Consider the following 57,671-nt stretch of genomic DNA (forward strand, 5'->3'; position numbering starts at 1 on the left):
GCGTCGCGCGTGCGGCGTTTCACCCGGCGCCGAGCCGGGGCCCACAGGCACGTGGGCCACGAACTGCGCGATGTCCACCACCGCCACGCCGCCGCGGGCCCGCGCGGCGGGGTTGCGCAGCACGAGCTGCGGGCGCCATGCCTCGTGGGCGCCACGCGCATGCTCGGGGTCGTGGCCGGCGAGCGCCGCGATCGCGTCGTCGCGCAGTCCCTCGGCCTGGGCGCCGGCTTCATCCAGGTGGGCATCGAACGCTCGCGCCACGGCGTCGGTGGAGCACCCGCAGAGCGTGTCGTGCGGATGGCCGAGGAGCAGTTCGCGCCACGCCGCGAGGACGAGCGCCCGGCCCGCTCCGCTACGCTGCCGCGCCGCGAGCGCCGTCCACGGCTCCACCTCGCGGACGAGGAGTCGCGCGATCCGCGCCGCGCGCCGCTTCTGGTGCGCCCGCGTGGCCAGGGTGCCCTGCAGCGTCCACGCATATCCGTAGGAATCGCGCAATTCGCCGTGGATCTCGGGCAGGCGCGCCGCGCCCGCGGCGTCGCGGGCCGCGCCGGCGAACGCGCCGAGTGAGCTGGGGCTCACCGTCGTCGGCGCCGCGACCCCGGCGAGCGCCGTGATGGCCGCCGAGAGGTCACGCTGGCGCGCGTGATGGTCGGCGCCGTTGAGGAGCAGTACGACGCCGATCCGCGCACGCGGTTTGAGTTCATCCCGGATATTCCGCCACCGCGTGGCGGCCGCGGCAGCATCCACCGGCAGGTCGGCGCCGAATTCGTACCCGCTGCGCGGCAGATGGTACAGCAGCGCGCGCTCGCCCGAGGGCGCCGCCCACCAGCAGGCGTCGCCGTCCGGCCACCGGCGGCTGCCGAAGCCGCGCCAGACCACGACCATATCGAGCCCGAATCCGCGCGCCAGGCTGGGCAGTGCCGCCGGGTGCCCGAACGAATCCGGGCAGTAGAGCACCGGCGGCGCCTCGGCCCGCAGGGCGCGCAGCGTTCGGCGCCCCTGGAGCAAGTTGCGCACGAGCGTCTCACCGTTCGGGATCAGCTCGTCGGACAGCACGAACCAGGGCCCGGCCTCGAGGGCCCGGCTCCGCAGGAGCGCCGCGAGTTCGGCGGCGCGCTCGGGACGCACGGCCAGGTAGTCGTCCAGCACCACCGTCTGGCCGTCGAGGAGGAAGCTGGCGCCGTCGCGCGGGGGATCGTCGAGCAGCTCGTCCACCAGCGCCACCAGGCGCTGCCGGAACCGCCCCGCAGGGTGGTACCACTCGCGATCCCAGTGGGTGTGCGAGACGAGGTGGACGGTGAGCATGCCAATAGAGACGGTAGGAGGGTAGGACGGTAGGAGGGTAGGACGGTCAAACCAAGTTCACGCCGCGACCGCACGGGAACAAGCGACCCGGGTCTGCCCGTTGACCGCGGCCCGTGGACCCTTGAAGTTGAGAGGTTCGCTGCCCGGTCACTCTCACTCGGACGCTCATGCACGAACTGCTCGATCTGTTCCACCGCATCACCAACGTCCGCGAGCTGATCGCGTGGGGTGGGTACGTGGGGCTGACGACGGTCATCTTCGCGGAAACCGGCCTGCTGGTGGGATTCTTCCTTCCCGGCGATTCGCTGATCGTCACCGCGGGCCTGTTCGCGGCGCTCGGGCAGTTCGACGTCTATCTGATGGGACTCCTCCTGTCGGCGGCGTCGATCATCGGCAACACGGTGGGGTACGGCATCGGGCGCGCCACCGGGCACGCGTTGTACGCGCGTCCCGATTCGCTGCTGTTCAAGCGCAAGCATCTGCTCAGGGCCCACGACTTCTACGAGCGCCACGGCGGCGCCACGGTGCTCATCGCGCGGTTCATGCCCATCGTGCGCACGTTCGTGCCCGTGGTGGCCGGCGTGGCGAACATGAACCTACGCCGCTACACGGTGTTCAACATCATCGGGGGGCTGGCCTGGATCTGGGGCATGCTCTTCATCGGGTATTTCCTGGGGCGCTACATTCCGGGAGTGGATCGCCACATCGACGTGGTGATCTTGATCGTGATCGGATTGTCGCTCACGCCAGGCGCCGTCGCGTGGTTGCGCGCACGCCGCCGGGCCGCCCCAGCGGATATCGCACCGGACGCCTGACGTCCAAGGAGATCGATATGGCCTTCACCCTGCCCGCCCTTCCGTACGCGAACAACGCCCTCGAGCCGCACGTCGACGCGCGAACGATGGAGATCCAGCACGACAAGCACCACGGCGCCTACGTGACCAACCTCAACGCCGCCGTGGACAAGGCGCCCGAGCTGCAGGGCAAGTCGCTCGACGATCTGCTCAAGAATCTGAACGCCGTGCCGGAGGCGGTGCGCACCGCGGTGCGCAACAACGGCGGCGGCCACTGGAACCACGCGATGTTCTGGCAGATCATGAGTCCCAAGGGAGGCGGCGAGCCCACCGGCAAGCTGGCCGACGCGATCAAGGGGTCGTTCGGCGATTTTGCCAAGTTCCAGGAGCAGTTCGCCGCCGCCGCGATGGGGCGGTTCGGTTCGGGCTGGGCCTGGATCGTGAAGGACGGGGCCAAGCTCGCCATCGTGAGCACGCCCAACCAGGACAATCCGCTCATGGACGGCAAGCACGCCGTGATGGGCCTGGATGTCTGGGAGCACGCGTACTACCTGAACTACCAGAATCGGCGCGCCGACTACATCAAGGCGTGGTGGAACGTGGTGGACTGGCAGGCCGTGGCCGACCGCCTGTAGGCCGCCCCACGTCCGCAGCGCGCTGGCGCGGTCTCCGCGTCAGCGCGCTTTCGTATGTCGGGACGTGCCCGCCACGAGATCGTCGAGGCCGCCCTTGGCGGCCAGCCGCCGTTCCCGCGTCGCGGCCCGCCGCCCCAGCGCGGGGGGCGTGATGAACGTCGTCACGAGCACCATGAGCATGATCGCGCCGAACAATCCGGCGTCGATGCCGCCGGTGGCGAGCCCCATCTGCGCGAAGATCAACCCCACTTCGCCGCGCGGCACCATGGCCACGCCCACGAGCAGCTTGTCGCCGCGGAACCACCAGGGCACGTAGCCCGCCAGCACCTTGCCTGCCACGCCGACGGCGATCAGCATGCCGCCCACGAGCAACGCGTCGGCACTCATGAGGGCGCGCAGATTCACGGCCGCCCCCACGCTGGCAAAGAAGATCGGGACGAAGAACTGCCCGATGCGCGTGGTGGACTCCCGCACCTCGCCCGCCTGCGGCAGGTCGTGGAGCACGAGGCCCGCGGCGAACGCGCCGATGATCATCGCCGAGCCCGCGAGGTGGGCGAGCCAGGCAAGAAAAAATGCGAATGCGATCGCCACCAGACCGAGTGCGCCGGAGGCCCGGATCCTCTCGGCCACGCGGAACACGGGCGGCGCCACGCGGCCGCCGACGACCACGGCCAGCACCACGAACGCCCCCGCCACCCCCGCGATGCGGGCGATGCTCGTCACCGATGCGGAGCCCCCCTCGACGATGCCGGCCACCACGGCCAGGATCACGAGCCCGATCACGTCGTCGATCACGGCCGCGCCCAGGACCACCCGTCCCTCGGTGGTCTCGAGCATGTCGAGTTCGGAGAGCACGCGCGCCGAGATGCCCACCGAGGTGGCGCAGAGCGCGGCGCCGCACACCAGCGCCGGCACGTGCCCGAGCCCCAGCCACTCGGCGCCGAGGAACCCCGCGCCGAACGGCATCGCGACGCCGGCGAATGCGACCGTGGTGGCCACGCCGCCGACCTTGACCAGCGACCGCACGTCCGTCTCGAGCCCGATCTCGAACAGCAGCAGGATGACGCCGATCTGCGACATCGCGGCGATGACGGCATCGGAGGCATGGACGATGCCCAGCACCGATCCGCCGAGCAATACACCGGCCACGAGCTCGCCGAGCACGGCCGGCTGTCCGAACCGCTGCGCGATCTCGCCGAGCACCTTGGTGCCCACGATGATCGCCATCAGCGCCGCGAGCAGATGGGCGACCGGGGATTCGGCGGCACCCGCCCCGGCGGCGAGCACCGCGACGGGCAGGATCACTGCGCCGCCTCGCCCTCCAGATACGTGTAGCCCTCGAGACCGGCCACGTAGTCGGCGATGAAGGTGTTGGCCTCCTGCCGCGTGAGGTACTTGGCCGCGGCCACCTTGCGCCGGAACACCTGGAGGAGATCGGAGGCGCGGAACTGCACGTAGTCCAGCACCTCGGTCACCGTATCGCCGTGCACGAGGTCGCTCACCTCGTAGCCGCCGTTGGGGCCCAGACGGACGTGCACGGCGTTGGTGTCGCCGAACAGGTTGTGCAGGTCGCCGAGAATTTCCTGGTACGCGCCGGTGAGGAACACGCCGAGCACATACGGCTCGCCGTCGCGGAACTCGTGGAGCTCCAGACTCGGCGCGCCGGTCTTCTCACCCACGAACCGGTCGATCTTGCCGTCGGAATCGCAGGTCACGTCCTGGATCGTGCCACGCCGGGTGGGCTCCTCGTCCAGCCGGTGGATGGGCATGATCGGGAACAGCTGGTCGATGGCCCAGCTGTCGGGCAGCGACTGGAAGAGCGAGAAGTTGCAGAAGTAGCGGTCGACGAGCGTGGACTCGAGGTCGCCCATGATGTCGTCGTAGGCGTCGCGATTCTGACGGCAGATGCGGGCGATGACGTTGATGGTGGCGAAATACGCCTGCTCGGCCAGGGCCCGCTCGCGCAACGAAAGCACGCCGGAATTGAAGTACTCGTGCGCGCGATCCTTGTCGAAGGTGGCGTCGTGGAACACCTCCTTCACGCGCCGGCGCGACACGTTCTTGCGTGAGACGTCCTTGTGGTCGGCCACCATCTCGTGGAGGAGTTGATGGTCGTCGTCGGTGAGCGGGGGCAGCGGCTGCTCGGCCACCGACTCCACGTCGATCACCTTGAGCAGGAGCAGCGCGTGGTGCGCGGTGAGGGCGCGCCCCGACTCGCTGATCACGTGCGGCATCGGCTGGTCGTGCTCGCGGCACGCTTCGGCCAGCGTGTAGATCACGTCGTTGGCGTACTCCTGGAGCGAGTAGTTCACGCTCGCGTCGGACGTGGAGTTGGTGCCGTCGTAATCCACGCCCAGCCCGCCGCCCACGTCCACGTGCGAGATGTCCACGCCCATCGACCGGAGCTCCACGTAGAAGCGGGCGATCTCCTGCAGCCCCGACTTGATGAATCGGATGTCGGTGATCTGCGAGCCGAGATGGAAGTGGATGAGCCGCAGGATGTCGAGGCGGCCGGCGGCGCGCAGCTTCTCCACGGCCTGCACGAGCTGGGCCGAGTTGAGGCCGAACTTGGACTTCTCGCCGCCGCTCTCCGCCCACCGCCCGAATCCGCGCGACGCCAGCTTGATGCGGACGCCCGCCAGCGGCGTGACCTCCATCTCGTCGGCCACCTGCAGCAGCACGTCGATCTCGCTGGGCTGCTCGATGACGATGAACACCTGGTGGCCAAGCTTCTGGCCCATCAGGGCGAGGCGCATGAACTCCTCGTCCTTGTACCCGTTGCAGACGATCACGTGGTTGGTGTGCTCGGCCAGCCCCAGCACCGCCTGCAGCTCGGGCTTGCTGCCGCACTCGAGGCCCACGCCGTGGGCGGCCCCGAATTGCACGATCTCCTCCACCACGTGGCGCTGCTGGTTCACCTTGATCGGGTACACCGTGGTGTAGCCGCCCTGGTACCCGTACTCGTCGCGCGCCGCCTGGAAATGGCTGCCCAGCGCGTCGATGCGCGAGCGCAGGATGTCGGAGAAGCGCAGCAGCACCGGCAGCGCGATCCCCTGCTCTTCGAGGTCGAGCTCCAACTCGAAGAGATCCACCTCCTGGCCGGGCTGGGTCTTGTCGGGGCGGACCACGACGTGCCCCTTGGCATTGACGTCGAAGAAGCCGGCGCCCCAGCCCTCGATGTTGTAGAGCTGGCGCGCCGCCTCGATGGTCCAGCCGGTGGCAGGCGCGTTGGCGTCCGGAGGCGCCGACACGGGCGCCGAATCCGCGGTGTGAGTCCCCATAGACCGGAATCTTATAATGTCCGGCGGCCGCGTGCTACGGAGATTTTCGGTGGGCTACGGGAACAGCGGGCGCCGGGCCCAGCCGTCGCCCGCCCGGGTGTACACCTCGCGCTCGTGCAGCCGGCTCGGCATGGCGTGCCAGAATTCGATCCGGTCGGGCGCTACGCGGAACCCCGACCAGTACGGCGGGCGCGGAACCGGCCCATCGCCGAACTTCCTGGTGAACTCGGCCACCCGCACCGCGAGCAACCCATCCGTGGCCAGTTCGCGGCTCTGGGTGGACGCCCACGCCCCGATCTGGCTGCCCCGCTCCCGTGAGGCGAAGTACGCGTCGGCCTCGGCGTCGGTCACCGGAGCCGCCAGTCCCTCCACCCGCACCTGGCGCTCCATGGCCTGCCAGTGGAAGCAGAGCGCGGCATGCGGGTTGGCCGCGAGCTCGCGGCCCTTGCGGCTCTCGAAGTTGGTGTAGAACACGAAGCCGCGTTCGTCCACGTCCTTGAGCAGGAGGATGCGCACCGCGGGACGGCCCTGGGCGTCGGCCGTGCCGAGCGCGAACGCCGTGGGTTCGGGGAGCAGGGCGCGATCCAGCGCCTGCGCCTGGTCGAGCAGCGCGCGGAATCGCGTGAACGGTTCGGCAAAGGGAACGGTGATCATCGGCGGGCGCGGAGGCGAGAGGGAACGACACCGAAACGTAAACGGCGCGCGGCCCCGGGACGAGGGACCACGCGCCGCCACGCCAGGCGCCGACTCCGGCTACCGGTGCGCCGGAGCGCCACCCCCGTCACCGCCGCTCGGCGCCGGCGGCACGCCCGCCGGATGGCCGAGCTGATCGCGCCCCTTCTGCAGATACGGGATCCCGTGGATCATCCACCCGGGCTCGGGGAATCCGCGCAGGTGATAATCGAAGAACTCCTGCATGCGCATGGCGATGTCCATCTGGTTGGCGCGCTTGGTGGGATTGTGCTCGTCCCCGTTGTAGTCCACGAGGTACACCTCTTTGCCCAGACGGCGCAGCGCCACGTACATTTCGATTCCCTGATACCAGGGCACCGCGCCGTCGCCGTCATTGTGCATGATCAGGAGCGGCGTCTGGATGCGATCCACCCAGAACAGCGGCGAGTTCTCGAGGTAGCGCAGCGGCTCCTGCCAGATCGATCCTCCGATGCGGCTCTGCGTGTGCTCGTACTGGAACGACCGGTTGAGCCCCGACTGCCAGCGGATGCCGCCGTAGGCGCTGAACATGTCGGCCACCGGCGCGCCGGCCATCGCCGCCTTGAACATGTGCGTCTGGGTGATCAGGTACGCCGTCTGGTACCCACCCCATGAGTGGCCCTGGATGCCGAGGGCGTTCGGATCCACGTAGCCGCGCGCCAGCAGCGCTTCCACGCCCGGCACGATGGCCTTCATCGCGCTCGGCCCGGGATACCCGATCTCGTACGGGATGTCGGGCTCGAAGATCAGGTAGCCGTTGGACACGTAGTGCGTGGGGTTGATGATGTTCCGTCCGCCCGGCGGCACGTAGTGGTAGAGGTTGTCCGACAACCGCTCGTAGTAGTACGTGATCATCGGGTACTTCCGGGACGGATCGAAGTTCTCGGGCTTGTAGAGAATGCCTTCCAACGGAATGCCGTCGGCGCTCGTCCAGTGCACGAGCTCCGCGGTGCCCCAGTTGAACTGCGCCTGCTGCGGGTTGGCGTCGGAGATCCTGGCGATCCGCGCCAGGTCGGTGCCCGTGTAGAGGTCGGGGAACTGCTCGAACGTGCCGCGCGTGACGACGAGTTCCTTGGCGTGCTTGGCCTGGATGGGCGTGCCGTAGTCCGCATCGGCCATCACGATCTTCGCGGGCGTGGCCCGCGCGCCCAGGTGCATCCAATAGAAGCCGGCGGCCTTGGTGTCCTCGTTGAACGCGCTGAGCAGCACCGGCTGGCGCGGATCGAGAAACGGATCGTCGCGGTCGAGATCCACCACCCGCAACCGCAGGTGCTCGCGCCGCCCCAGGGAGTCGGTGGCGACCACCGGAGCGCGCGCCCCCGTGGGGTCCACCTCCCAGACGTCGTAGCGATCGTACAGCAGCACCGTCCGGTCGTCCATGGTCCACCCACCGATGCCATACGCCGGCGCGATGTCGGGATGGTCGTCCATCTCGTCGTCGAACCGGTTGCCGTGCAGCGCGCCGGTGAGATCGGCGGTGCGTCCCGTGCCCAGGTCGTAGGCATACCAGTGGCCACCGTCCATGTACGTGATGAACTTGCCGCCCGCCGAGAGCGCGGCGCGCTCCCCGCGCAGGTCCTTCTTGACCAGCGTGCGCCGCCCCGTGGTGGCGTCCACCGCGTACACGTCGTTGCCGCCGTCGCCCCACATCGACTCGATGGCGTACGGCACGCCGCTCGTCTCCATGGCCACGCGGCCGTCCGGCGAGACCGTGGCGCTGGGCACCGAGTCGTCGGTGAGCTGCACCAGCTTCCTGGCGCCGATGTGATAGAGCACGAGGAACGTCTTGTCACGGTCGCGCGCCGCGTCGGACTTCTGCTGCGGGATCAACTCCGCGTCCTTCCACGTCCAGAGATCGAAGATCGCCTTGTCGTACAGCGAGTCGTGCGGCACGGTGTCCGGGCGGGGCGGCGCGACGCCGAATTCGATGGCGCTGCCGGTGCGCGTGAACGCCACCCGCCCGTAGTCGGCCACCAGCAGGTCGCGTCCGAGCGTGCCCGCCGTGGCCACGGGCACCGGCTTGGCGTCCTTGAGCGGCGTGTAGTACAGCGTGAAGTGCGGATCCCTGGCCGCGTAGTCGTCGCGGTCGGACACGAACGCCACCTGGGCGCCGGCTCGATCGAAGGCCAGATCGCGATAGTCGCCCTTGCCCATCATCAAGGCGGTGGATGCGGCGGCGCCCGGCACGCGCACATACGCGCCGTCACCGGCGCCGTCGCGCGTGGACACGGCGTAGCCGAGCCACTTGGCGCTGTCGTCAAAGGCGTAGCTCGCCACGTGCTCGATCTCCGTCTGGGCACCGGTCACGAGATTGCGCAGCACCAGAGTGGAGCCCGGCGTCTTGCGACGCCCCCCGCTGGAATCCGCGGTCGCCCCACCGCGCCCGCCACGTCCGTTGGCGCCATTGCCGCCTGCGGCGGAATCGGCGTCCAGTTGATAGGCCAGCCAGTCTCCCGACGAGGACGGAAGCTGGAACGACCGGACGTCGGCCACCGTCGTCACGTTGCCGGTGGCGAGATCCACGATCGCGAGCTTGGCCTTGGGTGGCGGCCCGGCGCGTCCTCCGCGCCCGCTGTGGCGCGCCGAGTCGAACGCCGCCATCGGTGCATACGTGAGCGCGACCGCGTACTTCGAGTTGGGCGCGATCTGCCCGCCCGGCACCCCGCCCCGCCCACCGCGCCCGGTGGGCGCCGCGCCCGGCGTCATGACCGGCCGGCCGATGAACCCGCGCGGGAGACGATACTCCGTGGCGCCCGTGGTGGTGCGCAGCACGAGCTCCCCATCGCCCACCTGCGGCGTGAGCGAATACGCCACCCAGTGACCGTCGTTGGAGATCACCGTGCCGGTGATCGACATCCAATGGTCCCAGTCGGTGGGAGTGAGCAGCCGCTTGGGCGCCTGGGCGCCGAGCGCGGCGGCGGACGCGATGACGAGGACGGCGGCGAGGGGGAGGGAGACTCTTCGCATGACTCGGCGATCTCGCTGGTGGCAGGGATGGGGGAACGTGCCAGGACGCTGAGTAACGTCTCTCCGGGTACGCGCACTCGCCAGTGGGCGTTGGCCGGCGCCTCCGGGACGAGCGTAGATTTCGTGCACGCTTCCCTCCACCCACCCCATGATCCTCAGACGCCTGTACGACGACGAGTTGGCGCAGGCCAGCTACCTGCTGGGCTGCGAAGCCACGCACGAGGCCATCGTCGTGGACCCCAACCTGAATCTTCAGATGTACCTCGACGCGGCGGCGAGCGAGGGACTCACGATCACGCACGTGACGGAAACCCACATCCACGCCGACTTCGTCTCGGGCGCGCGGGCGCTGGCCGCCGCCACCGGAGCGACGCTGCTGCTGTCAGGCGCCGGGGGGCCGGATTGGCGGTACGTCGTGGGACCACAGGACGCCATCCTGCTCCACGACGGCGACTCGATCACGATCGGCGGCATCCGCCTCGACGTGCTGCACACTCCCGGACACACGCCGGAGCACCTGTCGTTCCTCGTGACGGACACCGCGGTGTCGGCCCAGCCGGTGGGGCTGCTCAGCGGCGACTTCATCTTCGTGGGCGACGTGGGCCGCCCCGATCTGCTCGAGCGCGCGGTGCACGTGGCCGGCACCATGGAGGCGTCGGCGCACCAGCTGTTCGCGTCGCTACGGCGGGTGAAGCCCCTGCCCGACCATCTGCAGCTCTGGCCCGGACACGGCGCCGGCTCGGCGTGCGGCAAGGCGCTGGGCGCGATGCCGCAATCCACGCTCGGCTACGAGCGGCTCACCAACGCGGCGCTCCGCGAGCCCGACGAAGCGGCGTTCGTGCGCGACATCCTGTCGGCGCAACCCGAGCCGCCGCGCTACTTCGCGCGGATGAAGCGGGTGAATCGTGACGGCATACCCGCGGCCGCGGCCGGCGCCGCGACGCGCCAGCTCACCGCGGGCCAGGTGGACGACGCCATCGCCCACGGCGCCCTGGTGGTGGACACGCGCTCGTCGGCGGCGTTTCTGGCCGGCTTCGTACCCGGCGCGCTGTGCGTGCCAAAGTCCAAGGCGTTCACCAGCTATTTCGGCTCCGTGGCGCCGGAGGAGGCGCCGGTGGTGCTGCTGGTCGCCCATCCGGCCGACCTCGCGCCGCTGGTCCACCGCCTGCACCTCATCGGGTTCGATCGCGTGACCGGGTGGGCGGTGGCCGCGGACGTGCTGGACGCGCGGCGGCACGCCGGCCGCCCGGTGCCGCGGCTGGGCGCGGCCGACCTGCCCGAAGTGCGGCGCCGGCTGGCCACCCACCGGCCACCGCTACTGCTCGACGTGCGCAGCGCCGGCGAGCGAGTGTCGGGCGCCATTCCCGGCGCCGTCGGCGTGGCCCTCGGGGACCTGGCCGCCTGGGCCGACCGGCAACCGCGCGAGGGACCGGTGATCGTGCAGTGCCAGACCGGCACGCGGGCCGTGATTGGCGCGAGCGTGCTCGCGGCGCGAGGTTTTGTGGACATCACTCCGATGACCGGCGGTTACGACGCCTGGACGGCGGCCGGCCTGCCGGTGCTCACCCCCCCATCGCCCTGACCCATGGGTGACATCATGCGTCTCGCTCGCTCCGTGTCCCTGCTGCTCGCCGGCGCCACCACGGTGATGCTTCCCGGCACGACGCTTATCCCGGGCGTGATCGAAGCGCACTCGCACATGTGCTTGCATATGACGGACGGCGTGATCTACAAGCGGCCGTAGGGCGCCGCCGCGCGGCGGGCGAACCAGAACCAGATCGGTCCCACGATCATCGCCACGGCGCTCCCGGCCACGGCCGGCACGCCGTAGGTGCCGTCGCGGAACGACGCGGCAATCACGAAGCCGAGGATCACCACCGGCGCCGACGCCAACGCGATCACGCCGCCGCGCGGCAGGGGGATGCGGAACGCGCCGCGCAGTTCAGGCTCCTTCCTGCGCAGCGCGATGAGGGCGCCGAACTCGAGGAAGAGCGCCAGCGAGTACAGCAGCACGTCGGCCACGACCAGCCGACCGAACGGCATGAGCACGAAGGCGGAGTAGCACACGGCGGCGGCGAGCACGGCGTTGCGGGGCGTGCCCCGCCGGTCCGTGACGGCCAGCGCGCGCGGCAGCAGCCCGTCCTGCGCCATGACGAACGGAATGCGCGAGTACGCCAGCAGCAGCGCGTTGAACAGGGCGAGCGCGCTCACCATCCCCGCCAGCGCCACCCAGTCGGCCAGGAACGGCCCCATCCGCCCTGCGGCGGCGCGCGCGATCTCGGGCCAGCCGCCGTCGCGCCACGTGGTCCAATCGGTGGCGCCGAGGGTGGACAGCAGCGGCGTCAGATAGCCGAGCACGACCAGCGGAAGCGCGATGGCCAGTGCGCGCGGATAGCTGCGCGTGGCGTCGCGCACCTCGCCCTGCACCGTGGAGGCGTTGTCCCACCCGATGTAGTTCCAGAGGGCGATCGAGAGGCCCACGGCCAGGCCCTGGGCGGGGTGCTGGCCCGGCACCGCAAACGGCACCCACGGCGTGTGCACCGCGTGCGGCAGCGCGGCCAGCGTGACGGCGAGGAACCCCGACACGATGAACACGCCGCTCACCACCGACGCCCGCCCCACCCGGCCCGAGCCGAGCAGGTTGATGGCCGTGGCGCCCCAGATCACGGCCAGCGACACGAACCATTGCTGCTCGGGGGTGAGCGAGGGCGCGAAGTACCGGAGGTACTGTATGAACAGCAGCGGGTAGAGCGCCATGTCCACCAGCGAGTACATCCAGGTGAGCCAGCCGTTCTGGAACGCCCAGAAGCGCCCGAAGGCGCGGTCCACCCAACGGTAGTAGCCGCCCTCCTCGGGCAGCATGCTGGCCAGCTCGCCGACGATCAGCGCTTCGGGCAGCGACCAGACGATGGGCACGAGCACGAGCATGAGGAGGGCCAGCCCCGGGCCCACCGAATGCACGAGCGTCTCGGTGGTGAACGGACCGCCCGAGACCGTGAAGTACAGGATGAACACCAGCGGCAGGGTGCCGAGCGATCGGCGAAGCTTGGAGGAATCCGGAGACGGCATGCCTGAAATTGCGCGGGGCGTGGGGTGTGCGGGAGGGGAGAAAACGAAGAGCCCCCCGATTGCTCGGGGGGCTCTCGTCTACACTGCTTCGGTCCGTCCGGTTTACGACCCGGCGCAGGCCGTCGCGTTGACGTACGTGGGAGCCGCGGTCGGCTTCGTATCCCAGTACATGCGGCTTCCGAAGTTATCCGGGCCCTGCCGCGCGATGGCGGCGTTGACGTTGGCCGCGTTGGTCGAGAGCTCCGTGGTGGAGTACTCGAAGCGACGCGGAACGTAGTTGATGATCGCGGCCGGACCAGCCTTCACGGTGCTCGGCACGCACGTCCGGCGCCACTCGGCCCAGGCGTTGGTACCATCGCTGTAGAGCGCCAGCCACTTCTGCGTGGCGATCTGCGTGAGGCCAGCCGCGCCGCCCTGGTAGGCCACGGCGGGCTGCGCCAGGTAGGTCGCGATGGCGACCGGATCAGTGACGCCCCATTGGTTCATCGAGGCCGTGATGCCGGCGTTGTAGAAGCCCGGCGCCTGCGATGCAGTGAGGCCGCCCAATCCACGCTCGGCCGCCTCGGCCTGCGTGAACGCCACCTCAGCGTACGTCATGATGTTGCTGGGGTAGGTCTTGCCGGCGCCGCCGTAGAATCCGTACGCCGTGGCGCCGGGGTAGAAGATCGCCCCAGGCCGCGAGGCGGTGTTGAAGTACGTGCCGGCGGTGGACGCATCGAGCCCGTTGGGCATTCCGGCATACTTGGTCGGATCGGCCACCGTGGGCTGCGCGTAGATCGGAATGCGGGGGTCGTTGAGCCCCAGCATGATGTTCATCAACGTCTGCGACATGCGATGGTCATCGCGAGTCGAGAAGTTGTTGGCCCACGGGTTGTTGAACACGCCGTCGCCGGGCCACGCGAACGTCGCGTTGTCGGCGTTGGACGCGAACACGCCACCCGGGGCGCTGAGGGCCGCCTTGATCTCGGCGCTGGCCGTGGCCGGATCGACGTTCACGATCCGCATGGCGTCACGCAGATGCAGGGAGTTGGCGAACTTCTCCCACGACGAGATGCTGCCACCGTAGATGGGATCGGCGCTGCCGAGCCCAGGATCGGTGGACGGGTCGCTGGCCAGGGCCGACGACACCGCCGACAGGGTCTTGAAGAAGGACGTGTAGATGTCCTTCTGCGCATCGTACGCCGGCGTGAGGCTGCCGCCGACCGAGTCGCCCGTGAGCGCCGCCGTGAAGGGGATGTCGCCCCACACGTCGGTCATGTAGCCGAACGCCCACGTCTGCATCACCGCCGCCGGGCCCCAAACGCCCGGTTGGCCGGCGGACTGGCCCTGCGCCACGACCTTCTTGAGGTTCTCCAACTCGGCCGTGTAGGCCGCGTTGAACGTGCCCGTGGTGGAAGACGCCTGCAACCGCGCATAGCGATCTTCGTCCGGGTACTGCACCTCGGACAGCTGCTGCGAGGTCCACTCGGTGCCGCGCAGATCGAGCACGCCGGTGCCGAGGTAACGGCCCACGGCATTCGCGGCCGCTTGCGTGAACACGGCACCGGCCGGCGCCGAGGTAGGCGCGTTCGGGTTCCGGTTCACGTTGGTGATATTCTCATTGTTGCACGCCGTCGCGCCTACAAGCAGCGCGAACCCGGCGACAACCAATGTCTTTGATGGGTGCTTCATGTGGTTGGCTCTCCGGGAATGGACGGTCACGGAACGATCCGGACGTTGAAGCCCCAGCTCAGCGTGTTGGGCAGGTTGGCGAACTCCATGCCCAGGCCGGCCGTGCTCGACGCGTACGCGAACTCCGGATCGACGTTCGGGATCTTCTTGGACGCAAGCAGATTGCGGCCAACGAACGCGATGTTCACCGACTGCGCCCAGAACCGATGCGCCTGGTTCGGGGTCAGGTCGTATCCAAGGCGCAGTTCGCGGAGCTTGAGATACGTCGCGCTGTAGATGAACGCCTCGTTGATCGCGAACAGCGACTGGTAGTAGTCCTCGGCCGTGCGGTTCACGGTGTTGGGCTGACCAGTGTTGCCGTCGATACCCTGCACCACCACGCCGGGCTTGTTCCAGTCGACTTCGCGGCCCTTGATGGTGCTGGCCAGCACGCCCGTGTACTGCCCGAACATGTTGGTCACGCTGAAGATGCTGCCGCCCACGTGGTAGTCGAGCAGGCCGCTGAGGGTCCAACGCTTGTACTTGAACTCGTTGTTCCAGCTGCCGATCCAGAGCGGATTCACGTTGCCGAGCACCTTACGCGGTCCAATCTGCGGCAGACCGTTGAGGGTGATCAGCTTGTGGGTCGCGCTATCGCGCAGGAAGGTGTAGCCGAACAGCGTGCCGTACGGCTGGCCCACGCGGGCCTCGACGTTCTGGTACCAGCTGCTGTTCAACACGATCGTCGTGAGCCCCGGATAGAGCGAGACGACCTTGTTGGCGTTGGTGGAGTAGTTGAACGTCGCGTTCCACTGGAAATTGTTGGTCTGGATGGGCGTGACGTTGAGCTGGGCCTCGAAGCCGGCGTTGACGATCTTGCCGGCGTTGATGGACTTGTTCGCGAAGCCGGTGGTCGGCGCGAGCGTCAGATTGATGATCTGGTTGCGCGTCGCCTTGCGGTAGTAGCTCATGTCCAGGCTGGCGCGATCGTCGAACAGCCCGAGCTCGACACCGGCCTCACCGGACTGCGTGATTTCGGGCTTGAGCGTGGGGTTGGAGATCGTGCTGGAAATGCTGTACAACGGCAGGCCGGAGAACTTGGCCGACGAGCCGCTGTACGTGGTGGCCAGCTGATACGGCGAGGCATCGGCGCCCACCTGGGCCACCGATCCGCGCAGCTTGAAGTAGCTCAGGAAGCTGGACTTGAGCGACGGGATCATGTTGGTGAGCACCAACGACGTGTTGACCGAGGGATAGAAGTACGAATTGTGTCCCCGGGGCAGCGTGGACGACCAGTCGTTGCGGGCCGTGCCTTCCACCGTCCACCAATCATCCCACGTGAACGAGGCCGAACCGTAGGCGCTGTTCACCTGAAGGTTCTGGATGTTCTGGTTAAGGGTCGGGGTGATGGCGGCGTTGGACACGTTGTAGATCCACGGCACCGAGATGCCGGCCGTGCTCTGCGACGTGTAGTTGTACTGCGAGAACCGGCGGTTGGCGCCGGCGATCACGTTGACCGCGAGGTGCGAATTCATGGTCTTGCGGAGCGTGGCCAGAACTTCGCTGTTGTTCTCGTTCCATCCGGTTTGCTGGAATGCAAACGCACCCGAGTACGCCGGGTCGGCGAAGTTCAGATTGCCGCCCGCCCACTCCTGCGACTGGTTGTAGTTGTAGATGTCCGAACCCGTGCGGGCCGTGACATCGAGCCAGTCGGTGAGCTTGTACGTGGCCGACACGTTGCCGATCATGCGGTTGCGCACGTCGTGCTCGGGATTGTCGTACTGGATCCAGAACGGATTGTTGTGATAGTTGTAGTTCCAGTTGTACAGCGAGCCGTTCGGCTGATAGAACTCGTGCCGGAGGGCGTTCATGTCCACCTGGCGGCCGAACCACACGTAGAGGCCTTCCAGGATGCCGACGTTGTAGCCGGTGCCGGGTCGGTTCAGCGCCTGATTGTTGATGTAGTTCAGGCTGGCGCTGGTGCTCAGGCGGCTGCTCACCTGGAGCTGGCCGGAGAGCGCGGCGCTGAACTTCTGGAACGAGTTATTCGGGATGTAGCCCTTGGAATCGTCGGTGCCGACGGATACGCGCGCGCTGGCGCGATCGGTGCCGCCGCTGAACGACAGGTTGTTGTCGAACGTGCCACCCGTCTGGAAGAAGCTGCTCACGTTGTTCGGATGAGCAACCCACGGACAACCGGTGGGGCACGTGAACTGGTCGATGATCCGGCCATCGAGGCGGGGACCGAAGCTCTGGTCGTTACCGTCCTGGATGCCGCCACCCTGGCCGTCGACGAAGCTGAACTGACCGCCGGCGCCCTGGCCGTACAGGTTCTGGAAGGTGGGCGTGATCGAGGGCGTGTCGAAGGAGTAGCTCGACGTGTACGACGTGTTCACCTTGCCGCCGCTCGCGGAGCCGGTCTTGGTGGTGATGAGGATGACGCCGTTGGCGGCGCGCGATCCGTACAGCGCCGCGGCGTTCGGGCCCTTGAGCACCGTCACCGAGGCGATGTCATCGGGGTTGAGGTCGTTGATGGCCGACCCGAAGTCGTAGGCGCCGTTCACGCTGCCGCCACGATCGGCCGTCGACACCGGAACGCCGTCCACGATGAACAGCGGGGTGTTGTTGCCGCCGATGGAGTTCGAGCCGCGGATGGTGATGTTGGACGACCCGCCTTGGGTACCCGAGCCGGTGATCGTCACGCCCGCCACCTTGCCGGCGAGCTCGTTGACCACGTTGGCGTCGTGCGTACTGTTGAGCACGCCGCTCGACACCTGCTGCTGCGCGGTACCCAGTTGGCTCTTTTCCATCTGGACGCCGAGCGCGGTCACGACCACGCCCGACAGCACGTTGGGCAGCGTCGTGAGCACGAAGTCCTGCTCCACGGAGCCACCAGCCGCCAGCGTGACCTGCACGGTCTTGGGCGAGTAGCCCACGCGCCGCACGGTCACCGCCACCGAGCCGCTGGGCACTCGCGCGCCGGGGACCTGGATGGAGTAGAGGCCGCCGTCATCGGTGTATGCACCGATGCCCAGCGACGGGATGCTCACGCTCGCCAGGGGCAGCGGGGCGCCGTTATCCGACGTCACGCGCCCGGTGATTCTGGCCGCACCCTGAGCGGACGCCGACGCTGCACAGAGCGCGAGACCCGCCGTTGCGGTGAGTAGTGTTCGAAGCAAACTCCTCATGCACCCCTCCGAGTGATGGGGTAGTGATTGAAAAGCGCAAACCACACGGAAGCCGTCGCCGGCCCGTGCGTGCGCTTACCCTTGCCGTTCAAGCGCTCTCGCGCGATCGGCAACCTGCCGGGAACCGCCGCCGTCATCAGCAATGCTGAATTCGGCGAAATTGTCCGATTCTCTGTCCGGCGTCTGAATGGTTTGTCATTCGACCAGTAAACCCCTGTGGTACAGTGCCCCGTCACAAAAAAGTGGGTGCGTCGTGGCACTCTTTACACATTCATCTAGTTGCGCCTTGGGGCACCCACATTTGTCCGGGGCCAGTGGAGCGCCGGTCCAAATTATGTAAGTGCTTTTTCACCATGACGTTGTGGCGCAGAAAGTCGGCGCGAATCGCGATGATTTCGCCCCGCGGCTGGACGGCAGCCGGCAGATCCCGCAGCGGTGGCGAAATCGCAAATTCTGCCCCGAAATCCGGCAGTTGGCCGTTCAATATTCATACGGCCACCGATCTGGACTATATGTCATCGTGACCGATACCGGAGCTATTATGTCGGCTGCTCAGATAAGTGACACCGCAGAACGCGCCGATCGCCGGCCAATCAGGACGCCACGCACCGATCTCAGGCCGCCTGACGGCGCACCAGCGTGAGGATCGTGTACAGCGCCACGGGTTCATCGTGCTGGTTGCGCACGTCCACGTCCCAGGCCACCACGCCCTGCGGGATCCCGCCGGCGGGCGTCTCCTTGGCCGTCTTCTGCTTGCAGGTGAGGCGCACCTGGATGGTGTCGCCGATGTACACCGGCTTCACGAACCGCAGGTTGTCCAGGCCGTAGTTGGCCAGCACGGGCCCGGGCGCCGGATCCACGAACAGGCCCGCCGCCGCCGAGACCACGAAGTAGCCGTGCACCACGCGCTTGTCGAAGATCGAGGCGCGGGCCGCGTCGTCGTCCATGTGCGCGTAGAAGAAATCGCCGCTCAGCTCGGCGAACGCCATCACGTCCGCCTCGGTGATCGTGCGGCTGCCGGTGACGAGCGTCTCGCCGATCTCCAACTGCTCGAAATACTTCCGGAACGGATGCACGCCGCCGCGCCGCTGCTCGGCGCCCGGCATCCACTGGTCCATCACCTGCGTGAGCACGGTGGGCGAGCCCTGCACCGCCGTGCGCTGCATGTAGTGCAGCACGCCGCGCACCCCGCCCATCTCCTCGCCGCCGCCGGCACGCCCGGGGCCGCCGTGCACCAGGTTGGGCAGCGGCGATCCGTGCCCCGTGCTCTCCCTGGCGCTGGTGCGATCGAGCACCATGATCCGGCCGTGATACGGGGCCACGCCCAGCACCACCTGCCGCGCCACGCCGCTGCTGGCGGTGAACAGCGAGCCGCACAGGCTGCCGCGCCCCAGTTTGGCCAGCTCGACGGCCTCCTCGAGGTTGGCGTACGGCATCACCGTATTCACGGGCCCGAACGCCTCGACGTCGTGCGGCTCGTGGTGCGCGAAGGGCGCGTCACAGACCAGCAGGATGGGAGCGAAGAACGCCCCCTGGTCGCGGTCGGCGCCAACCACTTCGAAGTCGGACTCGCCGCCGTATACGAGCTCGCCCGCCTGGCGGAGCTGCGCCGTCTTCTCGCCCACGTCGCGCACCTGCCCGCGGCTGGCCAGCGGGCCCATGCGCACGCCCTCCACGCGCGGATCGCCGATCGTGACTTTTCCGAGCCGGGCACGCAGCGCGTTGACGACATCCTGCTCCATGCCGCGCGGCACGATGGTGCGGCGGATGGCGGTGCACTTCTGCCCCGCCTTCACGGTCATCTCGCGCACCACTTCCTTGATGAAGAGATCGAACTCCTCCGTGCCCGGCGCCGCGTCGGGCCCGAGGATGGAGCAGTTGAGCGAGTCGGCCTCCATGTTGAACCGCACCGCGTGCTCGACGATGGCGGGACTCTCCTTGAGCATGCGCCCGGTGGCGGCCGATCCGGTGAACGCCACCGCGTCCTGGCATTCCAGGTGGGAGAGCAGATCGCCGGCGCTGCCGCAGATGAGCTGCAGCGCGCCGTCGGGGAGGATGCCGGACTCAATCATCGTACGGACCATCGCCTCGGTGAGGAACGAGGTGACCGTGGCCGGCTTGACGATGGCCGGCATGCCGGCCAGAAACGTGGGGGCGAGCTTCTCTAGCATGCCCCAGCACGGGAAATTGAAGGCGTTGATGTGCACGGCCACGCCCTCGAGCGGCACGCACAGGTGGCGGGCCACGAAGGTGCCGTGCTTGGACAGCGGCTCCATGGCGCCGTCCACGTAGAAGGTCTCGTTGGGAAAGTCGCGCCGGCCGCGGCTGCCATAGGCGAAGAAGGTGCCGATGCCGCCCTCGATGTCGATCCAGGAATCCTGCGTGGTAGCGCCGGTGGCGGCCGAGATCTCGTAGAAGCGGTCCTTGCGCTCCATCAGGTACTGCGCCATCGCCTTGAGCATGCGGGCGCGCTCGTGGAAGGTCATGGCGCGGAGCTTGGGGCCGCCCACGCGCCGCGCGTAGGCGGCCATCGCCTCGAAGTCCAGACCGCTGCTCGTGGCCTCGCCGATCTTCTCGCCGGTCACGGCGTGGAAGAGCTCGGTGGGCGTGCCGGTGCCGGTGATCCACTGGCCGAGCGCGTAGTTCTGCAGCTTCATGGGCGGTTCCTCGTCTCGTTCCACGTCCGGTAGTTGCGCTCCTGCTCCTGCCGGTCGGCGGGCACGTCGCGCAGCGGCTCGCAGGGCATCCACCCGGCGCGCATGCGCGCCGGCAGCGCGTGATAGACCCGCGTGCCGTCGGTCTTCCACGCCAGCATCTCGTCGGTCACGTCCTTCACGATGCGGGCCGGGTTGCCCACCACGACCTTGCGCGGCGGGATCTCCATGTTGGCGGGCACGAAGCAGAGCGCTCCCACGATGCAGCCGGCGCCGATCACGGCGTGGTCCATGACCACGGCGTTGATGCCGAGCAGCACGTTCTCCCCCAGGCGGCCGCCGTGCAGCACCGAACCGTGTCCCATGTGCGCGCTGTCGTCGAGCACGGCGGTGGCGCCCGGGAAGGCATGGATGGTGCAGTTCTCCTGAACGTTGCAGCCGTGTCCGATGACGACGCCGCCCCAATCGCCGCGAACGGCGGCGCCCGGTCCCACGTACACGTCGCGTCCGATGATCACGTTGCCGGTGACCGCCGCCTGCGGATGGACGAACGCGGACTCGTGCACGACGGGAACGAACCCTTCGAACGCGTAGATCACGCGCGCTCCAGCACCATCGCCATGCCCTGCCCCACGCCGATGCACATGGTGCAGAGCGCGTAGCGGGTGTTGGTGCGCTCGAGTTCGCGCGTGGCGGTGAGCGCCAATCGGGCGCCCGACATGCCCAGCGGATGGCCGAGGGCGATGGCGCCGCCGTTGGGATTCACGCGCGGGTCGTCGTCGGCCAGGCCGAACTCGCGCAGGCAGGCGAGCGACTGCGCCGCGAAGGCTTCGTTCAGCTCGATGACGTCCATCTGGTCGAGCGTGATACCAGCCAGGGCGAGGGCGCGCCGCGTGGACGGCACCGGCCCCATGCCCATGATGCGCGGCTCGACGCCGGCGGCGGCGGCGGCGACCACGCGGGCGCGGGGCGTGAACTGGAATTCCTTGACGGCGCGCTCCGAGGCGATGAGCAGCGCCGCGGCGCCGTCGTTGAGCCCCGAGGCGTTGCCGGCGGTGACCGTGCCCTTGCCGTCGGTGCGGAAGGCGGGGCGCAGCTTGGCCAGCCCCTCGCGCGTGGTCTCGGGGCGGATGAACTCGTCGTGCTCCACGCGCACCGGCGGGCCCTTGCGCTGCGCGATCTCCACGGGGGCGATCTCCACGGCCAGGCGCCCCGAGGCGCGCGCCGCGGCGGCCTTCTGCTGCGACCGCGCGGCAAACGCATCCTGGTCGTCGCGCGACACGCCGAACTGCTCGGCCACGTTCTCCGCCGTCTGCCCCATGGAATCGGTGCCGTACCTGGCCTGCATGAGGGGATTCACGAACCGCCAGCCCAGGCTCGTGTCGAACAGCTGCATGTCGCGGGCGAAGGGCTTGGCGCCCTTGGAGAGCACGTACGGGGCGCGGGTCATGCTCTCCACGCCGCCGGCCACGTAGAGGTCGCCCTCGCCGAGCTTCACGCCGCGGGCGGCGCTGGCCACGGCGCTGAGGCCGGAGGCGCAGAGGCGGTTGATGGTCTCGCCGGGCACGCTCACCGGCACGCCGGCCAGCAGCAGCGCCATGCGGGCCACATTGCGGTTGTCGTCGCCGGCCTGATTGGCGCACCCCAGGATCACGTCGGCGATGCGCGCCGGATCCACCGACGGATGGCGCGCCAGCAGCGCCGCGATCGCGTGGGCGGCCAGGTCGTCGGCCCGCACGTCGCTCAGCGCGCCGCCCAGCGTGCCGATGGGAGTGCGCAGGCCGTCGACGATGAAAGCGTCGGTCATGGGGTGGCGGGTTGAGGGAGGTGCGATTGCCGGGTGCGGTACACGGTGCCCCGGAAGAGTGCCACGGCGACCCCGGCCTCGTTGCGCACGGTGACCGTGTAGAAGGCCACGCGATTGGCGGCGCTGTCCTCCACCGCGATCGCGGTGAGGATGTTGCCGGGGTGCACCGCCACCGGATAGCCGATGCTGTTCTCGATGCTCACGGTGACGCGCCCGTTGGTGTTGGAGGCGAACGCGAGCGCGCTGTCGGCCAGCGAGTACACGATGCCGCCGTGCGACACGCCGAAGCCGTTCACCATCTCGCCGCGGACCTTCATGCGGAGCGAGCAGCGCCCGGGGGCGAGATCGATCAGCTCCACCCCCAGCCAGCGGCTGAACTCGTCGCGGGCCAGCATCCCGCGCACCACGGTCTCGGCGAGCGCCTGCTCCGCCGACCCGGCCGCGGTCACTGGAGAATTCTCCGCGCTTCCTTGGCGAGGCGCCGCAGGAGCGGGCTCGGCCGGTAGCGATCCTCGCCGTATTCTTCCTGGAGGGCGGTGATGCGCTGGAGGACGGCGCGCACGCCGATCTCGTCGCCCCAGGCGAGCAGGCCCTTGGGGTAGTTCACGCCCGTCGTCATCGCCCGCTCGATGTCGGCGGCCGTGGCCACGCGCAGATGCAGCGCGTCGACGGCCTCATTGACCAGCATGGCGACGACCCGGTCCACGACGCGCTTGGCGAGCGCGGCGTCGCGGGTGGGAGTGGGAGCGGCGGCGCCGTCGCGGTAGTCGTAGTAGCCGCGCCGGGTCTTGCGGCCCAGCCGCCCCGCCTCGACCAGCCGCCGCTGGGTGAGCGCGGGACGATAGCGGGGATCGTAGTACATGGCTTCGAACACCGAGCAGGTGACGGCGTAGTTCACGTCGTTGCCGATGAAGTCCATGAGCTCGAACGGGCCCATTTTGAAACCCGCGGTGTCGCGCAGGGCCCAGTCGATGGTGGCGTAATCGGCGATGCCCTCTTCGGCGATGCGCAGCGCTTCGCCGTAGAACGGGCGCGCGATGCGATTGACGATGAATCCCGGCGTGTCGGCAGCGACGACGGTGGTCTTGCCCCACCCGTCGATGAACCGCCGGGCCTCGGCGGTGACCGCCGGATCGCTGGTGATGGCGCCGACGATCTCGACGAGCGGCATCACCGGAGCCGGATTGAAGAAGTGGATGCCCACGACGCGCCCGGCCTGCGTGCACGCCGAAGAGAGCGCGGCCACCGACAGGGACGATGTGTTGGTGGCCAGCACGGCGTCGGGCGCGACGACGCGTTCGAGGGCCGAGAACACGGCCTTCTTGAGGGTGAGGTCTTCGAGAATCGCCTCGACGACGAGCCCGCAGGGCGCGAACCGCGCCCACTCGGCCTCGCCGATTCCGGCCACCCATGTGACGCGGGCGAGCGCGGCGGCCGCCTGTTCGCGGCTGAGTGTGCCTTTGTCGACCTGGCGGGTGAGGGATGCGTCGAGCGCGGCGCGCGCACGATCGAGCGCGCCCGGAATCGCATCGGAGAGGATGACGGAATGGCCGCGCGTGGCGGCCACCTGCGCGATCCCGGCGCCCATCGCGCCGGCGCCCACCACGCCCACTACCGTGTCGGCCCCGAGCGGCATGGTCATTGCCCCGTGAAGTTTGGTTTGCGCTTTTCGAGAAAGGCGCGCACGCCTTCCTCGTAGTCTCTGGTGCGGCCCGCCTCGCGCTGCAGTTCCTCCTCGAATTCGAGTTGCGAATCGAGGTCGTTTCCCAGCGAGCGGTTGAGCGCGCGCTTGGTGAGACCGAAGCCGCGCGTGGCCTGGGCGGCGAGATTCCGGGCGAGGCCGAGGGCGGTGTCGTGCAGCACGGAGTGCGGCACGACGTCGTGCACCATGCCCAGCTCCTTGGCGCGCGCGGCGGAGACCTTCTCGCCCAGCATCATCATCGCGGTGGCGCGATGGAAGCCGACGAGCCGGGGCAGGAAGAACGTGCCCCCGGTGTCGGGGATGAGGCCGATCTTCGAGAAGCTCTGGATGAACGACGCCTCTTCGGCCGCGATGAGGATATCGCAGGCGAGGGCGAGGTTGGCGCCGGCGCCGGCGGCCACGCCGTTCACGGCGCAGATCACGGGCTTCTCGATGGCGCGGATGAGGCGGACGATCGGGTTGTATCCGTCGTGCACGATGTCGCCGAGGTCGGGGAGCGGACCGGCGGCGGGCACCGCCTCGCCCAGATCCTGGCCGGCGCAGAACGCGCGCCCGTTGCCGGTGAGCAGGATGGCCCGCACCATGGGGTCCTTGGCCAGCGCGCCGAGGGTGAGCTGGAGTTCCAGGGCCATGGCGCGGTTGAAGCTGTTCAGGACATCGGGGCGATCGAGGGTGATCGTCGCCACGCTTTCGCTGAGGGTGCAGGTGATGAACTGGTAGGCCATCCGGGTCCTCGGGACCAAGGGGGTACGCCAGCGGCTAAAGATATCCGATCCGGGACGCGATGCGCACCAGACTCTCGCCTTCCGGGCGCGCTCCGTCCAGATTTGAGAGCGGAATTCTTCGGGAGCGGCCCCAGCCGCGATCCCGAGGGTGTGTCGTCAATCCGTGCGAGGTTCGATGCCCACGAAGTCGCCGTCCAAGTCCGCTGCCGCCGCGCCAGGCGCGGCCGTCAATCCCAACTTCGATTGGCGGAAGATCGCCTACCACACGCTGGTGTCGCGCGCCCTCGACGACGTCGAGGAGACGACGAACAAGAATCGCGCGTCGGTGCCCAAGGATCACCTGGTGCTCTACCAGTTCTCGGCGCGCGGGCACGACATGGCGCAGGCGATTCTGGGTTCGCTGCTCACGGGCACGCACGATGCGGCGGGCGCGTACTACCGGTCGCGGCCGCTGTTGCTCTCGATGGGCCTGGGGATCGAGGACGCGCTGGCCAGTCCGCTGGGCCGCTCGGGCGGGTTCAGCGACGGCCGCGATATCGGGGTGGTGTGCAACATGCCGCGGCGCAGCGGGCCGATGGTGCTGCCGATGTCGGGCGACGTGGGCTCGCAGTACACGCCCGCGGCGGGCTGGGCGCAGGCCATCACCTACCACCGCGACACGCTCAACGACCGATCGTACGCGGGATGTCTTAGCGTGGCCCTCGGGGGCGAAGGCTCGGTGGCGACCAACGGGTTCTGGTCGGCGCTGACGATGGCCACGACGCTCAACCTGCCGATGCTGTTCTACATCGAAGACAACGGGCTGGGCATCTCCGTGAAGGGGCAGATGCAGACGCCGGGCGGCGACATCGCGAAAAACCTGGCCTCGTTCGGCAATCTGTTCGTGCGCGACGGCGACGGCACCGACCCCGCCGAAGCATCACGGCTGCTCGAGACCGTGACGGACCATGTGCGCGCAGGCCGGGGTCCGGCGCTGATCCGGCTCACCGTGCCGCGGCTGTGCAGCCATTCCGGCCCCGACAATCAGAAGGGATATCGCACGGCGGCCGAGATCGCGGCCGACGCGGCGCGCGATCCGCTGCCGCGGCTGCGCGACTATCTCGTGCCGGCGGTGATGTCGGCCGGAGACTGGAGCGCGCTCGAAGCCGACGTCGCGCGCGACGTGGACCGGGCGCTGGCCGGGGCGCGGGCTCGTCCGGCGCCCGCGCCGGAGACGGTGAAGCGGTTCCTGTACGCCGAGGCGCATCGGGACGGCGACCCCGAGACCGTGGGCGGGCTGTCGGACGCCGATCTCGCCGCGCTTGGCGGATCGGACACGCCGTCCGCCGACGGCGACATGGTGCGGTTTGCCGAGGCGGTGCGGCGCACGCTCAAGGCCGAGATGGCGCGCAATCCCAAGGTGCTGGTGTTCGGTGAGGACGTGGGGGTGAAGGGCGGCGTGCACCTGGTGACCGAAGGGCTGCAGAAGGCATTCGGGGCCGATCGGGTGTTCGACACCAGCCTCTCCGAAGAAGGCATCGTGGGGCGGGCCGTGGGCATGGCGATGGCGGGGCTGATGCCGGTGGCGGAAATCCAGTTCCGCAAGTATGCGGATCCGGCCACGGAGCAGCTCAACAACTGCGGCACCATGCGGTGGCGCACGGCCAACCAGTTCGCGGCGCCGATCGTGGTGCGCATGCCGGGCGGATTCGGGAAGGACGTGGGCGACCCGTGGCACAGCCTGAGCGACGAGGTGCGGTTCGCGCACGCCATCGGGTGGCAACTGGCCATGCCGTCCAACGCCGCCGACGCGGTGGGGCTGTTGCGGTCGGCGATGCGCGGCCGGAACCCGACCATCTTCTTCGAGCATCGGTCGCTGCTGATGACGAGCGACGGCAGCGCGCACTATCCGGGCGATGACTACGTGCTCCCGTTCGGCAAGGCGAACCGGCTGCGCGCCGGGGAGCGGATCACGGTGGTGAGTTGGGGCGCGATGGCGCTGCGGTGCGTGGAGGCCGTGGACCGGCTGGGGGCCGGGGCGGGCGTGGACCTGTACGATCTGCGGACGATCGCGCCCTGGGACCGCGATGCCATATTGGAATCCGTAACGCGGACCGGCCGGTGCCTGATCGTGCACGAAGACACGATCACGGCGGGGTTCGGCGCCGAGATCGCGGCGACGGTGGCGCGTGAGGCGTTCTGGCATCTGGATGCGCCGGTGGACCGGCTGGCGGTGGACGACGTGCCGATGCCGTACCACCCGGTGCTGCTGGACGCGGTGCTGCCCAGTGTGGAGGGGATCGCGGCGCGGATCGAGGCATTGCTGGCGACGTAGCGCGGCCGTGGCCGGACAGATCGCACGGCAACGGCAACAGCCTTGGACCACGATGAGGCGGATTGGACGGATTCAACGGATACGGCAACAGCAACAGCCTCAACTGCCAAACCACTGGGGGAACTGCTCCGCCATCCAGATCTCGATGGCGGAGCGGTTCCCCCGATTAGTGCAGTTGCAGTTGCAGTTTGATCCGTGGATTCGCCCAATCCGTCTAGTCGTAGTTCAAGGCAGTTGCCGTTGCCGTTCGCAGAAACTCAGAACGGCTTGAACTCGTCGAACGGCTGGCTGCAGGCGTTGCAGAAGTGGATGGCCTTGCACGCGGTGGACCCGAATTCGCTCCGGCGCTCGGTATTCGCCGATCCGCAGTACGGGCACGCCACGGGCGCCGCGCGCCGAGTGAGGGCGATCAACCCGCCCTGATCGGCGGGGCCCGGCGGAGCGATGCCGAACCGGCGGAGCTTCTCACGAGCCTCGGCGGGAATCCAGTCGCTGGTCCACGCCGGTGCGTACACCGTCTGGAACTCCACCGCGGTGATGCCGTGGCCGGCGAGCGCGCCGCGCATGTCCTCTTCCATGGTGTGCATGGCGGGACAGCCGGAATACGTGGGGGTGATGGTGATCTTCACGCCGGCGTCGCCCACGTCCACATCGCGGATGATGCCGAGTTCGACCACGCTGAGCACCGGCACCTCGGGGTCCATCACCGTGCCGAGGATGCGCAGGACGTCGTCGCGACCCGGACGCGCGGCGTTCACCAGCTGGCGCCGGGGTGCGAGCGGGCGACGATCTGCATTTCGGCCAGCAGGTGGCCGAGGTGCTCGCTGTGCCGGCCGCGGCGGCCGCCCGAGGCCATGGGTACGTTGCCGGGGAGCGTGAGCGTGGCGCGTTTCACCACGTCGGCCACGATGTCGTGCCAGCGCGCGCGGATGGACTCGTGGTCCACGACGATGCCCTGGGCGGCCACGGCGGTGTCAATCGCGTCGGACTCGAACAGCTCGCCCGTGAACCGCCACAGCTCGTCGAGGGCGCGCTGCACGCGGGCGTGACTCTCCGCGGTTCCGTCGCCCAGGCGGAGCATCCACTCGCTGCTGTGCCGCAGGTGGTAGCGATCTTCCTTGAGACTCTTGGCGGCGAGCGCCGCGAGTTGCGGGTGGGCGCACCGCGCCAGGGCGTCGAGGGACAGCACGCTGTGAGCGTCGAACAGGAACTGGCGCACGACCGTGGCGCCGAAGTCGCCGTTGGGCTGCTCCACGAGCAGCGCGTTGCGGAAGTCATGCTCGTCGCGGAAGTACGCCAGCGCGTCCTCGTCGCGCCCCTTCCCTTCCACCTGGCCGGCCAGCGCCAACATCGCGCTGGCCTGGCCGATGAAATCGAGCGCGATGTTGGAGAGCGCGATGTCCTCTTCGAGAATCGGGCCGTGTCCGCACCACTCGGAGAGCCGATGACCGAGCACGAGGCGGTCGTCGGCCATGCGCACGATGTACTCGAACAGCGGATTGGCCACCGCCGTCGTGCGGGGAGCGGCGACGATGGGTTCGCTCACAGCCCGCGCACTCCGCGCGGCACCTTGTAGAACTGCGGATGCCGGTACGCCTTGTCGTTGCCGGGGTCGAAGAACGGGCCGGCGTCGCCCGGCATGGAGGCGACGATGGCGCTCGTGGGCACCACCCAGAGGCTGATCGCCTCGCCGCGGCGCGCATACACGTCACGGGCGTTCTGCAGCGCCTGCTCGGCGTCGGCGGCGTGCACGCTGCCGGCGTGCTCATGGGGCGCGCCCTGCTTGCTCTGGGTGAACACTTCCCAGAGCGGCCACTGGCTGTCGTCGGTCACGTCGGCGTTCGAATCGTTGGCCATGGTCGTGGGGTCAGGCGGCTTCGGTGCCCGTGGCGGCGCGATGCTTGAGGGCATGGGCGGAGGCGGCGTCCCGCACCCAACGGCCGTTCTCGTGCGCGGCGCGCCGCGCCTCGAGGCGCTCGCGATTGCACGGCCCGTTGCCCTTGATCACCTCATAGAACTCGGTCCAGTCGATCTCGCCGAACTCCCAATCCTTGGTCGCTTCGTTGTATGTGAGATCGGGATCGGGCAGCGTGAGGTGGACCGCCTGCGCCTGCGGCACCGTGAGGTTCACGAAGCGCTGGCGGAGTTCGTCGTTGGTCTTGTGCTTGACCTTCCAGCGCAGCAGCTCGGCGGAGTTGGGCGAGTCCTTGTCGCTGGGGCCGAACATCATGAGCGACGGCCACCACCAGCGGTTCACCGACTCCTGCACCATGGCCTTCTGGGCGGGGGTGCCGTTGGCGAGCGTGGCGACGATCTCGTAGCCCTGGCGCTTGTGGAAGTTCTCTTCTTTGCAGATGCGGATCATGGCGCGCGCATAGGGTCCGTACGACGCCTTGGCCAGCACCGTCTGATTGACGATGGCGGCGCCGTCCACCAGCCACCCGATGACGCCCATGTCGGCCCAACTGAGCGTGGGGTAGTTGAAGATGCTGGAGTACTTGGCGCGTCCGTCGAGAAGCTGATCCACGAGTTCGGTGCGATCGACGCCCAGCGTCTCGGTGCCGCAGTAGATGTACAGCCCGTGGCCGGCCTCGTCCTGCACCTTGGCGATGAGCGACATCTTGCGGCGGAGGCTGGGGGCGCGGGTGATCCAGTTGCCTTCGGGGAGCATGCCCACGATTTCGGAGTGGGCGTGCTGCGACATCATGCGCGTGAGCTGCTTGCGGTAGCGCTCCGGCATCCAGTCCTTGGGCTCGATGGACTCGCCGGCGGCGATGCGCGCCTCGAACTCCGAGAGCTTGACGGGATCTTCGGCGGTGGCCTGCGGCTTCTGGTCCATGCGCTACTCCGGTTCGCGGGCGTCGTGTTAAATCTATGGGGCACCTTGACCTTGGACAATCGAAGCGGGAGGGTATGTTCCGTGCCTATGCATGCCAACGACCGCGCCGCCGTGGGCACCGCCGGCGACGTGACACTCGAGATATCCCACGGGATCGCGACCGTCGCGTTCGGCCATCCCAAGGGGAATGCGCTGCCCGGGGCGCTGCTCCGGATGCTCGCGGTGCAGATCGCGGCCGCCGGCGCCGACCCTCGGGCCCAGGTGATCGTGCTGCGGAGCGAGGGCACGGGTCCGTTCTGCGCCGGCGCCTCGTTCGACGAACTGGCGGCCATCCAGGACGCGGAGTCGGGCAAGGAATTCTTCAGCGGGTTCGCGCGCGTGATCCTGGCGATGATCCGGGCGCCCAAGTTCATCGTGACGCGGGTGCACGGGAAGGTGGCCGGCGGCGGCGTGGGGCTGGTGGCCGCTTCGGACTTCAGCGTGGCCGTGCGCGCGGCATCGGCCAGACTCAGCGAACTGGCGGTGGGGATCGGGCCGTTCGTGGTGGGACCGGTGATCGAGCGGAAGATCGGGCTGGCCGCGTTCAGCGCGATGGCCGTGGACGCCGACTGGCGCGACGCGGCGTGGTGCGAGCGGCACGGGCTCTACTCGCGGGTGTATGCGGATGCGGGGGAGATGGACGCGGGGCTCGACGCGCTGGTCGCGACGCTGGCCAAATCGAATCCCGACGCGATGGCACAGCTCAAGCGCGTGTTCTGGACCGGCACCGAGGAGTGGGAACTGCTGCTCACCGAGCGCGCCGAGATGAGCGGGACGTTGGTGCTGTCGGAGTTCACGCGGAGCGCGATCGGGGCGTTCAAGAACCGATAGACGATGGGCGGAAGGCAGCGGGCAGACTACTGCCCACTGCCCGCCGCTTACTGCGGACGCTCCGTCAGTTCGCGTCCCCGTACAACCCGTGCACCGCGTCCTCGAACGACTCCTTGAAGCCGCCGGCCTTCACGCGTGACGTGGCTTCGAACCCCGCGGTGTCCAGCCGCTTGGCCGCCTCGAGCAGCGTGTGCACGTCGAACGGCACGCCCTCGAGGTGCGCCAGATACTCCTCCGCCGCGGTGAGATAGCCCATCATCCCGCCGAGCTCGGTGGGCGCGTACACCTTGCCGGCCGCGCGCAGGCGCTCCGCGTCCTTCGCATCTGGCATCACGAGGTTCTCCGACCCGCACACCACCCGCACGCGCGCGTTGCCGCAGATGGCCGAGACGGCGGCCGACTCGAGCGTGCCGCCGGCGGCGTTCACGACCACGGCGTCCATGGGGACGGCCAGGAGCGCGTGCTCGTCTTCCGGCGCCCAGGTCTTGATGCCCGTGGCCTCCAGTTCCTTGCGACGATCCGCACGCGCCTCGGCCACCAGCATGGTGGTGCCGTGCTCGCGCAGCCGCGCGATCATGTGCATGCCGATGTTCCCCGCCCCGATCAGCCCTACGGTGGCGTTCGCGAGGTCGATGCCGAGGGCGCGGAGCATGCCCTTGAGCAGTTGGTAGTTGCCCTCGCCGGTGGGCCCGGACGTGTCGGCGATGACGCTCCCCTTGTACCGCGCGTTGAGGTAGGAGAGCGACGGCGTCTTGCCGTCGGACATGATGCCGTGGCCCAGGTCCTGGCCCGTGGTGAGGTAGAACCCGCCGCTGGCCTCCACATCCCTGAAGCACGACACGGCCCAATCGAGCAGCGCCTGGTCGCGTGGCTGGCCCACCCGCGCATCGGCCGTGGGTTGCAGCACGCACTTGCCGCCGCAGATGCGGGCGATGCTCTTGAGCGTGAGCGGTCCGCCCACGCGGATCACGCGCGACCAGTGGACCTTCTCCTCCATGCCCATGGCGAGGCCGATGGCCTCGTGGTCGGTGGTGAAGCCCGGTGAACTGACGCGCGAATCGGGCGCGATACGAAAACCGCCGAGCGAGAGCTTTTTCGAGCCCGGCTCGGCGTGGGTGGCGATGCTGAGGGTCCAGTTGTTGGCGGCGTCGTGGTAGCGATAGACCCAGACGTCGGGGTGCCTGGCCTGCGCCAGCTCGGGCACGATGGCCCGGGCTGCCACAGGTTGCAGAATTGTCTTATGCATGTCTCGACCGAGAAGCGGTCAGGAAGTCGGTGGATTGAAGGCCGCGTGCTGGGCGTCGACCCAGCTCCGGAAGTACTCCGGGTCCTCGATGGGGAGCGCGGCTCTGGCAACCGTGAGCGGCCGGAAGCTGTCCATCATCACGGCCAACTCGTCGGTGTATTTGGCGCCGATCGAGGCCTCGGCGCGGCCCGGGTGGGGACCATGCGGGATCCCGTCGGGGTGGTGCGTGATGCTGCCGAACTCGATGCCCTTGCGGCTCATGAACTCGCTGGAGGCGTAGTACAGCACCTCGTCGGAATCCACGTTGCTGTGGTTGTACGGCGCCGGCACCGAGTTGGGATCGAAATCGTACGGGCGCGGGCAGAACGAGCAGATCACGAACCCGTCGCCCTCGAAGGTCTGGTGCACCGGAGGCGGCTGGTGCACGCGTCCCACGATCGGCTCGTAGTCGCGGATGTTGAACGCCCATGGATAGAAGTAGCCGTCCCAGCCCACGACATCGAGCGGATGGTGATCGATGACGTATTCGTTGAGCCCGTTGTACTGCTTGACGAGTAGGCGGAAGTCGCCCTTCTCGTCGTGCGTGCGCAACTCCTCGGGAATGCGGATGTCGCGCTCGGAGTAGGGCGCGCCCTCCTTGAGCTGGCCGAACTCGTTGCGGTAGCGCTGCGGCGTGCGCACGTGGCCGCGGCTCTCGAACACCAGGAGCTTGGCCTGCTCGTCGGTGTTGAGCTGGTAGCGGTGCATGATGCCGCGGTGGATGACGACGTAGTCGCCCTCGCCGAAGGGGAGGTCGCCGAACTGCGTCTCGAGGACGCCGCTCCCCTTGGCGACGTACACCACCTCGTCGCCCTGCGCATTGCGATAGAAGTGCTCGTCGCGCTCGGTGGGCTCCACGTACAGCATCGCGATGTCGCGGTTGAACAGGAGCGGCGTGCGGTCGAGCGTGGGACTGCCGTGCGGCTTGATGCCCGAGGTGCGGAAGTGACGGTGCTTGAGCGTATGGTCGGGATCGGGCTCGTATTTCATCTCGCGCAGCCGTTTGACCGACTTCACGGTGGTGGGCGGATACACGTGATACAGCAGCGCCGAGGTGCCGGTGAAGCCTTCGTGGCCCATCAACTGTTCGGCGTACAATCCGCCGTCCGGCTTGCGGAAGACGGTGTGCCGTTTGCGAGGGATCTGGCCCAGCGTATGGTAGAAGGGCATCAGAGGTTCCCGCGCAGTCCCTGCTCGCGCTCGATGGCTTCGAACAGCGCCTTGAAATTGCCGGCGCCGAAGCTCTTGGCGCCCTTGCGCTGGATGATCTCGAAGAACACCGTGGGGCGGTCTTCCACGGGCTTGCTGAAGATCTGCAGCAGGTACCCCTCGTCGTCGCGGTCCACGAGGATGCCCAGCTCCTTGAGCGGCGCGATGTCCTCGTCGATGTGGCCCACGCGGTCGAGCACGGTGTCGTAATACGTGGACGGCACCGGGAGGAATTCCACGCCGTTCTTCTTGAGCTTGGAGACAGTCTTGACGATATCGCCGGTCTCCATGGCGATGTGCTGCACGCCCGGGCCGCGGTAGAACTCCAGGTACTCGTCGATCTGCGACTTCTTGCGGCCGGCCGCCGGCTCGTTGAGCGGGAACTTGATGCGCCCGTTGCCGTTCGATACGACCTTGGACATCAACGCCGAGTACTCGGTGGTGATGGCCTTGTCGTCGAACGAGATCAGGTTGTAGAAGCCGAGCACGTTCTCGTAGAAGCCCACCCACTGGTTCATGGCGCCGAGTTCGACGTTGCCCACGCAGTGGTCCACGTACTTGAGGCCCACCGACCGACCCTGGTACGCGGGGTCGACGGCCACGAATCCGGGCAGGAACGCGCCCTTGTACTTCTTGCGCTCCACCAGCGAATGGATGGTCTCGCCGTAGGTGCGAATCGCGGCGATCACCACCTCGCCGTGCTCGTCGCGGATGACCTCGGGCTCGCGCACCGACACGGCGCCGCGCTTGATGGCCTTGGCGTACGCGGTCTTGGCGTTGTTGACCCAGAGGGCCAGGTCCTTCACCCCGTCGCCGTGCTCGTGGACGTGACGGGCGACGTCGCCGTCGGGGCGGATGGCCGTGGTGAGCACGAACCGCACCTTGCCCTGCTGGAGCACGTAGCTGGCGCGGTCGCGCGTGCCGGTCTCGGGGCCGCGGTAGGCGACGAGCTTGAACCCGAAGGCGGCGCGGTAGTACAGGCTCGCCTGCTTGGCGTTGCCGACGTAGAACTCGATGTAGTCGGTTCCGTTGATCGGGAACGTATCATGCGCCTGAGCCGGCGCCGGAAGGGTCTGGGTGGCCATACACAGGTCCTCGCAGAAGAATGCCGCCGTGCGACGGTGATATGCGTCCAATCTAACGGACTCGCGCGCCACCGCGAGACAGGGCATGTTACATCCACCATCAACATCGGCCGGCGGCGCCGGTTCCGCCACCCACTCCCCATGCCGTCTTCGCCCCCAGAGTTCGAAGCGTTCGCGCGCCTGCTCGCCGGGCAGTACTCCCTGGAGCGGGAGATCGGGCGCGGGGGGATGGGCATCGTGTACCTGGGCCGCGATCTCCGGCTCGACCGGCCCGTGGCCATCAAGACGCTGCCGCCCCACCTGGCGACCGACGCGAAGATCCGCGACCGATTCCTGCGCGAGGCGCGCACGGCGGCGGCGCTGTCGCACCCGAACATCGTGCCCATCTACCGCGCCGACGAGATCGACGGGCAGGTGTTCTTCGTGATGGGATTCGTGGACGGCGAGTCGGTGGCCGAGCGCGTGCGAGCCCAGGGGCGGCTGGACCCGCGCGACGTGTTGCGCGCGATGCGGGACGTGGCGTCGGCGCTCGGCTACGCCCACGCGCACGGCGTGGTGCACCGGGACGTGAAGGCGGAGAACATTCTTCTCGACGCCGCCACCGGCCAGGCGATGGTGACGGACTTCGGCATCGCGCGGCTGGCCGAAGCCGCGCCGCTCACCGCCACCGGCCAACTGCTGGGCACGGTGTATTACATGAGCCCCGAGCAGGTGAGCGGCGATCCGTTGGATGGGCGGAGCGACTTGTATTCACTGGGCGTGGTGGGGTTCTTCGCGCTCTCCGGGCGGTTTCCCTTCAACGCCGAGTTGGCCTCGGCCGTGCTCGTGGCGCACGTGACCAAGGCGGCGCCCGCCCTGCTGACGGTGGATCCCGGCGCGCCGCGCGCCCTGGCGGAGATCATCGATCGCTGCCTGGCCAAGGATCCCGAAGCGCGGTTCCAGACGGGCGCGGAGCTGGCGGATGCGCTGCGCGCCGCGGAAGGCGAAGTGGCGCGGGACGCAGCGCGTGCGCCGGTGGTTGCGGGCGCCCCGACGGTGGTGTCGGACGAGGAAGCACAGGCCATCTGGGAGCGAGCCGCGGCGCTGCAGGCGATGACGGGCGTGCAGGCGCGACCGGTGGCCATCCCCCGAGCGCGCAACGCGGCGGCCGATGCGAACCGCACGTCGGGCTACCAACTGGCGGCGGTACGCAACGCGGCGGAGGAGGCCGGCATTCCGGCGCAGTACGTGGAGCACGCGATGGCGGAGCATGGGCTGGTGCGCACGCCTGATGGCGCGGCGGCCGTCGCCGTGCGGGTGAATGACGTGAGTCCCAAGCGGTCGCTGTTGGCGGGTTCGCCCACGAGCATCGAGTACGAAGCGGTGGTCGGCGCCGAGATGCCGGAGCGCGACTTCGACCTGTTGGTGGACGTGATCCGGCGGCGGGTGGGTGAAGCGGGCGCCCTGACGTCGGTGGGCCGCTCGCTCACCTGGAACACGATGTCGCGGCAACGCGCAGTGCACGTCTCAGTGCTGTCGCGCGGCGGCAAGACCACGGTGCGCGTGGTGGAGAACCTGCGCCAGTTCGCGGGCGGACTGTTCGGCGGGATCATGGGCGGCGTGGGCGCCGGGTTCTTTGGCGTGGCGATGGGATTCGGCATGGGCAAGATGCACTCGCCGCTGCTGGCGTTCTCCATCGAGGCGGGCGCCGTGGTGCTGACCTACCTGGGAGCGCGCACTGCGTTCGTGCTGGCCAGCGGCAAGCGGCGGCGGACGATGCGCGCGCTGACCGAGGAGTTGGCCGAACAGGCGCGGGAGTCGATCGCGTCGAGCCCCGCACCGCTCGCGACGGTCGGGGCGTCGATGTTGAAACCGGTGCCGGGGCCGGCGCGTAGCTCCTCACAGCCATGACATCCCAGAGTCCGGAGTTCGAGGCCTTCGCGCAGCTGCTGGCGGGGCAGTATGCGCTGGAGCGCGAGGTGGGACGCGGGGGCATGGGCATCGTGTACCTGGGCCGCGACCTCAAGCTCGACCGCCCGGTGGCCATCAAGACGCTGCCGCCGCATCTGGCCACCGACGCGCAGATCCGCGAGCGCTTTCTCCGCGAGGCGCGCACGGCGGCGGCGCTGTCGCACCCCAACATCGTGCCCATCTACCGCGCCGACGAGATCGGCGGGCAGGTGTTCTTCGCCATGGGGTTCGTGGATGGCCCTTCGATGGCCGACCGCGTGCGGGACGCGCGCAGCCTCGACCCACGGGAAGTACTCCGCGAATTGCACGACGCCGCGCTCGCACTGGCGCACGCGCATGCGCACGGCGTGGTGCACCGCGACGTGAAGGCCGAGAACATCCTGATCGACCAGCGTTCGGGACGCGCGATGGTCACCGACTTCGGCATCGCGCGGCTGGTGGAAGCCGTCCCGCTCACCGCCACCGGGCAGCTGCTGGGCACGGTGTACTACATGAGCCCCGAGCAGGTGCTGGGCGGCGCGCTGGACGGCCGGAGCGATCTCTACTCGCTGGGCGTGGTGGGGTTCTTTGCACTCGCCGGACGATTCCCGTTCGACGCCCCGCTGGCCTCCGCGGTGCTGGTGGCGCAGGTGAACACGGCGCCGCCGCCGCTGCTCACCATGGCGCCCGGCGTGCCGCGCGCGCTGGCCGAGATCATCGATCGCTGCCTGGCCAAGGATCCGGAGACGCGGTACCAGACGGGCACCGAGTTGGCGGATGCGCTGCGCGCCGCGGAGGCGGAGGTGGCGCGCGACGCGGCGCGGGCGAGCGCGGCGTCGGCCGCTCCGGCGGTGGTGTCGGACGACGAGGCGCAGGCGATCTGGGCGCGCGCCGCGGCGCTGCAAGCGATGACCGGCGTGCAGCCGCGGCCGTTGCCCGTGCCCAAGCCACGCGATGCGGCGGCCGATGCCAGCCGCACGTCGGGGTTCGCGCTCGGGGCGGTGCGCGAGGCGGCGCTCGAAGCGGGGATCCCGGCGCAATACGTGGAGCATGCGATGGCCGAGCATGGGCTGGTGCGCGCGGCCGCCGCGCCGGCGTCACCGCTGGTGACGGTGACGGACGTGAGCCCGACGCCGTCGAGGCTGCTGGGCGCGCCGATGAACATCGAGTTCGAAGCCGTGGTGGGAGGAGAGACGGCGGAAGCGGACTTCGACCTGCTTGCCGACATCATTCGTCGCCGCATGGAGCAGGCGGGGGCAGTGTCTGCGGTGGGGCGCTCGCTCACCTGGACGTCGCTGGCGCGCAACCGGTCGGTGCACGTGTCCGTGGTGTCGCGCCATGGGAAGACCACGATCCGCGCGGCGGAGAATCTGGGAGCGCTGGCGCGTCAGGCACGGGTGATCGGGCTGGTCGGCGGCGCCTACCTGACGGCCGGCACGATCGGCATCTCGGCGCGCATGTTCGCGCTGGCCGGCAACTTGGGCATCGCGGGCGTGGTCGGATTCGCCGGCCTCACCTTTGGCGCCGTATTCGCGGCCGCGCGGTATTCGTACGGAACCAGCGCGCGCAAGCGCAAGGCCCGGCTGCGAAGGGTGGTCGACGAACTGTCCGAGCAGGTGCGCGAGTCGGCGGAAGCCACTGCCGCCGCGCTCAGCGCGGGCGGGCGGCCCAAGCTGACGCCCTAATCGTTCAGTTCGGGCAGATCGCGGTACAGGTCGAGCGCCTTGGGATTGGCCAGTGCGTCGGTGTTCTTCACCGGGCGGCCGTGCACCACGTTGCGCACGGCCAGTTCGCTGATCTTGCCACTGATCGTGCGCGGGATGTCGGCCACCTGGACGATCTTGCGCGGCACGTGGTGCGGACTGGCATGATCGCGGATGACGCTCCGGATGCGCTCGCGCAGCGCGTCATCGAGTACGAGCCCGTCACGCAGCCGCACGAACAGCACCACGCGCACGTCGGATCCGAACCCGGTGGTCACGTCCTGGCCGATCACGATGCTCTCCACGACTTCGGGGAGCTGTTCCACCTGGCGGTAGATCTCGGCGGTGCCGATGCGCACACCCTGCGGATTGAGCGTGGCGTCGCTGCGGCCGTGGATGACGAGGCCATCGTGCGCGGTGCGTTCGGCCCAGTCGCCATGCCGCCAGACGTTGGCGAAGGCGTCGAAGTAGGCGTCGTGATAGGCACGGCCGTCGGGGTCGTTCCAGAACTTCACGGGCATGCTCGGAAACGGCGCCGTGCACACCAGTTCACCCGCCTGCCCCACGGGAGCCTGGCGTCCGTGTTCGTCGAACACGTCCACCGCCATGCCGAGTCCGCGGCATTGCAGCTCGCCGCGCCACACGGGGAGGATGGGATTGCCGAGCGCGAAGCAGGAGATGATGTCGGTGCCGCCGCTGATGCTGGACAGTTGTACACCGGGCTTCACGTGCTCGTACACGTAATCGTAGCTGTGCGAGGCGAGCGGACTGCCGGTGGACAGGATGCATCGCAGCGCCGAGAGGTCGTGCGTCTCGCGGGGGCGGCGCCCCTCCTTTTCCGTGAGCGCGAGGAACTTGGCGCTCGTGCCGAACACGGTGATGCGCTCCTGCTCCGCCATGTCCCACAGCACGGGACCGCGCTTGAGAATGGCGGCGCCGTCGTACAGCACGACGGTGGCCCCGATGGCGAGCGCGCTCACCAGCCAGTTCCACATCATCCACCCGCAGGTGGTGAAATAGAAGATGGTATCGTCGCGGCCGAGGTCGGTGTGGAGCGCGTGCTCCTTGAGATGCTGCAGCAGCGTTCCGCCGGCGCCGTGCACCATGCACTTGGGCAGCCCCGTGGTGCCCGACGAGTACATGATGTACAGCGGATGGTCGAACGGAAGCCGCGCGAAGGTCAGCGGCGGCGCCGGTTGATCGGCGTGCACGTAGTCGTTCCAGTACGCGCCGCGGGGGAGGTGGCCGAGATCGGGCGCCCCGCCGTCGTAGGGCACGACGACCACGCGTTCCAGGCCGGGCAGCCGGGCCGCGATCTCGCGCACGCGGTCCAGGCACTGGATGCGCTTGCCGGCGTAGCGGTAGGAGCAGGTGGCCACGAGCACCTTGGGTTGGATCTGCCCGAACCGATCGAGCACGCCGTTGACGCCGAAGTCGGGCGAGCAGGACGACCAGAGGGCGCCGATGCTCGCCGCGGCGAGCATCATGATCACCGTCTCGGGGACGTTGGGCATGTAGGCGGCCACGCGGTCGCCCGCCACGACGCCGTCGGCGCGCAGCGCCGCGGCCGCCCGCGCCACCGCCTCGTGCAACTGGGCGTAGGTGAGCGCCGCGCGACGGCCGGTCTCCACCCAGCCGACCAGCGCCGGACGATCGTCGCGGAACCGCAGCAGATTCTCGGCGAAGTTGAGCTGCGCGCCCAGAAACCAGGTGGGGCCGAGCTCGGGCGTGGGCGGCGCCACGCGCTCGCGTCCCACCAGCACCGTATACCAGTGGCCCTGCTCCGGCATGTCGTCGGCGATCACGCCGCAGAAGCGCCAGACGGCGGACCAGAAATCCTCGCGGCGATCCACCGACCAGTCGTACAACGACGGATAGTCGTGCACCGGCGCGCCTTCATCACGGACGAACGCGATGAAGCGGGTGAGGTTGGAGCGCGCGATCGCGGACGGCGTCGGGATCCAGAGTGGGTGCGGCACGGGAGACAATCTACGGATACGACAGTAGGACGGTAGGACGGTAGGACGGTCGTGGGTAACTGCGTTTCGCAGTCATCCGTCCGACCGTCCTACCCCCCTACTGTCCTACAATCGACCAGGCGCGCAGCTCCTGCCCTCGCCTACTTCAGTCGCGGGTTCGTGGATCTCGGCGCCTTCTCACACGACGGCCACGCGGGCGGACCGCCGCGACCGCGACCGAAGCCGCGTCCGAAGCCGCGCCCGCCGCCACGCGCAGCGGCGGTGATGGAGTCCTGGCGAGCCAGCGCCACGAGGTCCACGCGTTGCCGCGTGATCTGCGTGGAATCCTCGGATGCCAAGTACACCAGCATGGCCGTGAGCGTGGCATTGGCGTGCAGATCGGGAAAGACGACCTTGTCATAGGTGTCGCGATCCGTGTGCCAGGTGTAATTGCCGTAGTCCCAGCCCAGCGCGCCCAGGCCGAAGATCGGCGCGCCGGCGCAGCTGAACGAGAAGTCGTCGCTGCCGCCGCCGGCGGGCCGGCCCGGACTGGCGTCGTAGCCGGTCTGCGTCTTGAACTCCACCGGCACGGTGTTCATCCAGCGCGTGAGGTGCTCCGCCGCGTCGGGCAGCCCACCGGCGTTGATGCGCACGATGCGGCCGGTGCCGTTGTCCTGATTGAACAGCGCCTGCAGGCCCTTCATCACCTCGGGGTGATCCTCGGTGAACGCCTTGGAGCCGACTTCCCCCTCTTCCTCGCCGCTCCAATGACCGGCGATGATCGTGCGCTTGGGATGCGGGAGCACCTGGCGCAGGATGCGCATGGCCTCGAGCATGGTCAGCGTGCCGGTGCCGTTGTCGGTGGCGCCCGACGAGCCGTCCCACGAATCGAAGTGCGACGAGAGCACCACGTACTCGTCGGGGTGCTCGCTGCCCTTGACCATGGCGACGACGTTGAACACCGGCTGCTCGCCCAGCAGCTTGCCGTCCAGGTTGAGCCGCAGCTTGGGATGCTGATTGTGCTCGGCGAGCCGGAACACGAGGCCGTAGTCCTCGCAGGAGAGCGAGATGGCCGGCGTTCTGGTGTTGTACGTCTCGAAGATCTCGCGGGTGCCCCATCCATTCTTGGGACGCGAGGTGATGATCCCGCCGGCGCCGCCCTTTTCCAGACGCACGCCGAGCTCACCGCCGCCGAGCGCGAGGCTGTACCCCGTGCCGCGGACGTTGCGGCCGCCCCACTCGCGCGCCAACTCCTGGCGCACGGTGTCCATCTGCGCGGCCACCTCGGGCGCGGCGTTGGCCGCCCAATCGTCGGTGGGGCGGCACGTGGCCGGCGGCGCGTTCACGAGCACGAGCTTGCCCCTGGCGTGGGGCAACCACTTCACGAATTCGGCGCTATCGGCAAAGTGCGGCAGGATGATCGGCTCGTACACGGCGTTCTTGCCGCCGGTCCCGGGGCTGTAGCCCACCATCGTGCCCTCGAGGGTGCGCACGCGCGGCGCGATGAGATCGATGTGCGAGGGGCCGCGGACCCACCCGCGCCAGGTGCCGTAGCGCTCTTCGCGGGCATCGATGCCCCACGACCGGTACGTCTTGACCAGCCAGTCCTGCGCGTGCTTGAGCTCGGGACCGCCCATCAGGCGCGGGCCGAGCGAATCGAACAGCACCTGCCCGAGCTGCTCGGTGTGCGAACTATCCATGCCAAGCGCCCAGATGCGCTTGATGATCGGGTCGTTGGTGGGAAAGGTGGGCGCCGAGGGCGCGAACACCGCCGAATTCTCCGGCGTCGCGCCGCCGCCGCCGAAGCCGCCGCGTTGGGCGGAGGCGAGCGCCGGGAGTATGAGCAGCGCCGCGGCTGCTGTGGACCATCGACGGGACATGCATCCCTCCTGGGGAGGATTGATTCGAACAAAAACGGTCGCGGCGAACATGCCGCGACCGCACGCACCCGGTCAACCCCGATGCCCCGCCCGCCGGCTATGGAATGGCCACCAGGTCCACCGTGAACACGAGCGTGGACTGCCGCGGAATCAGCGGCGGGTTGCCCACGGACCCGTAGCCGAGGGCCGACGGGATGACCAACTGGCGTCGTCCGCCCACCCGCATGCCCAGCAGGCCTTCGCGGAATCCGGGCACGGTGGTGGAGGTGAGAAGGCTCGTGTTCTGACCCGAGTCGAACAGCGTGCCGTCGGTCAGGTACCCGGAGTAGTTGACGTTGACCGTGGTGTCCTTGGCCAGCAGCGTGCCGGTGCCGATGGTGATGTCCCGATAGTACAGCCCGTCGGGGGTCTTGGTCATCGCGGCGAGGTTCACGCCGAGGGAGGCCGCGTAGGTGTCCTTGGCGGGATCGCTCGGCGGTCCGAGTCCGGCAATCTCGCCGGTGCACGACATGAGGGACAGCGCCGCAAACAACAACAGGGAACGTCTCATCGATTGGTCTGGCGGTGTGAGAGGATGAACCTTGCCAACGAAAAATCGCCCAGGAGAGGGCGCGGCGCTACTTGGTTCGCACTAACGTGAGCTGGACGGCGCTGGGGAGGGGCGCGCCGCCGGCTCCGGACACCGAGACCACGCCCTCGCGGCCGTTGGCCACATGGAAGCGGAAGTACGACACCCCCATGGCGCTGACGGTGACCGGCACCGCGACGCCGCTTACGAGCGAATGGTTCAACGGCGCCACATACGACCCGTGGGTGAGGGGGTACACCTCGCGCCAGTTCCAGCTGGGCTGCGTGTACTGCGGCGCGACGCCGTCCACGAAATCGTCGGTGAACACCGCGGTGGCCCAGTCCCGGAAGTAGGGGGTGGGATCGGTGCCCAGCACCTGCTGGAGATTGGCCATGCCCACGGTCTGCGAGTTCACGAGCTGATACCAGAAGTTGCCGTCGGTGGTGCGCGTGCGGTCGGCCAGGTAGCGCAGCAGCGACCAGATGGCGCCGCGGGTGGGCAGGTCATCGTCGCCGAGGAACTCGCCCAGCGGCCCGTGCGATTCGGTGACCGGCAGGAAGGTCTGGTAGCGTCCCTGATTGCCCCACATGAACTGGCCGAACGCGCTCCAGACCCGCGGGTCGGAGAGCGTGACGAGTCCGATGTTCTGGCGCGGCGCCAGTTGCGCCGACCGATAGAAGATCAGTTCCTCGGCGATGTGGCTGAGGCCCTCGTTGAGCCAGGTGTCCTCATCGACGATCGGCGAATGGATGATGTACATGCGGCGCGACGCGTTGATCAGGTGCTGGTACTCGTGGCCCACCGTGCTGACCACGATGTTGGCGACGTTGGCCTTGCTCTTGGAGAACGAGTTGCCGCCGTTGATGGTGCCGCCCGTGTCGGGCACCATCAGATAGAACATCTCGGCCACGTTGCTGCCGGGGCAGGCAACGCCCTGCGGACTAACGAGGGGCAGGAGGTCGCGCGAGTAATAGAAGCCCAGCACGACCCCGTTGGCGGGGTTGGTGGTGAGCTGGTTCACGGCCTTGGTGAAGAAGATGATCGTGCGCCCGTTGTGGTCGATGTCCGACGGCGCGCCGAAGGCGGTGGTGTCCACCGGATTGACGAGCGTGTCCATGGCCACGGCGAACGACATGTACTCCGCGTCGGTGAACCCGCCCGACGGATTGGACGTGTCGGACACGACGATGGCCGAGCTGCTGATGGCGGCGATGCGCCCCGTGGCCATGATGGGATTGGTGCAGTAATCGTTGGAGTTGGTGTTGAGCTGGACCAGGTCGCCCACGTGGGCCGTGGCGGGGATCTGCTGCCGGCTCACGCCGGCGGGCGCCGCCGCGCCCGCGGCGCGCTGCCGCTGCATGTTGGCGTACCAGGCGCGCGCGCCGGCCACGTACTTGGGCATCTCCTCGTGCTCGCGCTGGCGGAGCGCGTATTCGAACTTGACGTCCGGCTGCAGCGGCAGCGTGGGGAGAGCCATCGCCGGCGCGGCCACACGGTTGGCCGCGAGGTTGGTGGTGGCCCCGATGGTGTCGATGCCGGTGGCGAGCACGTTGAGCGACGTGGTATTGCCCTGGGCCGTGCTGTTATAGAAGGCGACGAGCGCGAACTCCGAGCCCGCCTGATTGGACTGCACGCAGAACGAACTGCCCGGCAGACTCTTCACCACGTCGCCGGCCGCCATCGAGAGCGGCAACGCGCCGGAGATGAGCACGCTGTCCGGCGTGGCGCCCGTGCCCGCCGTGGCCACCACGTAGGCGCTGGCGGTGGTAATGAGCTTCACGAGACCGGTCTGCGCATCCACGGTGACGACCGCCGGATTGCGCGACACCCAGGTCACCGGGGCGGAAACCGAATTGCCGAACTGGTCCGCGGCGATGGCGCTCACCGTGCCGGTGGCTCCCTGGCACAGCGTGAGCGAATGCGTGACCGCCAGCACCTGCGCCAGCGGCCCCGGAGTGCCGGTGAGCGTGAACGTGACCGTGGTGGTGACGCCCGATATCGAGGCCGTGACCTGATTGGCGCCGGCGATGGTGCCCACGGTGAAGGTGGCGCGGACGGTGCCGGTGGAGTCGGTGGTGGGCGACGCGGGCGTCACCACGCCGTTGCCGCTGGTCACGCTCCAGGTGACGCCCGCCCCTGGCACGGGGCGCGCCTGCGCGTCGGTGACGGTGACGACGAGCGGGCTGGGGAGCAGCGTGGCCACGGTGGCCGTCTGGCCGTCACCCGACACAACGCGCAGCGTGGTCGGCGGCCCGGCACGATCGGGGCTGGTGGCGCCACCGCACGAGGCGAGCACCACGGCGGCGAGCAACGGACCGAGACGCGCGGGGGAAGTCGCACGCATGAGTCGTACCGGAAGCGAGTGGAGGTGAACGCGGGCGATCGAACGCCCCGCCAGAAGCTTGAACATCTTACCCCGCGCGAGCGGAGCGTTCCGCTCCGCCGATCAGCGTATCGCCGGCCTGTCGCGCGCACTCCGCCAGGATTGCGGCGCCACAGAAGATCGCCTCCTCCGCCGGTGCGAAGCGCGGCGAGTGCGCGGCCGTGGCTGGTCCACCGGGCTCACGCGCCCCGATGCGCAAGAAACAGCCTTCCATATGCTCCAGATAATGGGCAAAGTCCTCGCCGCCCATGTTCATGAATCCTAACGGTACCACACCGGTTTCGCCCAGCACGGCGGAGGCCGCAGCGCGGGCCCAAGCCGCGCCCCGCGCGGAGTTCACCAGGGGGGGCGTGCCGAGTTCGAGTTCGACCCGCGCTCCCAGCCCGTAACTCGCCGCCACGGATTCTGCCATCCGGCGCACCTCGCCCAGCATCAACTCCCGGGACCTCGGCTCGACCGCGCGCACGGTGCCGCCCAGCACGGCGCGGTCGGGGATGACGTTGGGGGCGGTGCCGGCGTGGATGGACGCGACGGTCACCACGCCCGGGGTCGCGGGGTTGAGGCGCCGGGCCACGATCGTCTGCAGCGCCGTGATCAGCGCCGCGGCGCCGACCACGGGGTCGGCGGCCTCGTGGGGGCGCGCGGCGTGCGCGCCCTGGCCCGTGAGTTCGATGGTGAACGTGTCGGCCGACGCGGCCAACGGGCCCGCATCGGCCACCGCCTGCCCCACGTCGAACCGGCGATCCACGTGCCCGCCGAAGATGCACGCCACGCCGTCCAGCGCGCCGCTCTCGAGCATGGCCAGCGCGCCGCGCCCGATCTCCTCGGCAGGCTGCAGCACCACCAGCACGTCGCCGGCGGCGGGGTGCGCGGCAAGGAGGAGCGCCGCCCCCACGGCCCACGCGGCATGCACGTCGTGTCCGCAGGCGTGCATCACGCCGTCGCGCGTGGACGCGAACGGCAGCCCCGTGTTCTCATGAATGGGCAGCGCGTCGATGTCGCCGCGGATGGCCACCATGGGGGCGCGGCGGTCGCGCCCCGGGATGCGCGCCACGACGCCGGTGCCGGCCACGCGGCGCACGTCGGCGCCCGGAATGGCCGACAGCGCCCGATCGAGCCGCTCGGCGGTCTCGTGCTCGTGCAGCGCCAACTCCGGGTGGGCGTGGATCTCTCGACGCAGGCGCAGCAGCGTCTGGATCTGGTCGGGCGAGAAGCGCGCCGCCACGCCCGCCGGGAGCGCGAGCGCGCTCACGCCGTGAATTCCTCGCGGCGCACGGTGAGGTCATCCACGCGGCCGGTGTCCACGGTCACGCCGATTCCGGCGGCATGGAGCGGCACGTGCACCATGCCATCGCGGTCCATGGTCCACTCGGGCGTGACGATGTCGCGCTCCCAATACCGCGCGCTGGGCGACACGTCGCCGGGAAGCGAGAAGTTGGGCAGCGAGGCGAGCGCCACGTTGTGCGACCGGCCCACGCCGCTCTCGAACATGCCGCCGCACCAGACCGGCACGGCGTGCTGGAGGCAGAGGTCGTGGATGGCCTTGGACACCGCGAACCCGCCCACGCGGCCCGGCTTGATGTTGACGATGCGGCCGGCGTCGAGCTCGATCATGTCGGCGGCGCGATCGACGCTGGTGATGGACTCGTCGAGGCAGATCGGCGTGGCGAGCACGCGCTGCAGCTTGGCGTGACGGAGCAGGTCCTCGCGGTCCAGGGGCTGCTCGATCATGATCAGGTTGAACGCATCCAGCTGCTTGAGGTGATCGGCGTCGCGCAGCGAATACGCGGAGTTGGCGTCGGCCATGAGGTGCAGCCCGGGACCCAGCTCCTCGCGCACGGCGCGCACGAACTCCACGTCGGAGCCCGGCTCGATCTTCATCTTGATCTTGCGGTAGCCCTGCGCCACGGCCTGCTTGGCCCGCGCGACCAGAGCGTCGGGATCGCGCTGGATGCCGATGGAGATCCCCGTGGGCACGCGGTCGCGGGTGCCGCCGAGAAGGCGCGACAGGGCGACGCCGCGCTGGCGCGCCGCCACGTCCCAGCAGCCCATCTCGACCGCCGCCTTGGCCATGTGGTGCCCGCGGATGTTCCGGTCGAGGGCGGCGAACACGTCGCCCGGCTCGGCGAACTCCACGCCGAGCACGCGGGCGGCCAGCCATTCGCGAATGGCATGCCAGGCGGTGTCGATGGTCTCGGGGCTGTAGTTGGGCTGCTCGCCGGCCACGCACTCGCTCCAGCCCGTCACGCCGTCGGCGGTGTGCAACTCGAGCAGGCAGATGCGGCGCTCCGTGACCACGCCCGACGAGATGCGGAACGGCTCCTTGAGCGTGAGGCGGATCTCGCGGAGGGTGATGCGCTGGATGGAGAACACGGGGGACGCTCGGCGGTGGGGAGATCAGACGGCGAACAGATAGTGGGCGCGATCGGCGGTGGGGGTGGCCGCGAATCCCGTTGCGCGGTACCCGGCGGCGAGCAGATGCTCGAACGCGGCGCGCGTGCTGGCGCGCCAGCGAGCGGCAGCGCCGAGATCGGCGGCCTGGAGGGCGCCGATGTCCGCCGGCACCTGCACGCGCAGCGCGGGAGCGCCGCCGGCGGCGAAGGCGCGCAGGATCTCGCCGCCCGGGTCGGGGTTGACGACCGGCGCGGCGCGGAACTTCGCGTCGTCGCGGGCCGCCGCGATCGCGGCGCGGCGGCGCGCCAGCTCCGCGGTGTCCAGGTCCCAGGCCACCACGAAGCGGTCGGTGCCGATGCCGCGATTGAGCGTGCTCCCCATGTCGCCGTACATGTCGCGCACGTATTCCACCACGCGCACACCGAACACGTTGAAGTTCAGGTGCGCGTTGCGGGCCACGAGCGGATCGTAGGTCCAGTACATGACGTGGGCGCCGAGGCCGGCGACGGCGGCGCGCTGGAAGTCCTTGAGTCGCCGGCCCAGCCCGAGGTTCTGCGCGTCGGCGCGGACGGCGAGCATGTGCGACCAGTGCACGATGCGCCCCTGCTCCACGCCCGTGAGCCCGAACACGAATCCGAGCAACGCGCCATCGGCCGCGAAGGCACCGGCGGACACGCCGCCCACGCGCTGGCCGATCTTGAGGATCGTGGCCGACGTGACGTCGGTGAGCCCGCGGCCCCACGTCTCGTATTGCAGGTCGACGGCGGCGCGATAGTCGTCGAGCGAGGCGAGGGCGCGGATGGTGATGCCGGAGGTATCGGACATTGAGGATCGGCGGAGGCGGGCGGGTGGCATGAAGCTACGGCGCGCGCGGCCGCGGCACCACGACGCAGGCTCAACACATCACGTGACGGCCGTCACGTCCAGATTCAGCACCTGGAACGGCGCCAGGCGGAAGGCGTGCTCGCGTCCGGCCTGAATCGCGAACGGCGGCTGCCCGCGATCGGCCGACCATGGGCTGCGGGCGGTATAGCGGCGCGCGGCACCGTCGGGCAGCTCGAACGCCTGCGCCGGATCGAGCGCGATGGTCTGCCACCGATCGCTGGGGTTGCGCAGGGTGAGCGTGGCCCCGGCCGGGGACCAGGCGGCCCATCCGTACGGTTCCAGATTGGCCGGATCGCCGCCCACCCAGTGCGTGTCGCGGAGCGCCTCGGCATTCCGCCGCGACCAGTTGGCGCTCTCGGCGAGCGTGTTCCAGTTGTCGGCGGTGAGGTTGGACGGCGTGACGTACATCTCCTGCAACTGCGTGCCGTTGCCGAAGTAGACGCGGATCTCGTCGTTGAAGTCGCCGCCGGGATCGTCCATGAGGTGGTTGGCGTGCTTCGCGTAGATGAGCCCGTGGAGCATGAGCGAGTTGAGCGGGTAGAGGGCGCCCCGCTTGACCACGTGCTCGTGCGTGTCGGCGTCGCGGTACGTCATCCACTGCTGGCGCCAGGTGCCGACGCCGGCGAACGAGTGGTCTTCCCCGCCCCGCCAGATCGAATCCGCGTAGCGCAGCCAGAAGGGCGACGGATACGTGCCCGTGGTGAGGTTCACATAGAGGTCGGGCTTCACGGCGCGCAGATCGCCGATGAGGGCGATGGCGGCGTCGAAGTCGCTGTCGAACTGGCTGCCGGGAATCACCGTGGACGCGTTGCCGGTGCCGTCGATCTTGAACTGGTTCACGCCGTATTTGCGGATGAACTCCACGCACGTGTCGTGGAACCGTTGGTAGTACTTGGGGCCGGACAGCGCGAATCCCCCCTTGTTGGTCTCGAACCCCTGGGCCTCGCCGTACTTGAGTCGATCCTTCTGAGGCTGGCCGTATCCGCCCCACGGCGACAGCCACACGCCGGGCGCGGCGCCGTATCTGGCCGCCTCGGTGCGCAGGTTGGTGAAGCCGTGCGGGAAGCCGGGCCCGAATCCCCAGAGGGTCTTGGGGTCGTCCCAGCCGTCGTCGAACAGGAACGACGACAGCACCACGCCGCGCTTGCGATGCAGTTCCTGGCCGAACGCGTCGATCACGGCCAGCGCTTCGGCCTCGGAATACTTGGAGAAGTAGCCGATGTCGTACCAGGAGTTGTAGTGCAGGAACGTGCGATACGGGTGCGCGCGCTCACGCTCCACGTACGCCAGAAAGTCGCGCCGCAGCTGGCCAGTGCGCACGGCGCCGATCACCGACGACACGGCAAAGGCCGCGCCCGGCCGGACCGGCAGTTCGCGGGGCAGCGTGCACGTCACGTGGTCGCCGTCCACGGCGCTCAGCGACAGCGGATGCTCGAACCCCACATACCAGTCGTCGAACACGACCGGGCTGCCCTTGACCGTCCCGGTGACGGTCGCGCGGGGCGCGTGCAGGTCCACCAGCGTGATGGCGCGCACGGGGACCGGAGCGCCGAGGGCGCGCAGGGTGATCTCCTGGCGCAGGTAGCGCGAGCCGTCGCGCAGCACGGCGCGCCAGGTGGCCTCGAGCGTGCCGGCGGCGTCGCGGAGGACGACGGTGACCTGCTGTCCGCCCACGCGCTCGGCCATGCGCGACGCCGCCGGGCTGGCGCGCAGCGGCTCGGTGCGGGGCGGCGCCACGACGTGCATCTCGTCCGCCGACAGCCGCGTGCCGTCGGCCATGGCGAGCGAGAACACGGTGGCCGGCGGAGTGAACGCGCGGTTGTTGACCCGGTCGTCCACGCGCACGGCACGGAGCCGCCCGTCGGCCACGGTCCAGGTGCCGCGGATGGCGCTGTTGCCCAGGGTGAGATCGCCGGCGCGCAGCGACGCGACGGCGGGGAGCGCTTCGGCGTCCAGGCGGGCGGCGGCTCCGGCGCGGAGCAGCCGCTGGAGCCCGGGCGAGGAGACGGCGGCGCCGAGTCCGAGCGCGGCGCTGCGCGCGAGAAAGTCACGACGGGAGAGATCAGACATGACGGGAAAGTTGACGGTGGGCCGTGGCAATCAGGCGGTGGACGGTGGGCGGTGCCGATCGGCGTCCGCTCACGGGTTCGGATCGTGGAGCACTCTCTTCACCGCCTCGCCCAGCGATTCGATGGAGAACGGTTTCTGGAGGAACCCCGTGCCGGGGCGCAACATGCCGTGTTGGCCGATGGCCTCGTCGGTGTATCCCGACACGAAGAGCACGCGCAACGCGGGAAAGGTGGCGGCGAGCTGGCCGGCGAGCTCACGCCCATTCATGCGCGGCATGAGCAGGTCGGTGACGAGCAGGTCGATCACCGGCCCGCCGCGGGCGACGATGGCGAGCGCCTCGTCGCCGTCGGCCGCGGCGACCACGGTGTAACCCAGTCGCTCGAGGACGCGGCACGTGATGCGGCGCACGGCGTCCTCGTCCTCCACGACGAGCACCGTCCGGTGGCCGTCGCCGGCCGGGGCGCGCACGGCGGCAGTGGACAGCGGCGTGGCGCGTCCGGCGCGCGGGAGCAGGATGCGGAACGTCGTTCCACGACCGGGCGCCGACTCGACCGTGATGAAGCCGTTGCTCTGGCGGATGATCCCGTAGACCATGGACAGGCCGAGCCCCGTGCCCTCGGGAGCCGGCTTGGTGGTGAAGAACGGCTCGAACACCCGGGCCCGGGTGATGGCGTCCATACCTGTTCCCGTATCGCGCACCAGGAGCTCGGCGTAATCCCCCGCCGGGATGGTGAGCGCGTCGGCCGACGCGTCCTCCCGCAACGTCACGTTCTGCGTGGACAGGAGGAGCGTGCCGCCGGCGGGCATCGCGTCGCGGGCGTTGACGGCCAGGTTCATGATCACCTGCTCCACCTGGCCGGGATCCACGCGCACGGGCCAGGTGGTGGGGGCGAGCTGCGTCTGCAGTTCGATGTCCTCGCCGATCACGCGGCCGAGCAGCATCCGGACGCGCTCCACGACGTCGTGGAGCGGCACGATCTCGATGCGCATCACCTGCTGCCGGCTGAACGCGAGGAGCTGCCGGGTGAGCGCCGCGGCGCGATCGGCGGACCGGCGGATATCCTGCACGTCGGCCGTCGCGTCGGCGTCGTCGCGCAGGCGCTCGAGCAGGAGTTCGGAGTAGCCGATGATCGACGTGAGCACGTTGTTGAAGTCGTGGGCGACGCCCCCCGCCAGGCGGCCCACCGCCTCCATCTTCTGGGCGTGCCGCAGCTCATGCTCCAATTGCACGCGTTCGCTCACGTCGCTGATGGTGGAGACGCGCACCGGGCGGCCGTCCACGATCGTGTCTCGCGACCAGACGTCGACGCGGAACACGGACCCGTCCTTGCGACGGTGGCGCACCGCCGATGCCTTCCAGAACCCGTGCGGCATGGCGGCGAGCACCTTCCGCACCTCCGCGTGGTCTTCCGGCGGCCGGACCTCCAGCACCGACAGGCCGATGAATTCTTCGCGAGAATAGCCGTACTGCTCCACGGCCGCCTGGTTCACGGCCACGATGCGGTGCGACTGGGCATCGAACATCAGGACCGGCAGCGCCACCGACTCGTAGATCTGCCGGTACCAGTCCGCCGATGCGGGAGTTCCGGGATCCTGCAACGGGCTCTGATCGGACGAACGATCAGCGGTAGGTCTGGACAGAAGCGCCTCGTGAACGCGTGCCGTGAATGTGCCGCGCCCCGGACGGCCAGGGGCGGCGGCCGGCGGCATGTCAGCCGGCAGCGCCCTGTCGCGCGACAGCGGCGTCGCTCAGAAGATTTATCATGAAGGCCCGATGCGGCGCTAGCCCCTCGGCGCGCGGGCGGCGCCCCGGATCAGGGCACGGGCGCCGTGGGCAGGGTCCGTTCCTTCCACCACGCGTACAGCACCGGGATCACGATCAGCGTGAGCAGCGTGCTCGAGATCATGCCGCCGATCATGGGCGCCGCGATGCGGCGCATGACGCTCGCGCCGGTGCCGTGGCCCCAGAAGATCGGGAGCAGGCCGGCCATGATCGCGGTCACCGTCATCATCTTGGGGCGCACCCGCTCCACGGCGCCCTCGATGATCGCCGCGTAGAGATCGTGCGCCGTGGGCGGTTCACCGCGCTTCTGGTGCGCGCTCCACGCGTGGTTGAGGTAGATGAGCATGATCACCCCCGTCTCGGCGGCCACGCCGGCGAGCGCCGTGAACCCGATGGCCACCGCCACCGACCAGTTGTAGCCGAGCAGCCAGACCAGCCAGAGCCCGCCGACGAGCGCGAAGGGCAGCGACGCCATCACCAACAGCGTGTCGCCCACCGTGCGGAAGTTGAGGAAGAGCAGCAGGAAGATGATCCCGAGCGTGGCCGGAATCACGATCGTCATCCGCGCCGCGGCGCTCTGCATGTATTCGTACTGCCCGCTCCAGACCAGCCGATACCCCGGCGGCAGCACCACCGCCCGATCCACGGCGCGCTGCGCGTCGCGCACATAGCCGCCGATGTCGCGCCCCGTGACGTCGATGTACACCCACGCCGTGGGCATCGCGCCCTCGGTGCGCACGACCATCGGCCCCGCCTCTTCGCGGATCGTGGCCACCTGCCCCAGCGGCACCTGGGCCACGCGCCCGACGGCGGCCGGCGCGCCGCCCATGGCACCGCCCGAGGTGTCGGTGGCCGCGCCGCCCGCCACCGGCACCAGCACCTGCGCCAGGCGCTCGGGGGTGTCGCGCAGTTCCTGCGGATAGCGCACGCGCACGTCGTAGCGCTCGCGCCCCTCCACCGTCTGGGTCACGGTCATGCCACCGACGGCCGCCGCGATCACCGTCTGGATGTCGCCCACGTTCAGCCCGTAGCGCGCCGCCGCCGCGCGATCGATCTGGATGTCCAGATAGTACCCCGACACCGCGCGCTCGGCGAAGGCGCTACGCGTGCCGGGCACCGTGCGCACCACGCGCTCGACCTCCTCGCCGATGCGCTGCAGGGTGGCCAGATCGGGGCCGAAGACCTTCACGCCCACCGGCGTCCGGATGCCGGTCGACGTCATGTCGATGCGGTTCTTGATCGGCATCGTCCACGCATTCACCACGCCCGGGATCCGGAGCGCCGAATCCATGGCCGCGACCAGCCGGTCCTCGGTCATGCCGGCGGGCCATTGCGCGGTGGGCTTCAGCGTGATCGTGGTCTCGCTCATGTCGAGTCCGGCGGGATCGGTGGCCGTGTTGGCGCGTCCGGCCTTGCCCCACACCTGCGCCACTTCGGGAAACCGCATGAGGATCGCGTCCTCGATGCGCAACAGTTCCTGCGCCCGCGCCACGCTGATCCCGGGCATCGTGGTGGGCATGTAGAGCAGCGTGCCCTCATCCAGCGGCGGCATGAACTCGCTGCCCATGCGCGACCAGGGAATCCAACTGAGCGCCAGCACGGCCAGCGCCACCGTCACCACGACCCCGCGATATCGGAGCACGGCGTCGATGACCGGGCGGTACAGCCGGATGAGCCAGGCGTTGAGCGGGTTGGCGCGCTCGCGGAACAGCCGGCCGCGAATGAACAACCCCATCGTCACCGGCACGAGCGTGACCGAGAGCAGGCTGGCCGCCGCCATGGCGAACGTCTTGGTGAACGCCAGCGGCCGGAACAGCCGTCCCTCCTGGCCCCCGAGGGCGAACACGGGGAGGAACGACACCGTGATGATGAGCAGCGAGAAGAAGAGCGACGGGCCGACCTCGCGCGCCGCCTCGAGCGCCACGGTCCACCGCTGCGCCGCGGTGAGCGACCGCGTGTCGAACGTGCGCCCGCCGTCGTCGCCGCTCTGGGCCACCACCGCGCGCTCGAGATGCTTGTGCATGTTCTCGATCATCACGATGGCGGCGTCGATCATCGCCCCCACGGCGATGGCGATGCCGCCCAGGCTCATGATGTCGGCCCCCACCCCGGCCAGCCGCATGGCGACGAACCCCAGCAGGATGCCCACCGGGAGCGTGAGGATGGCCACCAGCGCCGACTGCGCGTGCAGCAGGAAGAGCAGGCACACGAGCGCCACGACGATGCACTCCTCGAGCAGCGTGCCGCGTAACGTGGCGATGGCGCGCAGGATCAGGTCGCTCCGGTCGTACACCGGGCGCACCACGACGCCGCGCGGCAGGGTCTTCTCCACCTCGGCCAGCCGCTGCTTGACGGCGCGGATCGTGGTGAGCGCGTTCTGCCCGAAGCGCATGATGACGATGCCGCCCACGGCGTCGCCGCGCCCATCGAGGTCGGTGACCCCGCGGCGCACGGCGGGCCCCACGCTCACGCGCGCCAGGTCGGCCACCGAGATCGGCGTGCCTCCGGCCGTGGCGCCCACCACCACCTTCTCGATATCGCCGATCGATTTGAGATAGCCGAGCCCGCGCACCATGTACTCGCGCTCCGAGAGCTCCATCACCATCGCCCCCACGTCGCCGTTCGCGTTCCGGATGGCGCTCATCACGCGCGTGATGGGAATGCCATAGGCGAGCAGCTTGGCGGGGTCCACGTCCACCTGATACTGCTTCTCGAATCCGCCCACCGACGCCACCTCGGACACGCCGGGCACGGCGGTGAGCGCATAGCGCAGCGTCCAGTCCTGCAGGCTGCGCATGTCGGCCAGCGACAGCCGGCCGGTGGTGTCCTCGAGCGCGTACTGATACACCCAGCCGAGGCCGGTGGCATCGGGGCCCAGCGTGGGCGTGACCGTAGCCGGCAGCTTGCGTTTCAGGCCGCTCAGGTATTCGAGCACGCGCGTGCGGGCCCAGTACAGATCGGTGCCGTCGTCGAAGATGATGTACACGAACGACACGCCGAAGAACGAGTACCCGCGCACCGTGCGCGCGCCCGGCACTTTGAGCATCTCGGCGGCGATGGGATACGTGACCTGATCCTCGACGATGCGGGGCGCCTGGCCCTCGTAGTCGGTCTGGACGATCACCTGCACGTCGCTGAGATCGGGCAGCGCGTCGAGCGGCGTCATCCGCACGGCCCAGATGCCCACCAGCACCGCGGCCACGGTGCCTACGAGCACGAGGAACGGATTGCGCACCGACCATCCGATGATCCATTTCAGCATCGTGGTCTCCTAATGGTGGTCGTGCGGCGTGGGCGCCTTCATGCCGGGCATCCCGGGCATGTCGGGCGCGGTGTCGGGCCTGGCCGCCTTGCCGGCCTTCGCCGCCGGCGCGACGTCCATTCCCGGCATGTTCCCCATCCCGCCCAGCGCCTCGTCCAGATTCGACTCGGCATCGATGAGGAACGTGGCCGAGGTGACCACGGTGTCGCCGAGGCTCAACCCGGCGAGCACGGCGATCCGGTCGTCGCCGGCGAGCCCGAGCGTGACGTCCCGGGCCTCGAGCATGCCGTCGGGACGCTTCACGAACACGATGTTGCGTTCGCCGGTGGAGAGCACCGCCGCGCGCGGCACGCTGAGCGTGTTGGGCGCCCCGCGGATGGTCATCCGCAGCGTGGCGAACATGCCCGGCTTGAGGGCGAGCCCGGGATTGGTGAGCTCCACGCGCACGCTCGCGGTGCGGGTCTCGGCATTGAGCGTGGGCGCGATGAACGTGATCCGTCCTGTCCGGGTCACGCCCGGCAGCGCCTCGAAGCTGGCGTCCACCGTCTGACCCAGCCGCACGCCGGGCAGATCGCGCTCGAACACCTCGCCCTCGATCCACACGCGGCTCAGATCCACCACCCGGTACAACGCGTCGCCCGCCATGATGCGCTGGCCGGCCACCACCGACTTGTCCACCACCACGCCGCTCACCGGCGAGCGCAGCGTGAGATTCTTGCGCACGACGCCGGTGGATTCCACCTGCGCGATCTCGGCGGCCGGGATATCCCAGTACGACAGGCGCCGGCGGGCGCCGCTCACCAACTCGGCGGCGCCCCGCTGGGCGTCGGCCGTGCCGTGCGACACGCCCGCCTGCAACCGCTTGGCGAGCACCAACTCCTCCTCGGCGGCCACGGCCATCGGCGCGTAGATCGTGAGCGTGGGCTCGCCGCGGCGCACCGGCTGACCCGTGAAGTTGACGTACAGCGAGTCCACCCAGCCGTCGAGCCTGGAGGAGATGGTCGAGACCCGCCGCTCGTCGTACGCCACCTGCCCCACGGTGCGCACTTCGTGGTCCACCGGCGTCATGGTGGCGGCGGCGTACGTGACCCCGATGCGATGGGCTTCGGCCGGCGTGAGCATGACGGGCTGCTGGGCCGCGGCGCCGACTGCAGTGTCGGCGGCCGCCATCGCCGGGGCGGGCGTGGGTGCGGGTTCCGGACGGCGTCCTCCGAAGTAGGCCGCGACCACCGCCGCCGCCACCACGAGCGCTCCCGCGATCCATCCGAGCGGCGCGCGCCACCGGGACCGGCGCGCGTTCGAGTTGTCCGTCATCGATCACCTCCGGCCGCCGGCACGGCGGTCGAGTCTGCGTTCATGAGATCGCGGGCCACCAGCGCCTCTAGGTCGGCCCAGGCTTTGCCCTCGTCGGCCTGGAGCGTGTACAGCGCCTGCTGGTACCGGTTCACCGCCATGCGGTCGTCGAGCACCGTCGTGAAGTCCACCTGTCCCACCCGGTAGCTGGCGAGGGCGGACGTGGCCGCCGCATCGGCCTGCGGAATGACCGTGAAGCGATAGAGCGCGGCCAGCCGCCGCGCGCGCATGAGGGCGGCGTACGCCCCGATCACCGCGGCGCGGGTGTCGGCCTGCGTCACGCGGAGTTCCGCGCTGTTCATGGCCAACATCGCCGCCGCCGCTTCTCGCGCCTTGTCCTGCCGCGAGCGCGCGAACACGGGGATGGACGCGCCGACCATGAGGCTGCCCATGAACGTGTTGGTCATGCCGGCGGTGGGCCGGGCCAACTGGACGCCCACCGCGAGATCGGGCCATACGTCGCGGTCGGCGAGCGCGCGTTGACGGTCGGAGGCCGTGACCGCCGCTTCGCCGGCCCGCACATCGGGCCGGTCGCGCAGCGCGAGCCCGACGAGCGAATCCATCGGGGGGACGTCGACCGGGAACGCCGGCAACACGGGCGACGGCACCGTCGCATCGGCGTCGCGATCGAGTTGGGCATTGAATTGCGCGGCGGTGCCCTGTCGCATGGCCACCAGGCGCAGCGTGTCCTCGCTCATCCGCGCCAGCTCCACCTGCGCGCGGAGCACGTCGGCCTGCTGCGCCTGCCCCACGCGATAGAGCGCCTGCGCCGTGGCTTCGATGTCGGCGAGCAGCGCCGTGGTGCGGCGCGCCACGGCCAGCTGTTGGTCCGATTCATAGAGCGCGTAGAACGCTCCGGCGAGTTCGCGATGCGCGGTCCACAACGCCCCGTCGGCCCGGCGCCGCGACAGCTCGCCCTCGGCGCGGGCCGCCTGTCCGGCGAGCGCGAGTTTGCCCGGCAGCGGGATCATCTGCATGACCTGCAGCTGGATCATGCCCAGCGGGTCCATCGGGCTCAGACCGGGCAGCGCGTAGTTCATGAATCCGAGTTGCACTTGCGGGTCGGGCGGGAGCGACGCGGAGGGAATCATCGCCGCCGTGGCGTCGGCGAAGGCGCGCGCAGCGGCCACGCCCGGATTCCGGGTGGCCAGCGCGCGGTAGGCGTCGCCGAGCCGCAGCACGGTGTCGGCGCCGATGCCCTGCGCCGCGGCGTCCGCCGGCGTGACGAGGCCGATCGCGGCATTGAAGAGGAACACCGCGGTCGCCGCGCGGCACGCGCGACGCCGGATGCGCCGCAGGATGGCTTGCATGATGATTGTTCTCCGCTTGGCGCCCGGGTTCGAAACCAGGACGCGTCCACCACGTGCCCACGATGCGAGATGCGCCGCGGGCGGTTGTCCGCTCAGGTGTGGT

At 69.3% G+C, this 57,671-nt stretch carries 41 protein-coding genes; 8 read left to right on the top strand and 33 right to left on the bottom strand.

Features of this window, described 5'->3' with window-relative positions; genetic code table 11:
• Positions 1–1,305 (bottom strand): hypothetical protein (locus VNE60_10435; GenBank protein HVB31931.1); only part of this gene is annotated, 1,305 nt, incomplete at its 3' end.
• Between the two features lie 167 nt (positions 1,306–1,472).
• On the opposite strand from VNE60_10435, the gene VNE60_10440 reads away from it, so the two are divergent.
• Together VNE60_10440 and VNE60_10445 are read left to right on the top strand one after the other, a co-directional pair.
• Entirely contained in the window at positions 1,473–2,120 is a 648-nt protein-coding gene (locus tag VNE60_10440) for a VTT domain-containing protein (GenBank protein HVB31932.1), read from the top strand.
• 17 nt (positions 2,121–2,137) lie between these two features.
• On the top strand, positions 2,138–2,734 hold the full coding sequence (locus VNE60_10445) for a superoxide dismutase (protein HVB31933.1): 597 nt from the start codon (positions 2,138–2,140) through the stop codon (positions 2,732–2,734).
• 39 nt (positions 2,735–2,773) lie between these two features.
• Here the strand turns inward: VNE60_10445 and VNE60_10450 are convergent, their stop codons facing one another.
• The 4 genes from VNE60_10450 to VNE60_10465 form a co-directional block, all read right to left on the bottom strand.
• On the bottom strand, positions 2,774–4,039 hold the full coding sequence (locus tag VNE60_10450) for a cation:proton antiporter (GenBank protein HVB31934.1): 1,266 nt from the start codon (positions 4,037–4,039) through the stop codon (positions 2,774–2,776).
• Complete coding sequence (speA, locus tag VNE60_10455; GenBank protein HVB31935.1) at positions 4,036–5,985, bottom strand: biosynthetic arginine decarboxylase; 1,950 nt, start codon at positions 5,983–5,985, stop codon at positions 4,036–4,038. The genes VNE60_10450 and speA overlap by 4 nt, the downstream gene beginning before the upstream one ends.
• Positions 5,986–6,069: 84 nt before the next feature.
• Positions 6,070–6,669: a pyridoxamine 5'-phosphate oxidase gene (gene pdxH, locus VNE60_10460; protein HVB31936.1), complete on the bottom strand. Its 600-nt coding sequence runs from the start codon at positions 6,667–6,669 to the stop codon at positions 6,070–6,072.
• A gap of 99 nt (positions 6,670–6,768) precedes the next feature.
• Entirely contained in the window at positions 6,769–9,693 is a 2,925-nt protein-coding gene (locus tag VNE60_10465; protein ID HVB31937.1) for a prolyl oligopeptidase family serine peptidase, read from the bottom strand.
• A gap of 148 nt (positions 9,694–9,841) precedes the next feature.
• On the opposite strand from VNE60_10465, the gene VNE60_10470 reads away from it, so the two are divergent.
• The gene (locus VNE60_10470; protein ID HVB31938.1) at positions 9,842–11,275 is read left to right on the top strand and encodes a rhodanese-like domain-containing protein; all 1,434 of its coding nucleotides are present in this window, start codon (positions 9,842–9,844) and stop codon (positions 11,273–11,275) included.
• A gap of 15 nt (positions 11,276–11,290) precedes the next feature.
• The gene (locus VNE60_10475) at positions 11,291–11,437 is read left to right on the top strand and encodes a hypothetical protein (GenBank protein HVB31939.1); all 147 of its coding nucleotides are present in this window, start codon (positions 11,291–11,293) and stop codon (positions 11,435–11,437) included.
• Here VNE60_10475 and VNE60_10480 read toward each other — a convergent pair.
• From VNE60_10480 to VNE60_10520, 9 genes are all read right to left on the bottom strand, one after another.
• Positions 11,422–12,762, bottom strand: coding sequence for an APC family permease (locus VNE60_10480; GenBank protein ID HVB31940.1), 1,341 nt, complete (start codon positions 12,760–12,762; stop codon positions 11,422–11,424). The genes VNE60_10475 and VNE60_10480 overlap by 16 nt on opposite strands.
• Positions 12,763–12,864: 102 nt before the next feature.
• Positions 12,865–14,433, bottom strand: a complete 1,569-nt coding sequence (locus VNE60_10485; GenBank protein HVB31941.1) for a SusD/RagB family nutrient-binding outer membrane lipoprotein — start codon at positions 14,431–14,433, stop codon at positions 12,865–12,867.
• Positions 14,434–14,459: 26 nt separating this feature from the next.
• Entirely contained in the window at positions 14,460–17,600 is a 3,141-nt protein-coding gene (locus VNE60_10490; protein ID HVB31942.1) for a SusC/RagA family TonB-linked outer membrane protein, read from the bottom strand.
• A 614-nt stretch (positions 17,601–18,214) separates the two neighbouring features.
• Positions 18,215–20,257, bottom strand: a complete 2,043-nt coding sequence (gene paaZ / locus VNE60_10495; protein ID HVB31943.1) for a phenylacetic acid degradation bifunctional protein PaaZ — start codon at positions 20,255–20,257, stop codon at positions 18,215–18,217.
• A complete protein-coding gene (locus tag VNE60_10500; protein ID HVB31944.1) occupies positions 20,254–20,853 on the bottom strand; it encodes a transferase hexapeptide repeat family protein in 600 nt (199 codons plus the stop codon). The genes paaZ and VNE60_10500 overlap by 4 nt, the downstream gene beginning before the upstream one ends.
• Positions 20,850–22,061: a 3-oxoadipyl-CoA thiolase gene (pcaF, locus tag VNE60_10505; GenBank protein ID HVB31945.1), complete on the bottom strand. Its 1,212-nt coding sequence runs from the start codon at positions 22,059–22,061 to the stop codon at positions 20,850–20,852. The genes VNE60_10500 and pcaF overlap by 4 nt, the downstream gene beginning before the upstream one ends.
• Positions 22,058–22,510, bottom strand: a complete 453-nt coding sequence (locus VNE60_10510; protein HVB31946.1) for a hotdog fold thioesterase — start codon at positions 22,508–22,510, stop codon at positions 22,058–22,060. The genes pcaF and VNE60_10510 overlap by 4 nt, the downstream gene beginning before the upstream one ends.
• Positions 22,507–23,697, bottom strand: coding sequence for a 3-hydroxyacyl-CoA dehydrogenase NAD-binding domain-containing protein (locus VNE60_10515; GenBank protein ID HVB31947.1), 1,191 nt, complete (start codon positions 23,695–23,697; stop codon positions 22,507–22,509). The genes VNE60_10510 and VNE60_10515 overlap by 4 nt, the downstream gene beginning before the upstream one ends.
• 2 nt (positions 23,698–23,699) lie before the next feature.
• The gene (locus tag VNE60_10520; GenBank protein ID HVB31948.1) at positions 23,700–24,488 is read right to left on the bottom strand and encodes an enoyl-CoA hydratase-related protein; all 789 of its coding nucleotides are present in this window, start codon (positions 24,486–24,488) and stop codon (positions 23,700–23,702) included.
• 175 nt (positions 24,489–24,663) lie between these two features.
• Here VNE60_10520 and VNE60_10525 point away from each other — a divergent pair, with 175 nt between their 5' ends.
• A complete protein-coding gene (locus VNE60_10525) occupies positions 24,664–26,802 on the top strand; it encodes a transketolase C-terminal domain-containing protein (protein HVB31949.1) in 2,139 nt (712 codons plus the stop codon).
• Between the two features lie 257 nt (positions 26,803–27,059).
• Here the strand turns inward: VNE60_10525 and paaD are convergent, their stop codons facing one another.
• The 4 genes from paaD to paaA are packed head-to-tail and all read right to left on the bottom strand — an operon-like array spanning position 27,060 to position 29,641.
• Positions 27,060–27,560 carry a 1,2-phenylacetyl-CoA epoxidase subunit PaaD gene (paaD, locus tag VNE60_10530; protein HVB31950.1) on the bottom strand — a complete coding sequence of 167 codons (501 nt, stop codon included), beginning with the start codon at positions 27,558–27,560 and terminating at the stop codon, positions 27,060–27,062.
• Positions 27,557–28,348, bottom strand: a complete 792-nt coding sequence (gene paaC, locus VNE60_10535) for a 1,2-phenylacetyl-CoA epoxidase subunit PaaC (protein HVB31951.1) — start codon at positions 28,346–28,348, stop codon at positions 27,557–27,559. The genes paaD and paaC overlap by 4 nt, the downstream gene beginning before the upstream one ends.
• Entirely contained in the window at positions 28,345–28,659 is a 315-nt protein-coding gene (gene paaB / locus VNE60_10540) for a 1,2-phenylacetyl-CoA epoxidase subunit PaaB (protein HVB31952.1), read from the bottom strand. The genes paaC and paaB overlap by 4 nt, the downstream gene beginning before the upstream one ends.
• A 10-nt stretch (positions 28,660–28,669) precedes the next feature.
• On the bottom strand, positions 28,670–29,641 hold the full coding sequence (gene paaA / locus VNE60_10545; protein ID HVB31953.1) for a 1,2-phenylacetyl-CoA epoxidase subunit PaaA: 972 nt from the start codon (positions 29,639–29,641) through the stop codon (positions 28,670–28,672).
• 87 nt (positions 29,642–29,728) lie between these two features.
• Here paaA and VNE60_10550 point away from each other — a divergent pair, with 87 nt between their 5' ends.
• On the top strand, positions 29,729–30,511 hold the full coding sequence (locus tag VNE60_10550) for an enoyl-CoA hydratase/isomerase family protein (GenBank protein ID HVB31954.1): 783 nt from the start codon (positions 29,729–29,731) through the stop codon (positions 30,509–30,511).
• 64 nt (positions 30,512–30,575) lie between these two features.
• On the opposite strand, the gene VNE60_10555 is transcribed toward VNE60_10550, so the two are convergent.
• Genes VNE60_10555 through hppD form a run of 3 tightly spaced genes read right to left on the bottom strand, consistent with a single transcriptional unit; the run spans position 30,576 to position 34,090 of the window.
• Positions 30,576–31,757 (bottom strand): hypothetical protein, encoded by a 1,182-nt coding sequence (locus VNE60_10555; protein HVB31955.1) that lies wholly within the window; start codon positions 31,755–31,757, stop codon positions 30,576–30,578.
• An 18-nt stretch (positions 31,758–31,775) separates the two neighbouring features.
• The gene (locus VNE60_10560; protein HVB31956.1) at positions 31,776–32,966 is read right to left on the bottom strand and encodes a homogentisate 1,2-dioxygenase; all 1,191 of its coding nucleotides are present in this window, start codon (positions 32,964–32,966) and stop codon (positions 31,776–31,778) included.
• The gene (hppD, locus tag VNE60_10565) at positions 32,966–34,090 is read right to left on the bottom strand and encodes a 4-hydroxyphenylpyruvate dioxygenase (GenBank protein HVB31957.1); all 1,125 of its coding nucleotides are present in this window, start codon (positions 34,088–34,090) and stop codon (positions 32,966–32,968) included. The genes VNE60_10560 and hppD overlap by 1 nt, the downstream gene beginning before the upstream one ends.
• Before the next feature lie 141 nt (positions 34,091–34,231).
• Here hppD and VNE60_10570 point away from each other — a divergent pair, with 141 nt between their 5' ends.
• On the top strand, positions 34,232–35,980 hold the full coding sequence (locus VNE60_10570; GenBank protein ID HVB31958.1) for a serine/threonine-protein kinase: 1,749 nt from the start codon (positions 34,232–34,234) through the stop codon (positions 35,978–35,980).
• Positions 35,977–37,704, top strand: coding sequence for a serine/threonine-protein kinase (locus VNE60_10575; GenBank protein HVB31959.1), 1,728 nt, complete (start codon positions 35,977–35,979; stop codon positions 37,702–37,704). Before VNE60_10570 ends, VNE60_10575 begins: the two co-directional genes overlap by 4 nt.
• Here VNE60_10575 and VNE60_10580 read toward each other — a convergent pair.
• From VNE60_10580 to VNE60_10635, 12 genes are all read right to left on the bottom strand, one after another.
• Entirely contained in the window at positions 37,701–39,701 is a 2,001-nt protein-coding gene (locus VNE60_10580) for an acetoacetate--CoA ligase (GenBank protein HVB31960.1), read from the bottom strand. The genes VNE60_10575 and VNE60_10580 overlap by 4 nt on opposite strands.
• 140 nt (positions 39,702–39,841) lie before the next feature.
• Positions 39,842–41,560, bottom strand: a complete 1,719-nt coding sequence (locus VNE60_10585; protein ID HVB31961.1) for a M20/M25/M40 family metallo-hydrolase — start codon at positions 41,558–41,560, stop codon at positions 39,842–39,844.
• Between the two features lie 97 nt (positions 41,561–41,657).
• A complete protein-coding gene (locus VNE60_10590; protein ID HVB31962.1) occupies positions 41,658–42,110 on the bottom strand; it encodes an FKBP-type peptidyl-prolyl cis-trans isomerase in 453 nt (150 codons plus the stop codon).
• 67 nt (positions 42,111–42,177) lie between these two features.
• Complete coding sequence (locus tag VNE60_10595; GenBank protein ID HVB31963.1) at positions 42,178–44,472, bottom strand: Ig-like domain-containing protein; 2,295 nt, start codon at positions 44,470–44,472, stop codon at positions 42,178–42,180.
• A 67-nt stretch (positions 44,473–44,539) separates the two neighbouring features.
• Entirely contained in the window at positions 44,540–45,763 is a 1,224-nt protein-coding gene (locus VNE60_10600) for a M20 family metallopeptidase (protein HVB31964.1), read from the bottom strand.
• A complete protein-coding gene (gene menC / locus VNE60_10605) occupies positions 45,760–46,884 on the bottom strand; it encodes an o-succinylbenzoate synthase (protein ID HVB31965.1) in 1,125 nt (374 codons plus the stop codon). The genes VNE60_10600 and menC overlap by 4 nt, the downstream gene beginning before the upstream one ends.
• Positions 46,885–46,908: 24 nt before the next feature.
• On the bottom strand, positions 46,909–47,730 hold the full coding sequence (locus tag VNE60_10610) for a hypothetical protein (GenBank protein ID HVB31966.1): 822 nt from the start codon (positions 47,728–47,730) through the stop codon (positions 46,909–46,911).
• 78 nt (positions 47,731–47,808) lie between these two features.
• On the bottom strand, positions 47,809–49,860 hold the full coding sequence (locus tag VNE60_10615) for a twin-arginine translocation signal domain-containing protein (GenBank protein HVB31967.1): 2,052 nt from the start codon (positions 49,858–49,860) through the stop codon (positions 47,809–47,811).
• A 69-nt stretch (positions 49,861–49,929) separates the two neighbouring features.
• Positions 49,930–51,459: a response regulator gene (locus VNE60_10620; protein ID HVB31968.1), complete on the bottom strand. Its 1,530-nt coding sequence runs from the start codon at positions 51,457–51,459 to the stop codon at positions 49,930–49,932.
• Between the two features lie 215 nt (positions 51,460–51,674).
• Positions 51,675–54,905, bottom strand: a complete 3,231-nt coding sequence (locus VNE60_10625; GenBank protein HVB31969.1) for a CusA/CzcA family heavy metal efflux RND transporter — start codon at positions 54,903–54,905, stop codon at positions 51,675–51,677.
• 9 nt (positions 54,906–54,914) lie between these two features.
• Positions 54,915–56,219, bottom strand: coding sequence for an efflux RND transporter periplasmic adaptor subunit (locus VNE60_10630; GenBank protein ID HVB31970.1), 1,305 nt, complete (start codon positions 56,217–56,219; stop codon positions 54,915–54,917).
• Complete coding sequence (locus VNE60_10635) at positions 56,216–57,568, bottom strand: TolC family protein (GenBank protein ID HVB31971.1); 1,353 nt, start codon at positions 57,566–57,568, stop codon at positions 56,216–56,218. Before VNE60_10635 ends, VNE60_10630 begins: the two co-directional genes overlap by 4 nt.
• Positions 57,569–57,671 lie beyond the last annotated feature (103 nt).

Source organism: Gemmatimonadaceae bacterium (genome assembly GCA_035533755.1).
Classification (GTDB): domain Bacteria; phylum Gemmatimonadota; class Gemmatimonadetes; order Gemmatimonadales; family Gemmatimonadaceae; genus JAGWRI01.

Coding starts and splice junctions, on each gene's coding strand:
- paaB (HVB31952.1), bottom strand. CDS start 28,659: ATGGCCAACGATTCGAACGCCGACGTGACCGACGACAGCCAGTGGCCG.
- VNE60_10615 (HVB31967.1), bottom strand. CDS start 49,860: ATGTCTGATCTCTCCCGTCGTGACTTTCTCGCGCGCAGCGCCGCGCTC.
- VNE60_10445 (HVB31933.1), top strand. CDS start 2,138: ATGGCCTTCACCCTGCCCGCCCTTCCGTACGCGAACAACGCCCTCGAG.
- pdxH (HVB31936.1), bottom strand. CDS start 6,669: ATGATCACCGTTCCCTTTGCCGAACCGTTCACGCGATTCCGCGCGCTG.
- VNE60_10465 (HVB31937.1), bottom strand. CDS start 9,693: ATGCGAAGAGTCTCCCTCCCCCTCGCCGCCGTCCTCGTCATCGCGTCC.
- pcaF (HVB31945.1), bottom strand. CDS start 22,061: ATGACCGACGCTTTCATCGTCGACGGCCTGCGCACTCCCATCGGCACG.
- VNE60_10585 (HVB31961.1), bottom strand. CDS start 41,560: ATGTCCCGTCGATGGTCCACAGCAGCCGCGGCGCTGCTCATACTCCCG.
- VNE60_10440 (HVB31932.1), top strand. CDS start 1,473: ATGCACGAACTGCTCGATCTGTTCCACCGCATCACCAACGTCCGCGAG.
- VNE60_10560 (HVB31956.1), bottom strand. CDS start 32,966: ATGCCCTTCTACCATACGCTGGGCCAGATCCCTCGCAAACGGCACACC.
- hppD (HVB31957.1), bottom strand. CDS start 34,090: ATGGCCACCCAGACCCTTCCGGCGCCGGCTCAGGCGCATGATACGTTC.
- VNE60_10520 (HVB31948.1), bottom strand. CDS start 24,488: ATGGCCTACCAGTTCATCACCTGCACCCTCAGCGAAAGCGTGGCGACG.
- VNE60_10480 (HVB31940.1), bottom strand. CDS start 12,762: ATGCCGTCTCCGGATTCCTCCAAGCTTCGCCGATCGCTCGGCACCCTG.
- VNE60_10595 (HVB31963.1), bottom strand. CDS start 44,472: ATGCGTGCGACTTCCCCCGCGCGTCTCGGTCCGTTGCTCGCCGCCGTG.
- VNE60_10630 (HVB31970.1), bottom strand. CDS start 56,219: ATGACGGACAACTCGAACGCGCGCCGGTCCCGGTGGCGCGCGCCGCTC.
- VNE60_10490 (HVB31942.1), bottom strand. CDS start 17,600: ATGAGGAGTTTGCTTCGAACACTACTCACCGCAACGGCGGGTCTCGCG.
- VNE60_10550 (HVB31954.1), top strand. CDS start 29,729: ATGCATGCCAACGACCGCGCCGCCGTGGGCACCGCCGGCGACGTGACA.
- VNE60_10555 (HVB31955.1), bottom strand. CDS start 31,757: ATGCATAAGACAATTCTGCAACCTGTGGCAGCCCGGGCCATCGTGCCC.
- paaA (HVB31953.1), bottom strand. CDS start 29,641: ATGGACCAGAAGCCGCAGGCCACCGCCGAAGATCCCGTCAAGCTCTCG.
- paaZ (HVB31943.1), bottom strand. CDS start 20,257: ATGAAGCTGCAGAACTACGCGCTCGGCCAGTGGATCACCGGCACCGGC.
- VNE60_10575 (HVB31959.1), top strand. CDS start 35,977: ATGACATCCCAGAGTCCGGAGTTCGAGGCCTTCGCGCAGCTGCTGGCG.
- VNE60_10625 (HVB31969.1), bottom strand. CDS start 54,905: ATGCTGAAATGGATCATCGGATGGTCGGTGCGCAATCCGTTCCTCGTG.
- VNE60_10475 (HVB31939.1), top strand. CDS start 11,291: ATGCGTCTCGCTCGCTCCGTGTCCCTGCTGCTCGCCGGCGCCACCACG.
- VNE60_10485 (HVB31941.1), bottom strand. CDS start 14,433: ATGAAGCACCCATCAAAGACATTGGTTGTCGCCGGGTTCGCGCTGCTT.
- VNE60_10610 (HVB31966.1), bottom strand. CDS start 47,730: ATGTCCGATACCTCCGGCATCACCATCCGCGCCCTCGCCTCGCTCGAC.
- VNE60_10515 (HVB31947.1), bottom strand. CDS start 23,697: ATGCCGCTCGGGGCCGACACGGTAGTGGGCGTGGTGGGCGCCGGCGCG.
- VNE60_10470 (HVB31938.1), top strand. CDS start 9,842: ATGATCCTCAGACGCCTGTACGACGACGAGTTGGCGCAGGCCAGCTAC.
- VNE60_10525 (HVB31949.1), top strand. CDS start 24,664: ATGCCCACGAAGTCGCCGTCCAAGTCCGCTGCCGCCGCGCCAGGCGCG.
- VNE60_10570 (HVB31958.1), top strand. CDS start 34,232: ATGCCGTCTTCGCCCCCAGAGTTCGAAGCGTTCGCGCGCCTGCTCGCC.
- VNE60_10590 (HVB31962.1), bottom strand. CDS start 42,110: ATGAGACGTTCCCTGTTGTTGTTTGCGGCGCTGTCCCTCATGTCGTGC.
- VNE60_10635 (HVB31971.1), bottom strand. CDS start 57,568: ATGCAAGCCATCCTGCGGCGCATCCGGCGTCGCGCGTGCCGCGCGGCG.